Consider the following 52267-nt stretch of genomic DNA (forward strand, 5'->3'; position numbering starts at 1 on the left):
TACAGTTCAGGATAATGATGGAAATACATCTAATGTTGCTACAATCTCAGTTACAGTAATTTCAGCTATACCAGATACTGAAGATGATGTAGTAACAATTGAAGAGGATGAAGAAGTTCAAGTAGATATATTTGATAATGATACATCAATACCTAATACAGGAACATTAACAGTAAGTGACCCTACAAATGGAACAATAACTGTAGATGATAACGGTACACCAGATGATCCTAGTGATGATGTTGTAACCTATACACCATTACCAGATTTTGTTGGAGAAGACAGCTTTACTTATACAGTGTGTAATAATGCTACTCCACCAGATTGTAGTACTTCTACAGTAACTATTACTGTTGAAGGTGAGGATATAACAATATTCAACGAGTTTAGTCCAAACGGAGATGGTAGAAATGATTTCTTATTTATTGATGATATAGAAAATTATCCAGGAAATACTGTAGAGATATTTAACAGATGGGGTAATACTGTCTACAAGATTCAAGGATATAATAATAGTGATGCTTCTAGAAGATTTGAAGGAATATCTAATGGAAGAGTTACGGTTCAAGTAGATGATCAATTACCTGTAGGAACTTATTTCTATGTAATTGATTTAGGTGATGGAAGTCCTGTGAAGCAAGGTTGGATTTATATCAATAGATAAGAAACAACAAAGGATGGTAACTAAATCATTTATATTTAAAAGAATAATCTTAGTATTAAGCATCTGTTTTATAACAGATGCTTTATGCCAACAAGATCCACATTATACACAGTATATGTTAAATACGATGTCTGTTAATCCGGCTTATGTAGGATCAAAAGGACATGCGGTAGTAACAGCGTTAGGAAGAACACAATGGGTTGGATTAGATGGAGCGCCAGATACACAAACATTAAGTTATGATTCTCCAATAGGATATAATGGATTAGGTTTTGGAATTAATTTGGTAAATGATAAAATAGGACCTTCTCATGAAATGTATTTGGATGGAAATTTATCATATACAATTTTGACTGGTGCAGAAGGAAATTTAGCTTTTGGATTAAAGTTAGGCGGAAGATTATTGAATGTTGATTGGACAATAGGAAGGTCTAGAGATAATGATCCGACTTTTGATCCAGCAAATAATATTGTAAATAAATTTTTACCCACAATTGGGGCGGGTATTTATTATCATGAATATAATTGGTACATAGGTTTATCTGTACCAAATTTTTTAAGACAAGAACACTATGATGCTGAAAATGTAATAGGTGAGACAGCTGTTGAAAGATTACATTATTTTTTAATAACTGGTTACGTTTTTGACATCAATGAGGATATAAAGTTCAAGCCTGCTGCACTTATGAAATTAGTTTTTGGTGCACCGCTTTCTATAGATGTATCTGCAAATTTTTTATTTAATGAAAAATTTAGATTAGGAGCAGCATGGCGATGGGATGATTCTGTAGCTGCATTAGCTGGATTTCAAGTCAGTGAATCTTTGCATATAGGTTATGCTTTTGATTTAACAACTTCTAATTACAGTGTTGTAAATACAGGCACCCATGAAGTACTTTTACGTTACGAAATATTTAATCAAGCTCGAATGAAATCCCCTAGATTTTTTTAAAGCTTAAAAAATGAAAACAAAACTTAAGTTAAAAAGTGTATTATTTTTAACAGTATTAACAACATTACCATTAGTCTCACAAAGTAGACGTCTAGCAGATAGATATTTTGAAGACTTTGCGTATACCAAAGCAGTTAAAATTTACGAAGCAATTTATAAAAAAGGAGATTCTTCAAAGATTATTGTAAAAAGAATAGGTGACTCTTATTATAATAATTCTAAAACAGAAGAAGCAGGGTTTTGGTATAAAAAATTAATAGAAGAGTATAAAGAATCAGATAAAAGTTATCTTTTTAAGTATGCTCAAGTACTCCAAAGTAACGGTTTAGAAAGAGAGTCAGATTCAATTTTTACTATTTTAGAAGTAGGCAATAATGATTATACTGGCGATAAGTATGTAGATGAATCAGATTATTTTCAAGATTTTTTGAATGGAGGTAATAAAAAAATAAATATTAGAAACTTAGCTATAAATACACCATTTTCTGATTTTGGAGGAGTTGTATATAATAACGAAATTTATTTTGCTTCGTCTTCACCGACTGGTTTTAAAGGAGAAAAATTATACAGATGGAATAACCAGCCTTTTTTAAATATATACAAATCCAAAAGTTATATTGATAAACTCGAAAATACTGAGCATGATACTATTTTTGAACTCGAAAATAAAAAAATACTTCCTGCTCCAATAAGTACAAAGTTTCATGAATCATCTGCTATTTTTACTAAGGATGGAAAGTATATGTACTTCTCTAGAGTAAATTATAATGGAAAAAGACTTAAAAAGAGTAAAAAGCAAACAGTAAATCTAAAGCTATACAGAGCAGAAAATGTTGATGGAAATTGGGCCAACATTGAAGAGTTGCCATTTAGTAGTAATGAATACTCTGTAGGACATCCAGCATTAAGTGCAGATGAAAAAATATTATATTTTGCTTCCGATATGCCAGGTTCTATAGGTAAAACAGATATATTTAAAGTGGAAATTAGAGCAAATGGCTTTGGAGAACCAGAAAATTTGGGTGAGCAGATAAATACTGCTGAAAGAGAAATGTTTCCTTTTATGTCTAAAAGTAATGTTCTCTATTTTTCTTCAAATGGACATAGGGGCTCAGGTTTACTAGATATTTTTCAAACAAAAGTTTACGAGAATGGAACATATAGTAAAATTGAAAACCTAGGTTATCCATTCAATAGTAAAAAAGATGATTTTTCATTTTATATAGACACTTCAGGTAAAAAAGGATTTTTTTCTTCTAATAGATCTAAAGGAAAAGGAGATGATGACATTTATAGTTTTTATATTTCTCAACTACCTACACCCAAACCAGAAAAATGCAATCAATCAGTACGAGGAGTAATAGTAAATAAAATTACGAATGAAAAAATTCCTAATGTAATTGTTAAACTCATAGATAAAGAAACACGAGCTGTTATTGGAAAGAAAGTAACTAATAATGAAGGATTTTATTCTTTCGATGAACTTGAATGTGGGGAAGATAAATTGACTATAACAGCGGAACATAAAGATTATAGAGGAATTGCTAAAAAAGAATTTTCATTATCTAATGAAAATGAGAAAAAATTTATCTTTGATTTACTATTAGATCCATTAATTATAGGAAACCAAATTGTAGTAAAACCGATTTATTTTGATTACAGTAAGGCAATAATTAGGGATGATGCAAAATATGAATTAGAAAACATCGTTACTGTAATGAATAATCATCCTAATATGGTGATTAAAATAGAATCTCATACAGATAGTAGAGGGGGGAGTAATTACAATAGAAGTTTATCAGATAAAAGAGCTAAAGCAACTAGAGATTATATTGTCTCAAAAGGAATTAGTTCAAATAGAATTAGAAGTGCAATAGGTTATGGTGAAGACCAACTATTGAATCACTGTGATGATAAAAATAAGAATAAGTGTTCAGAAGAAGAACACCAATTAAATAGAAGATCTTATTTCTATATTGTAAGTGGTAAAAATGATGTAACGGTTACTAAAGTTAAAAATGATAAACCAAAATCAATTGCCAAAAAAGAATTAAATAATAGTCAAAAAGAAATTTTAAAGAAACTAAGAAAAATGCGTAACCCTAAAAAGAAATCATTACGATTAAGACAAAGATTAGGTAAACGTCGTGACAATAAATGCTACAAAGGTGAAGAATGTAGCAGTTTTTAAAATAATCCCTAAATTATTTTAAGTGTGTAAGGCGAGAAAATTTATTTTCTCGCTTTTTTTACACATAAATTTTTAAGCGATAATTTCTGGAGCTTTATAATTTTTATAATACTGCATTAAAATGAATGAACACATTACAGAAGAAGCAGTACCTTCTATGGCCAAAGCAAAAACAACCATTCCTAAACTTAATTCTTTACCCCATAATGAAGAATTTTCTAAAATTGTAATGAAGCTAGGATCTATAAAACCTACATATACCATTAAACCAACAATGGTTAAAGCAATACCGACTATAGAAGAACCAAAACCAGCATAAAAATTGGTGAAATAAGAATCCTGATGATTATAATCTATATTTTGTTTTATAGCTCTATTAACGCCCCAAAAGACGAAAAGAAAGTTTAAAAAACGTAGTTCAGACACATTATCGAGTCCAAAGATTTTCATTATAAGGAAGAATGTTACAATGCAACTATAAATTAGAATGCCATTTTTAAGTATTATATTATTTAAACTCATCTCTAAGAATTTAAGATTAGACTTTCTTAAAGATACAAAATAATCGTATGATTTTCAATAATTTATAGTATTGCTTCCCTTAAAATAGTAATAGGGTGTTTTGCCTGTTTATTTGTGCCGTCATAAATTTGATGTCTACAACTCGTTCCAGATGCAGCTATTTCCGTCGTTTTAGAAGCTTTTCTTACTTTATTGAATAAAGTATCTTCACCAACCTGCATACTGGTCTTATAATGCTCTTTTTCGTACCCAAAAGACCCAGCCATACCGCAACAGCCAGTATTCATAATTTTTACATCATAATTTTTAGGAACATTCAACATTGTAAAAATAGTTTGTGTGGTAGAGAGTGATTTCTGATGACAATGTCCGTGAATCTTTATTTCTTTTTTGTTAGAAGTAAATTGTTCAGCATTAATATTCCCTTTTTCTATTTCTCTAGATAAAAATTCCTCAATAGTAAATGTATGTTTGGCTATTTGTTCTGCAGTAGTTTTATCATCTGCTAAACGTAAGTATTCGTCTCTAAAAGTTAAAATAGCAGAAGGCTCAATTCCCACTAAAGGTTTGACTTCTGACAATTTATTTTTAAAAATAGCTACATTTTTATTTGCTATAACCTTAGCTTCTTTTAGGAAACCTTTTGAAATATAACTTCGGCCACTTTCTTCATGATCTAAAATATCTACTTTATAACCTAGTTTTTCTAAAACAAAAACAGTGTCTTTACCAATTTCTGTATCGTAAAAGTTAGTAAACTCATCATTAAATAGAAAAACACTTTTGTTATGATTACTATTCTTTTGATTTTTCTTTAACCAAGAGGAAAGTGTTTGTTTTGATAATTTTGGAACTGATCTTTCAGAAGCAACTCCCATTATATTTTTTACAAGTGAAGTATTCGTAATAAAATTAGTTAGCGTAGGAAATTTACTTCCTAATTTGTTGTATTTAGCATTGTTTGCAAAAAGTTTACTTCTAAAAGAATATCCATTGGTTTCTTGATATTGATATAAAAATTCGGCTTTTAATGAAGCAACATCTACATTACTCGGACATTCACTAGCACAAGCTTTACAACTTAAACAAAGATCAAATACTTCTTTTAATTCTTTATGATTGAATTTATTCTTTTGGTCAGAGTTTGTTAAAAATTCACGTAATGCATTTGCTCTCGAGCGAGTAGTATCCTTTTCATTTTTGGTAGCTCTATAACTAGGGCATAAGGTTCCGCCTGCTTCAGGAGATTTTCTGCAATCCCCAGATCCATTACATTTTTCAGCAAGTCTTAAAATACCTTCACTATCAGAAAAATCAAGAATAGTATCTACTAAAGGTTCATTTCTTTCAACTTCATATCGTAGACTCTCATCCATTTTAAAAGCATCAGTAATTTTCCCTTTATTAAATACATTATTTGGATCAAAAGCTTTTTTAATTCGCCTTAAAAGTTGATAATTTCTATCGCCAATCATTAATGGAATGAATTCGGCTCTGACTATTCCATCTCCATGCTCTCCACTAAATGATCCATTGTATTTTTTTACTAACTCAGCAGTTTCAGTCGTTATTTTTCTGAATAAATCAACATCTTCACCTTTTTTTAGGTTTAAGATAGGGCGTAGGTGTAATTCACCAGCACCAGCATGGGCGTAGTATACTGCTTGTTGCTGGTATTTATCCATAATAGCGGAAAACTCAGTAATATATTCTGGTAAGTCATTTAAATCAACTGCAGTATCTTCAATACAAGCTACTGCTTTTTTATCACCAATCATATTTCCCAATAATCCAAGTCCCGCCTTTCTTAAGTCAAGTACTTTTTTAATATCTGTACCGTATACTTTTGGATGATGATACCCAAAATTATGTTGTTTAAGGTCTGAAATTAAGGCTTCTGCTAGTTGTTCAGCCTCTTCAATACTATGGGCTTTAACTTCTAACATTAGAACCGCTTCAGGATCGCCTTGTAAGAAAAACCTATTTTTAGCTTGCTCTCTATTATTTTTAGTACAATCTAATACTACTTTATCCATGAGTTCACAAGTAAATAAATTGTGTTTCATGGCTATTACAGTAGCTCGTAAACTTTCATCTACACTAGTAAAATGGGGAGTCACCATAATAGAATGTGTAGGAGGGAGGTCATCCAATTGAATGGTAATGGCCGTAGAAAAAGCTAAGGTACCTTCACTACCAGACAGAAATTTAGCTACATTAATTGTTGAATTTTTACCACCAAATAAATCAGAATCTAAAAATTCATCAATAGCATATCCTGTATTTCTTCTATGGATTGTAGATTTAGGGAATTCTTTTTTTATCTCTTCTTGAGTTTCTTTAGAACTTAATTCAAAGAAAATAGACTTATAAATTTTTCCTTCTAAATCGTCTTGAGTAGTTTTTTTACGAAATTCTTGAGAAGAAATTTCAGAAAAAGTTGCTTCAGAACCATCGGATAAGAGTGCTTCTATACATACAACTTTATCTCTAGTTACTCCATATTGAATGGAAGTACTACCAGACGAATTATTACCAACCATACCACCAATCATACAGCGATTAGAAGTAGATGTATTTGGTCCAAAAAATAATCCGTAAGGCTCTAAAAAACGATTTAAATCATCTCTAATAATTCCAGGCTCAACTGTAATCGTTTTATTTTCTTCATCAAAGGCTAGTATAGAGGTAAAGTATTTAGATACATCTACAATGATTCCATCACTAACACATTGACCTGCCAAAGATGTACCTGCTGTTCTTGGAACTAGTGTGATATTATTTTGATTAGAAAAATCAATAAGAATTTTAATATCATCAATAGTTTTTGGGAAAGCTACTGCAGTAGGAGTTTTTCTATATACAGAAGCATCTGTAGCATAAATACTCTTATGTAAGTCATCGAATAACAATTCACCAGATAGTTTTCCGGAAACAATTTGTAGTTGTTTGTCTAGCATCATGATAAATAAAGTGTATAACCCTTAATTATTTAGTTGAGTTTTTAATTGTAAACTAAAAAAAATCTAATTTACTACAATCTAATGATTCAAATCACCAATTTTTATTGAAATCATAATTTACTATGAATACGTTAAAAAAATGGAGTTATTTCACTAATTAAAAAAAAAACAGCTTAAGGAATTATGGAATTTCTTTTAAAACACGTATCAAAACAAATGAAAGTATCTGTACCTGCAACACCATTAATTAAATGAACTTTATCATATAAAATCTTTTGTAAATGTTCATTATCTCTAGCAAAAATTAAAATGAAAATAGCATAATTACCAGAAACAAAATTGCATTCAACAATTTCATCTATTTTTTCGAGCTCTTTCATTACTTCTTTAGCGAATCTGGCCTCTCGTAATCGTATTCCAGTATATGATTTCGTATTATATCCTAATTTTTTTTCATCTAAAACGAATTCAGCATTTTTGATAACACCTTCAGCAATAAGTTTTTTGATACGTTGATGAATTAAAGAATTAGAAACATTCAGTTCATCTGCGATCTGAGAAAAGGCTTTTCTAGCATCTTCTCTTAGTTTAGACAGAATTTGTTGATCGATATAGTCAAATTGATTTTTCAAAAGAATAATTTAGTTAAAAATGAACCTTATAGGTAGAAAATATAAAGTTAACTAAGCATTTATTTCTGTTAAACACTTTTGTATGGTTTCATTTTGCATATCTTCATACCACTTTATCAATTCATAAACAGGTTCTCCTAAGTCTTTTTCAAATAAAATTTGATTTGAAGTTCCCTCATATTCACGTTTTGCATCGTCTGTTCCTAAATTTGAAGCAAAAATTCCTGCAGCACTTACTGGTAAAAAATCTTCATAAACCATGGGCTCTATAGTTACATAACCGTCTTTTAATAATTGATTTAGATCTGCTTTGGTATACACTTTTTCTTTAGATATATTTTTTGTTTTGTTGGTAGTAAAGTAATGGAAATAAGCTAATTCCTCTGTTTGTAATGCTTCGTAATTATCAGGAAAAACTTTAAAATTTTCTTGTAATAGTTTGTTGTATTCTGAAGCATTTTCAGCTGTGGGTGATCCTCCGGTTGCTTTTCGTGTTTTACCTAATAATTCATTATAGAAGTCTAACCCTTTTTGAGTTAATGCTACACCACGTTGCTCTATTTCTCCAAAACGAGCTTTGTGTTCTCCCATTTTTCCATTACCATTATTGTTTTTAAAAGTAACCTTTTCTGTTAATGCTTTAAAACTTGTTTGACGTAATAAAATTGGACATTTTCTCGTAGGTGGACCTTCAATATTATCTTTTGGAGGTATATTACGAGCTTCCATACTTGCTTGTACCTTATCAATATCTAAAGTTCTAGGAGTTAGGTGATTGATATGCGGACCTTTAAAAGCAACAACATCTGCAATTAATCTGTGTTGGCCTAGCAGTGTTTCGTACATTTGGTAATCTACCGTGGCAGTATCATGCCATCTAAAAGTTTCTAATGCTTCCTGAACAAAAGTTTCAGCATCTTCTTTGTATAAACCTCCTTCTTTTTCGGATTTATCAATTAGCTCTAAAGCTTTTTCTGTAAAAATCTGACGATCTTCTAAAATAGTCTCAACACGTTCACGAAGTTTATCATCATCAATCAAATCTAAACGTAATAAAGAGGTGAAAACTCTAAAAGGTGCTTGATTAAGCGCCGTATTTTCTATAGCTCTAAAGGCTGTAGAATGAACAGGAACACCAGCTGTTGCCAAGTCATAATATCCAACAGGAAACATACCCATAACTTTAAATAGGCGTCTCATGGTAAATAGTTCATAAGGCTTCCCTAAACGAATTGCTCCATGACGTTCCATATTTAAGCGAGTGATTTCTCCTGTGTTTTCTAGTTGCTCTTTAATTTCTGTAGATTCTTTGAGAATAGTATCGTTAATATCATGAACTAAATTAAGTAGTTCACCGTAAAGAGGTACTTCATGTTTGTACATATCAGACATAATTGAAGCAAAGCGATTACGAATATATTCAGGTGATACAAATTTATTTGTAGTATCATTAGAATTTTCTACTAGATTTTTTGATGACATAACTTTATAAATTTTATTACAAAATAAATAAATTTAATTCCTTTTTCTGTTTTTAAAAGTAAAATTTACTTTTAAATAAGTAATTTTGCGTTATTTTAACTTTAATAAAGCTTAGTTAAAAACATAAAAAACAATTTTAGTCAAAAAAACGAGGTTAAAAAATCAATTTGACTTTCTTCTCATAGAAAATTGATTTTTTGATTGTGAAAAATTCTGATAGAAAGTACAGATTTACAGGAAATAAGTATGAAATTAAAGAATCAGTATTTCTATCTGCTGTAACATTATAAAGAAAAAATCGTCTTTTAAATAAAAAGGCGATTTTTACATGAATATTTTTAGAGTTTTATTAGCTATAATCTTTCCTCCTTTATCTATTATTGATAAAGGATGTGGTTCTTTTATTATTATTTTTTTATTAACTCTTTGTGGTTGGATTCCTGGAGTATTAGGAGCACTAGTTATATTAAATAATACAAAGTAAAACTAATTTACAGTTTCACCAGACTTTATAAGTTTACTAGGTTGTAGTAAAACAACATTCTGATTTTCATCATAAACTCCTAGTACTAAACATTCGCTTTTAAAGTTTGCGATTTGTTTCGTTTTAAAGTTTATAACACAATTTACTTGTTTACCTATTAATTCTTCTTTGGTATATAAGTTTGTTATTTGTGCACTTGACTTTTTAATACCTAAAGTTCCAAAATCAATTTCTAATTGATAAGCAGGCTTTTTAGCTTTTGGAAAATCATTTGCAGCTATTATTGTGCCTATTCTGATGTCTACTTTTAAAAAGTCTTCAAAACTGATTTCTTCCATTATTTTTTGCTTAGTTTTTCAATAACCCATAATGGTCCTACAAGTAAAAATTGTAAATCTTTAATAAAAGAAGGTTTTTTACCTTCAACCTTATGTCCGTAGAACTGACCGATCCATGCTATAACAAAAATGGTTATAGATACAAAAAGTAGGTTTGTACTATTATTAATCCAATTATTACCTGCAATAGATAGTAATATTAGTACTAACATTTTTACAAAGTACCAAAAACCTAATCTTAAATAGAAAAATAAAGAAACTATAACACCAAAAAAGAAAGCCCAATTTTCGATCAGAGGGTTATATAATTTTAAGGTATTTTTTATTGGAGTAGGAGGTATGCTCATTAACAAACCTATTACACTAAAAAAAATAGCCGGTACACATATATAATGTATGAGTTGATTTGTTTCATTTTGATGGCTTACAGCATATTCTTCAAACCATTGTTTTGCAGTCTTCATTTACGTTTAAATTAGTTTGTTTAGAGCAAAGTAATAAAAAAAGAGGTTAGAATTTAAATTCTAACCTCTTTTTTGTAAATATCTTAATCTAGTATAATTATTGTAATCTAAAGTTAATAGGGAAAGCATATTTAACATTAACTGCTTTACCATCTTTATTAGCAGGCTTTAAGTGAGGTAATTTTTCGATTAACTTCTTAGTTGCCTCTTCTAATATTTGAGCTCCTTTAGGACCTCTAGTTCTAATATTTGCAATATCTCCATTTTCATCTATTACAAAATATGCTGTAACTTTTCCTTGGATGTTATTTCTAACAGCATCTTCTGGATAAGCGAAATACTTTTGAACGTGCTTAGATAATTCTCTGTTGAAACAATCTAAAGAATTGCTTCCTCCACATTTCTTGAATTCAGGAATAGCAGAAACTTGAGTAAAATTGTATACTGTTTTTGCATTCTCATCAAACTTCTTGATCTTTTTAACATTAGAAGGAGCTTTACCTGGAATTTTAAAAGAAATTGGAATACCGTACTTTACTTTTACAGCTTTACCATTGTGCATACCTGGCTTGAATTTAGGTAATTTCTTTACAATTCTCCTAGCTTCTTCCTCTAATAATTGACCTTTATAAGGTCCTCTAAGATTTAAATCTGTTACTTCTCCAGTCTTATCAATTACAAACTGTACTAAAACTCTACCTTGTACACTAGATTCATAAGCTTCTTGTGGATACCTAAAGTTTTTACGGATGTGGTTACTGATTTCTTCTTTGAAACACTTTTCTTGTTTATAGATAGCTACTTTTTCACATGCTTCAAATAATGGAATTTCCTCAACTAGTGAAAAAGGTACTTTTTCAACAACTTCTTCACTACTTAAATCAAGATTACCAACTAATGAAGCTTTCTTCTTTAATGCAGCTAATTTGTTAGATGTAGAACTTGAAGAATTAACACCTGTAACGGCGTCTCTTTTTCTAACTACTCTTCTTCTAGATGTTACTTCAACAGTAATTTTCTTTTCTTTAGAATCTTTACTGTCTACTGAACATTTGGTGATACTATTAAGGTCTAATGCTGGGTCACCAGCTGGCGTATCACATGTTTCGTCTGCTTTTGCTTGGGAAAATGCCTGTTGACTTAGTAATAAAACAACGGCAAATTTGAAAACTTTATTAACCATGCTTTTAGGGATTAAGAGATTTTAGATTGCTAATGTAGTCATTATTCATTATTAAAAAAAACTTTATGTAATTTTTCTCAATAATTGAAAAACATTAACATTTTAAAACAATAATCCCAAAAACTATGCCTAAAATTTTAAAGAATTATAAAGTTACAAGGTGTTTAGTTGTTATTTGATATTTAATATTTTGTAAATCAGCATTGTAATATTAGTGATTTACTCAATAAAACGTTATTAGTCACTAAAATTAATAGGTAAACTGTACTTAACATTAACAGGTAATCCATTATGTCTACCAGGAGAAAAGTGTGGTAATTTCTCAATTACTCTTTTAATTTCGCCTTCTAATTGTTTGTTTTTATTTCTAGACTTAATTAAAAGGTTATTGACGTTGCCTTTAACACCAATAGTAAATTGTACAAACACTCTACCACTTACTCCTTCTTCAGAAGCTCGTTCTGGATCAAAGTTTTTAGCAAAATGGTTAGAGAATTCTTTATTAAAACAAGTAGCAGAATTACTATTTGTGCTTTCACATTCAGGAAATAAAGGTACTTGATCAACTACTGAGAATAATATTTCCTCAGAAACTACGTTTTTAGTTACTATAGTATTTGTGATCTCAATTTTTTCTGAACTAGAGATATCCTTTTGTAGATTATCTGTACTTGCTATAGAATTTGCCGTTTCACGTTTACGGACAACCCTTTTTCTAACGTTTTTTGAAGCTACATTTAAGACAACTTTTCTTTCATTTCCATCTTCTTTTTGGATAGAACATTTAGAAATACTATTTAAATCTAGTGCGTTAGTTACATCTGGTTTGTCACAGTGTTTTTTAGCTTGAGAAATGATTGTGTTTGTTGATAGCAGAATTGCTACTACAAAAATTGAGCGGAAAGAATGTATCATTTTAAGGGGGATTTATAAATTAATTATTTATTTCATCGTTTACAAATTTCGTTTAATATTGACTTCACCAAGTTAAGGGTTTTTTAATTAAAAGTTAAATGCGAAATATTTCAAATCGAAAATTAAATATTTAAATAATGTTTATTTTACAATTTTTTAACATTTGGGTTTTTGTTAAGATATTCCTAAAATAATAAACCACTTTATTAAAAAGTATTAATAAAGTGGTTAAAAAAATTAAAATGATAAATTATCTTTTATTTTACATTCATAAGTTCAACATCAAAAATTAATGTTGCATTTGGAGGTATTACGCCACCAGCTCCTCTTTCACCATAAGCTAAATTTGAAGGAATTACTAAACGAGCTTTATCTCCAACTTGAAGTAATTGTATACCTTCATCCCATCCAGCAATTACTTGTCCAACACCAATAGCAAAATCAATAGGTTGTTTACGTTTATATGATGAGTCAAATACAGTACCGTCTAATAATTGTCCTTTATAATGTACGGATACCATTGCACCTTTAGTAGCTTTTTTACCTTCTCCCTTTTGTAAGATCTTATAACGTAGTCCGCTTGGAGTTTCATCATAACCAGCAGCTACTTGATCTAATAATTCTTTTTGCTTAGCTAGTTCAGCTGCTTCTCTTTTTTCACGTTCACCTTCAAAAGTTCTGAAAGCTTCAACAGCATTCCATCCCTCAGCAGTTTCACCTACACGTAAAATTTCTACTTGCATGTCATCACCTTGCTCAACAGCATCTACAACATCTTGTCCTTCAAGAACGCTTCCAAACACAGTATGCTTTCCGTCTAACCAAGGAGTAGCTATATGTGTTATAAAAAATTGAGAACCGTTTGTTCCAGGTCCAGCATTTGCCATAGATAGTTTACCTGGTGCATCGTGTTTTAAATCTGGGTGGATTTCATCATCAAACTTATATCCAGGATTTCCTGTACCCGTACCTTGTGGACAACCACCTTGAATCATAAAATCAGCAATTACACGGTGAAACTTTAGACCATTATAATAAGGTTCTCCTTGAGGTTTAGCTGAGTTTTCTAAGTTTCCTTCTGCAAGAGCTACAAAGTTTCCTACAGTTCCAGGAGTTTTTTCATATTCTAAATTCACAAGAATTTCTCCTTTTGGAGTTGTGAATTTTGCATAAATTCCGTTATTCATTAGTTATATTATTTATCTGCGTTATTTTTTTAATAAAGATGCAAAGTTAAAACTTAAACCAACATTGATGTTGTTAGAATTAACATTTCCAAATGGAGCATATAATTTTCCTCCTGAAACTTTTAAAGCTAAATTATCAGTAGCGAAGTAATTGAATCCTACGGTAGGACGAATTATAATTCCTTCTCCACTATCTACACCGGCACCACCAGCTGCTCCTCCAGTAAAGTTTGCGAAAAGATTCAATTTGTTGTTGAATAAAGTATTTGTTTTTACACCTAAACCAACTACTCCATGTGCATAGCCACCAGATCTTCCTCCATAAGCAAATCCAGCTTCTCCGATTACATATACATTTTTGAATATATCATAATTAAATTGAAAACCGAGAAGTTGAAGATCAGTTATGAGTACACCACTTGGATCATCAGTTTTGTTTACTTTAAAATAGGTTTGATTCTGTATTGATATGGAAATACCTTGTGTTTTAAATTCAGAATTTGATTGTTCTGATGCATTATCTGTACCACCACTTAAGTTTTTATATTTTAGTCCAAACCCAAGAGTATATGCTTCAAAATCACCATCTAAAGCTCTATAATATCCACCATGTCCGCTGAGTGCTAAATGATCAGATAAATTAATATCGATACCAGCAGAAGGATATGCAGTTAATCCTCCTTCAGGGGCAATTCTACCACCTGCAGCACCTATAGCTAACTTACCAAAAAGATTAATGTATTTAGATTGATAAGGATGATACCCTGCACCAAAAAATAAATCCATGAATCCAGCACGTAAGCCTTTGTATATTGCATCAGTATGGGCAAAAATAAATGTTTTATCATTTAAGTATTTCTGATACTCAAAGCCTAAGACATATAAGGTGTTATCTAACTGAGTATCATTATCTCTTTTAGAATTTCCAAAAGGAAAAAAGAAATCAAAACGTACTTGTTGCACATTTTTTACAGAAGGTTTTTTCCAAAAATAATCCTCTGTATTACCTAACTTAACTATTTGGTTGGCATCCTTGTAATCTGAAAATCTAAAAATACTAGGTATTTCAACAAAAAATGAAATAGCATTGTCTTTAATACTACCAGTATAAAAATTGATATGACTATATTGTATTCCAAAGCCGTAATCATTCTTTTTATATTGTAAACCAGCATTAGGGTTGATGAAAGCTCCATCATTGACTAAAATTCGATAACCACCACCACCGCCAAAGTGGAAATTAGCATCGAAATATAAATTATCAATAATCTTTTTATTAACTCCTAATTCTGCTCCCAATGTAAATAGCCCTCCTTGATCTCCTGTTACAGCAAAATGAAATGCCGCACCACCATAAAGCCAATCATTAAAAGGAATTTGATAGTGTAATCCCATTAATCCCATAGTAGGTTCAGTGAAACTAGTGTTATTAGGCATGGAAACAGGAATAAAGTTCAAACGAACTCTATTTTTTAGTTCTTTTCCTTGTAATTCAGAGATATCTTTTTGAGCATTTATTGGTAAACAAATAAAGAGTAAAAGAAAGATATATAGAACGTTATTACGAATATAACGTAGCGATCTCATCTTCGTGAGTTTATATTGATTCACTTTGTTCGTAATAACAGTATTCTTACTCATAAGTAAAGTGCTTTCTAGATTAATCAAATTCACTTGTAAAATGAAGTTTAACACTAGGGTACTTGCTTTGTGTCATTTGAATGGTAAAAGCCGAGTCTGCTAAAAAGACTAATCGACCTTGCTTATCTTTAGCTAAATAACGTTGTTTTACACGCTTGAACTCCTTGAACTCTTCATTTTTTTCATCTTCAGGCTCAACCCAACACGCTTTATGTACAGCGATATTTTCATAAGTACATTTTGCTCCATATTCATGTTCTAAACGATATTGAATTACTTCATACTGAAGTGCACCAACAGTACCAATAATCCTTCTACCGTTCATATCTAATGTAAATAATTGAGCAACACCTTCATCCATTAACTGATCTAAACCTTTATAAAGTTGTTTTGCTTTTAAAGGGTCAGCATTGTTTACATATCGGAAATGTTCTGGAGAGAAACTTGGAATTCCTTTAAAGTTTAGTTTTTCACCTTCAGTAAGTGTATCACCAATTTTAAAGTTACCAGTGTCGTGAAGTCCAACTATATCACCCGCAAAAGATTCTTCAACAATTTCCTTTTTCTCAGCAAAGAAAGCATTAGGACTAGAGAATTTTACTTTTTTATTATTACGGACATGTAAGTAAGGAGTATTTCTTTTGAATGTACCTGAAACAATTTTTACGAAAGCTAAACGATCTCGGTGTTTAGGATCCATATTCGCATGAATTTTAAATACAAATCCAGTCAATTTATCTTCTTTAGAGTCTACCAAACGTGTATCAGACATTTTAGGTTGCGGATTCGGAGCAATATCAATAAAACAATCTAATAGTTCTTTAACTCCAAAGTTGTTTAAAGCTGAACCAAAGAATACAGGTTGTAATTGTCCGTCATCATAAGCTTGTTTATCAAAATCAGGATATACTTCATACACTAATTCTAACTCTTCACGAAGTGTTTCAGCAGCAGATTCTCCAACCAATTCATCCAATTCAGGATTGTTTACATCATCAAACTCAACACCCTCAGAAATAGTTTGCTTGTTATCACCAGAGAAAATATTGATTTTCTTTCCCCATATGTTATAAATTCCTTTAAAATCATATCCCATTCCAATAGGGAAACTCAAAGGGGTAACTCTCAATCCTAATTTTTGTTCAACTTCATCTAAAAGATCGAATGCATCTTTACCTTCACGATCCAACTTGTTGATAAAAACAATCATTGGAATATTACGCATTCTACAAACTTGAACTAGTTTTTCTGTTTGTTCCTCAACCCCTTTTGCAACATCAATAACCACAATAACACTATCAACAGCAGTTAAGGTTCTAAATGTATCTTCAGCAAAATCCTTATGACCAGGAGTATCAAGAATATTGATTTTCTTTTCTTTATAATTAAAAGCAAGAACGGAAGTAGCAACAGAAATACCACGTTGGCGTTCAATTTCCATAAAATCGGAAGTAGCACCTTTTTTAATTTTGTTACTCTTTACTGCACCGGCTTCTTGTATAGCACCTCCAAAAAGTAATAGTTTTTCTGTTAATGTAGTTTTACCCGCATCTGGGTGTGATATGATTCCGAATGTTCTTCTTTTTTGTATTTCTTCTAAAAAACTCATTAGTTATAATTGAGGGCGTAAAGATATATCTAATTCAAAAAAGAGCCAAGTGTTTATAATTTTATACATTTGTAAAGTGAGTATTTATAATAAGAAAAGCACAAGTATTATAACTCATGCTTTTCTACTAATCTAAAACGAAATAATGAAGGACTTATCTCTTATATGTTTTTCATGAACGTTCTAATTTTTTCTATGATTTCTTCACCATCTTCTTCTAAAGCAAAATGACCAGTATCATATATGTTATAATCAATGTTTTTTACATCTTTTTTAAATGCTGCCGCTCCACTTTCAGGAAAAAATGCATCATTTTTACCCCAAACGATTAATAGAGGGGGCTGATTATCTCTTAAATATTGTTGCCATTTTGGATATAATTTTACGTTGTTTTGATAGTCATAAAATAAATTCAAATTCATTTGATGTGAACCAGGTCTAGATAGCCTTAAATAATCTAAATGCCATGTGTCTGGATTTACATTTTCCGGATTCCTAGTTCCATGTGTATATTGCCATTCTAGACCTTCTAATGAAAATGCTGGTAATAAAGCCGTTTCTGTTTTTTGATTTTTATTAGCCCATAAAGCTCTAATCCCTTTCCATGCATCACCTAAACCTTCTTCATATGCATTTCCATTTTGATTAATGATAGCTGTAATACATTCAGGATGAGCAGTAGCTAATCTAAAACCAATTGGAGCGCCATAATCTTGAATCATTATCGCATAAGAATCAATTCCCTTTTTTTCTAAAAAAGCATTAATTGTTGTAGCTATATTATTAAAGGTATAGTTATACTGATCGATAGGAGGGAAGTCACTATTACCGAAACCAGGATAGTCTGGAGCAATCAAATGGAATTCATCAGCAAGTTGAGCTAGTACTTTTCTGTATTGTTGCGATGAAGCGGGAAATCCATGTAATAAAACGATAGTTGGGTTATTAGGATTTCCGGCTTCTCTATATGCAATTGAAATACCATTTATATTTTCCTTTTTGTATTTAATTTGTTTCATTGTGTGTTGTTTTAGTGTTGTTGTTTGTTTTTGTTCTTCTTTTTTCTGGCAACTTAAAGTTGTAATAACTAAGGAAAGAAGTATAGGTTTTAAAATTTTCATGTTGTTTGTTTTATAGTTTTCTATCTGTTTCTTTGATTTTTAAGTCATTGATACTAGCGTATCTTTTTTTCATCAACCCATTTTCATCAAACTCCCAATTTTCATTACCATAAGCCCTATACCATTGTCCTTCGATATTTTGGTATTCATATTCAAATCGAACAGCAATACGATTTTCTGAAAAAGCCCATAATTCTTTTTTAAGTTTATAATTCAGTTCTACATTCCATTTGTTTGCTAAAAAATCTTGAACTTCTTGTCTACCATTAATAAATTGATCACGGTTTCGCCATTCAGTATCAATAGAGTAAGCTTCTGAAACTTTTACAGGATTTTTACTGTTCCAAGCATCTTCAGCCATCTGAACTTTTTGTTTTGCGGTTTCCAAATTGAATGGAGGTAAAGGATGTTTTTTCATATTATAGTATTTAGTTACCGAACATTCGGTAAAATTTTGATTTAAAATTTTTATTTGCTTAAGTATTCATTTTCTATTTGTACCAATATATTTTCAAATACATTAATATCGTTTAATCCTTTAGTAACAATTAAACTACCTTGGATTTTAATTAAAGATTGATAGGCTTTATCTTTAGCAATGGATGTGGAGAATCCAAGTGCTATACCCAATTCTTCAAAAGTATTGATCCATTTTTTCATTCCTTCGCTGATTTGATTTTCAAATAATTCTAAACTTGATTGCATAGATAAAGCTCTGAAAATACAAGTTTCTTCACCTCCTTTGTACAATACACGTATGGCTTTTAGGCCTGTTTTTAATCTTTCTTCTGGAGTTTTTTCTGTATTTAGGAATTCAAAAAAAACTTTTTCGTCAACCCAATTATCAATATGGTTTAAAACAGCATCTGCCATACCTTTTTTACCATCAGGAAATCTATGGTAAAGACTAGCCTTTTTTAGTCCAGTTGCATCAGATAAATCTTTTAGACTTGCTCCTTCATAACCCTTAGAACGGAATACTTTACTTAGTCCTGCTAAAATTTCTATATCTAATACTTTTTGTGGTCTCATAGTACAAATGTACTAAAATAATTTTAATTACCAAACGATCGGTAAAATAAAAATATCTATAAAATATATATCATTTTCAATGTAAAAACTAATTGATTACTTCAACAGTCATAGGAATATCTTCTGTAGGCCAATCGTCACTACCAACTTTTACTTTAGCTATCTTTTCAATTGTAGAAAACCCAGAAATTACTTCACCAAAAACCGTGTGTTCACCATCTAAATGTCGAGCACCTTTTTTGTTTTGGACAATGTAAAAGTTGAATGGGCTTGATAATTTTTGAGGATTATCTTCAGCATCTTTGGCAGCTGCCAATGAGCCATATCTATGTCTTCTTTTTTTTCGTATTTCGGGTTTTAGCCTATAATGCTGGTATTTTCTTCTGAATTTTGCGGTAGATTCTCTATCTGAATCACCTCCTTGTACTACAAAGTTTCTAGCTACTCTATAAAAATATGCAGTATTAAAGTATTTAATTTTTGTTAGAAAGATAAAACTAGCTCTATGAATAGGAGTATCGTTATATAATTTTAATTTAATCTTACCAAAACTTGTAGTAATTAATACTTTAGTTTCTTTATTTTGCGCTCCATAAGCTTTAAAAAACGCTTCTGCATTACTTCTATTTAAGGTGTCCCAAGCTTTTTCAACTTCTTTCTCTTTTTGTTTTTGTATAACTTTGGTTGTGTCTATTTTTGCAATGGTATCTTTTTTAACTTCGACACTCGGCTTTTTTTGTTTTTCCTTTTGAGTTTTTCCACAGCTGTTGAAGCATATATTTAAGCTTAAAATAAGTACAACTTTTATTAATTTCATTGTATAAATAGATTATATAAAGCTACAAATATAGTCTATGTATAAATAAGAAGGATTTATACGTAATTTTTTTAGACCATTTCTATTTTAGTACATTTGTGTGCGTATGGTAGAAAATGTAATTTTAGTAGACGAGCTAGATAACGAAGTTGGATTAATGCCTAAAATGGAAGCTCATGAAAAAGCAGTTTTACACAGAGCTTTTTCAGTATTTGTATTTAATAGTAACAGCGAATTAATGCTACAACAGCGAGCAAAAGAGAAATATCATTCTCCCTTGTTATGGACAAATACTTGTTGTTCCCATCAGAGAAAAGGAGAATCTAATATTGAAGCTGGTAAAAGACGTTTACAAGAAGAAATGGGATTCAGTTGTGAACTAGAAGAAGTATTTTCATTTATTTATAAAGCACCTTTTGATAATGGATTAACGGAGCATGAGCTAGATCATGTGATGATTGGAAAGTTTGATGGAGAACCATTAATTAATCCTGAGGAAGTAGAGAGTTATAAATGGATGAGTTTAGAAGATGTTAAAAATGATATAGATGCTAATCCAGAAAATTATACGGCTTGGTTTAAAATCATTTTTGAAAAATCGTACGATAAAATAGCAAACTTTAATTATACCAAGTAATGCCTAGAGTTACTGTTCATAGAAAAGCGCATTTTAATGCTGCGCACAGATTATATAGAAAAGATTGGTCTGGAGAAAAGAATTTTGAAGTTTTTAATAAATGTAGTAACCCTCATTTTCATGGGCATAATTATGAGCTTATAGTTTCTCTAACAGGAGAAATTAATCCAGAAACTGGATATGTTTATGATCTAGGTGTTCTTAAAGACTTAATCCGATCAGAGATAGAAGATGCTTTTGATCATAAAAACTTAAATGTTGAAGTAGAAGAATTTAAAAATTTGAATCCTACTGCAGAAAATATTTCAGTGGTTATTTATAATAAGCTAAGAGTTCATATACCCTCAGATTTAGATATAGAAATTACATTGTATGAAACCCCTAGAAACTTTGTAACATATTCAGGCGATTAAAAGATATTACTAAACATTCCTTAAGTTTAGTAGAATTTCAATAAAGAATTTCTTATTCTAAGAGAAACACTTCTAGTTTCTGTATTTAAAAGAATTGAATATTTTATTTTTTAGCTGGTTAAAAAAGAACTGTTAAAAAGTGTATATAAAATAAAAAGCTCAAAAAAAGATTTTTGAGCTTTTTAACAAACAAACCAAATTAACTTACAAAAGAATTTATTCAAACATACTTCGTTTACCAGCAGTGACAAAACTGACTTCACAGTATAAATGTTAAAGTTTTAATGTTTTAATATTAATCAAGCAGTATTTTCAGAATTTGTAAATATGTATCTTTGGGCTATTCTAATCACAGTATTTTATGAAGATTATTGCAATGATTCCTGCCAGATATAATGCCAGTCGCTTTCCTGGAAAGTTAATGAAAGACTTAGCAGGTGAGCCTGTAATTGTAAGAACATATCAGAGTGCTTTACAAACTCAATTGTTTGATGAAGTATATGTTGTTACCGATTCAGAGGTTATTTATGATACAATTGCTAAAGTAGGAGGTAAAGTATTAATGAGTAAAAAAGAACACGATTGTGGTTCAGATAGAATAGCTGAAGCAGTTGAAAATTTAGCTGTTGATATTGTTATAAATGTTCAAGGTGATGAACCATTCATAGATAAAATTTCTTTAGAAAAGTTAATTCAAGTGTTTAAAGAAGATAAGGATAAACAAATAGATTTAGCTTCTTTAAAAGTAAAAATGAAAACGAAGGAAGAGATTGAAAACCCTAATAATGTTAAGGTAATTACTGATCAAAATGATTTTGCTATTTATTTTTCAAGATCTGTAATTCCATATCCTAGAAATGAAAACATGGATATTATTCATTATAAGCATAAAGGTGTTTATGCATTTCGAAAGAGGGCATTATTAGATTTTTATACTACACCAATGACACCTTTAGAATCAGCTGAAAAAATAGAAGCAATTCGATATTTGGAAGTTGGAAAAAAAATAAAAATGATAGAGACTTCTATAGAATCTATTGGAATTGATACTCCTGAAGATTTAGAAGCCGCAAAAAAAGAATTCAACTAATGTACACTTCAGTTAAAGTAATTGCATTTGATGCAGACGATACCCTCTGGGTAAATGAAACCTATTTTAGAGAAGCAGAAAACGAATTCGCTTCTTTATTAAATGATTACGAAACAGAAAATAAAATTCATCAAGAATTATTTAAAAAAGAAATTGACAATCTTAAATTGTATGGATATGGTGTTAAAGGTTTTACTTTATCAATGATTGAGTGTGCGTTGGAACTTTCAAATTATCAGTTACCTACTTCTATTACTCAACAAATAATAGATATTGGTAAATCTATGTTAGAAAAACCGATAGAGTTATTGGATGGAGTAGAAGAGGTATTAAAAAGTTTACAGGGAAAATACAAGTTAATCGTAGCTACAAAAGGAGATTTACTAGATCAAGAACGTAAATTGGAAAAATCAGGGATATCGGATTATTTTCATCATATAGAGGTTATGAGTGAAAAAAAGGTACCGGACTATCAAAAACTAGTTAAACATTTAGATATACCTTCATCTGAATTATTGATGATTGGTAATTCTTTAAAATCTGATGTACTACCTTTAGTGGAAATAGGAGCTTCTGCAATACATATTCCTTTTCATACTACTTGGGCTCATGAAACAGTTACTGAGCAGCAAAAGTCAACAACAGCATATAAAACCTTATCTAATATTAAAGAAGTATTAGCATATTTATAATGAAAACATATTTATCTATAGATACTTGGAATAGAAAAGAGTTATTTCATCATTTTAGAACTTTAGTAGATCCAACTTTTGGTTTAGTTGCTAATGTTGATGTAACTAATGTCTATAAAAAGAGTAAAAGAAATGAAAATTCCTTTTTTGTAAGTTATCTTCATGCATGTATGAAGGCGATCAATGCAGTAGAGAATTTTAAATATAGAATAGAAGGAGATAAAATTGCTATTTACGATACAATTGATGTCTCAGCAACAATCTTAAGAGAAGACAAAACATTTGGTTTTTCATATATAGATTTTTCGGAAACATTTGAAGTTTTTCAGAATGATTTTAATAAAGAAAAGGAAAGAATTCTTACTTCTAAGAATTTATTCCCGCCAAAGTATTCATTAGGCTGTATTCATTGTTCAGCGATACCGTGGGTAAACTTTACAAGTCATAAGGAACCTGTTTCAGGTGATAAAGATAATAGTGTTCCACAATTGGCATTTGGTAAAGTTACAGAGTTAAATAACCGTTTAGTAATGTCAGTTGCAGTAAATGTAAACCATGCTTTAGTTGATGGATATCATGTAGGTGAGTTTTTTGAAAAATTTCAGATTGAATTGGATAAAATCGATTAATTTTGCTAAAAATTTATATTATGGCAAGTGTAAAAAACTTAAAAAAAGACATCAATTATACTTTAGGAGATATTATAGGAGAATGTTATGAGTGGGAATTGTTAAACCCTAGTGCTGATACTACTAATTCTCAAGCGATAATAGATGAAGCAATTACTACTTTTGATGAGTTAATCGCTAAGGTACATGCTAAAGATGTTGCAAATAAAAGGCAACATTTTAAAGGTATTAATGCTGAGTTAGAAACAAAAGCTAAAGCTTTGGTAGCTAAAATTAATAGTTTATAAAGAGCTAAATAAAGTAAAGTTAAATGCCAGTTTGTAATACAAATTGGCATTTTTTTTAAACAACTTTAACAAAAAGGGTTCGTTTTTTTTGTATATTGAAGATGTAAATCTAAACGTACTGCGAGATGCCAAGAGCAATGTATGAATACACTAAAATTGTGTTACAAAAAGTAAGCTTTAATTCAGATTTGTTTTGTAAAGAGTTAGAAAAGGCAATTAAAAGATTATTGCCTTATGAGCTAGAAGAGCTTATAATTTGGCTGCGACAATTTACAGCCAATAAACCAGAACTATATGTTTGTATGAGTTTACTAGATAAAAAATAAAAGAAGCTGAAAAGCTTCTTTTTTTATTATCTATTCATTCGTTTTTGTCTACGATTTTTAAGTTTTTCAACTAATCTTCTGTTAAACTTATGCTCAGCTATTTCAAGTTGGATAATTTTTTTCGCAGGTAAAATGGCTTTTAAGTCATTGAAAAACTTAGCTTTTTCTTGATGAATCAAAGTTCTAATTTCTAACAATTGATTTAAATATTCTTCAGCTTCTTTTTCACTAATACTTTCTGGACCTCCTGAAGACATTATTTTTTTTCTTATTTGGGTTCTTTCTTGCTCAAAAAGTCTGTGTTTTTCTTTTTCATGTTTATTATATAGAGGCCAAAACTTTTCAGATTCTTTTTCTGAAAGATCTAAATTTTCTGTAATAAAGGCAATTTTAAAAGCTTTTATTCGAGGATTGTTTCTACCTCTTTGAGTAAAAGCAGTTAAGGAAAAGAAAAAAATAAGTATAGTAACTAATTGTTTCATTTTATTGTATTTGTTTATTGTAATTCATCTAAAAGAGAGGAATCATCGATCATCATATCTATAAAATCATCAGTATTTACGTCTTCTATATTTAAAAATAACTCTTCATTAGAGAAATCTTCATTAGTTAAAAACATAGCTAATTCATCAGAAGAAGCATTTCCATTTTCAAACCATTCATCAACATCAGCTATAGAAATATCTTCTACACTATCAGTTAAAGGGTAAAAATAAGTAACAATAAACAAAAATACAGCAGCTGCGGCAGCTATTGAAGAATATTGTAATACCCTTCTTCTGAATGTGATAACTTTAGAAGTGTTATTAGTTTTAGGTTTACTTAATTTATTTACAATTTGATCTTCTAAAGTATCAAAATAATCTTCAGGACTTTTAAAACCATGAGTTTTTGGTAAATTTTCTTCAGAAATCTTAGCAAAAAAGTTATCTTCAAAACTAGAAAAATAATCTTCTTTAGGGGAAGAAAACCCATGCGATTTACCTAGTTTTTGGTTTAAATACTCTTCGTTATGTTCTTTTTTATCATTCATTACTACTCTATTAGACTCTATTAGTTCTAAAAGGTTTAATTATAGGTTTTAATAAATTCTTCAATTTTTTTTACAGCATGAAAATAAGAGGCTTTTAAAGCGCCTACTGAGGTATCTAATATTTCAGAAATCTCATTATATTTCATATCGTCAAAATACTTCATATTAAATACAAGTTGCTGTTTTTGAGGTAATGTAGCTATTGCTTTTTGCAAAATAAGCTGAATTTCATCTCCAGAAAACCAGTGATCACTTTTTAAACTAGAGACCATTTGTTGCTTATAATCACCAATATCTACGTTGTTTAACTTCGCTTTTTTATTTAAAAAAGTTATAGCCTCATTAGTGGCAATTCTATACATCCATGAATACAACTTGCTGTCACCTTTAAAATTATCAATACTTCTAAAAACTTTAATAAAAGTATTCTGTAATACATCATCAGTATCATCATGTGATATAACGATTTTTCTTATATGCCAGTATAAACGTTCTTTATACTGAGATATAAGATTACGAAAAGCTACCTCTTTAGTAGCGGTTTCTTTTAGTTGAGATACTAATGTAATTTCGTCAGTCAAATGAAATTGGTTTTTCATTAAGACTATAAAATACTAAAAAGGTTTAATTAAATACTATTATTTTCTTCTAGAATATCCAAATAGGCGTTTTTCTTGTATGATTTCGGCAATACCAGAAGGTAGCATTTCTTGCCAACCATCTTTACCTTCTTGTATTTGTTTAAGTACATCTCTAGAAAAAATAGATAAAATTTCTGGGTTAAAGTTTTCTATATCTATTAAACGACCATTAATTTTAAAGAATTTGTATAATTCTTTAATTCTTGGGTGTACTTTTAAGTTTTGTGCATTGACATACTTTCCTGTTTCAGCATCTTTATATGGGTACATATAAATCTTTAAATCTCTGTAGAAAAGTTTTCCAAAAGCTTCTAAAATACCACCACTAACATCACGGTAATATTTCTCATCAAAAATTTGAACTAAGTTATTTACACCCATAGCTAGTGCCATACGCTCTTTAGTAAATTCACTGAAATACTCTACCAATCTATAATATTCTTGATAGTTAGTAATCATTACATTTTGTCCTAAAGAACACAAAAGTTCAGCTCTGTCTAAGAAATCTCGTTCATTAATTTCTCCTTCAGCTCTTAGGTTACTTAAAGTAATTTCAAAAATGATTTGTGTTTTCTCTGGGTTTACTTTTTTCTCTTCTAAGAAAATTTTCTTAGACTGCTCATACATGTCCATATTTACTTTAGTTACAGGTCTAAAGCTACCTCGTAGAGCTAAAATATTTTTCTTATATAATACTTGAGCAGGCAATAAGTTATTTCCATCTGGACCAAACATTACTGCATTGGTCATTCCGTTTTTAACTAACTGTAAGCTCATTAAACGGTTATCTACATACATGAAACGAGGACCAGAGAAATTAATCATATCAATTTCTAACTTATCTTCATCTATATTATCATAGAAAGACTTTAAAAGTTCTTTTGGATTATCATTTAAATAAAATGCACCATAGATAAGATTAACACCTAAAACACCTAAGGTTTCTTGTTGTAATCTAGCTTCAGTTTCTTTAAACCGTAAATGTAGTACAATTTCATTGTAATCTTCTAAAGGATCTAGTTGAAAACGGATACCTACCCAACCATGACCTTTGAATTTTTTAGCAAAATCTATAGTAGTTACAGTATTGGCATAACTAAAAAAGAATTTTTCTGGGTGCTTTTGACGATCTAAACGATCTTCGATTAATCGCATTTCATGTCTAAGCATTTTTGTTAATCGAGATTCTGTAACATAACGTCCGTCATCTTCAATTCCGTATATAGCATCAGAGAAGTCTTTATCATAAGCACTCATAGCTTTAGCAATAGTACCAGAAGCACCACCAGCTCTAAAAAAGTTTCTAACGGTTTCTTGACCTGCTCCAATTTCAGCAAAGGTACCGTATATATTACGATTCAGATTAATTCTAAGCGCTTTCATTTTAGTAGTTGGAACACTACTAATTTTTTGGTCTCCCTTTAAGGTAATAGCCATTTTAGTTGTTTTTGTTTACACCAAACAAATGTAAAGAAAATAGAAAGTATCAGTCAATTTTTATCTTATTTTTGTGTTAGTAATGAGTAGTAAAAAACAATTAAAAGTTATCTTTTTAGGAACTGGCACTTCTACAGGGGTTCCAATGATAGGTAGTAAAAATCCAGTTCGATTTTCTGACGATGTAAGAGACAAGAGATTGCGATCTTCAGTAGTCTTTTCTTGGGATGAATATAATTATGTAATTGACTGTGGTCCTGATTTCAGGCAACAAATGATTGCTGCAGATATAGAATCTATAGAAGGAATACTATTTTCACACGAACACGCAGATCATATTGCTGGATTCGATGAAATTAGACCTTATTATTATAGAATGGGACCAGTACCAATTTATAGTGATGAAAGGGTTATGAATTCTTTACAAAGAAGATATGAATATATTTTTACTACAGAAAATAGATATCCTTCAGCTCCTGAAGTTAAATCAACAATAATAACTAAAGATGATTCATTTGAATTTCATGGTATAAAGGTTGTTCCTATACAGGTGATGCATGGAGACTTACCAATTTTAGGCTATCGATTTGGTGATATTGCATATTTAACGGATGTAAAATGGATTCCAGAAGAAGAAAAAGAGAAACTCAGAAATTTGGATGTGCTAATTACTACAGCTTTACGATTAGATTCTCATAAAACACATTCAACATTAGATGAAGCTTTGGCTTTAGTTGAAGAACTACAACCCAAAAGAGCTTATTTTAGTCATATTAGTGAACTCCTAGGATTCCATGCTGATATAGAAAAAGATTTACCTGAAAATGTATTTTTGGCTTATGATGGTTTAGAAGTCATTAGCGAAAAATAATATGTAGTTAGCTTTACTTACTGCAAATATTTGCTGTTTCTCAGCGAATATGTATTTCATGATTTTATCGGTTGATAATGACACTACTTTTGACGTGTAAATTATTAATCAATTTAAAATATGAAAAAAGTTTTTTTAACAATTGCTTTGGTATTATTAGGATTAACAGCTAATGCTCAAAGTTCAAATGACAAAGAGAATGCACAAACACAAAAAGGAAAGTTTATTATTGAAGCAAATACAGGATCTAACACTACTGGAAATACAGGCTTCTATTTAAGGTCATCAAATGGAAGTACATCATTTTCTGTTGGTTTAGACGGAGGTTATTTTGTTATGGATGATTTAGCTCTTAAAGGAGGTCTAGGGTATAATGATGGAAATGAATCTTTTGTATATAAAATAGGAGGAGAGTATTATATCGATGGAAGATTTCCTGTTGGATTAGATTTCACAGGAACGTCAGTGACTGGTGGAAGTGAAAATTGGGTAGGTATTCAAGGAGGATACGCTTATTTCATTGGAAAAAATGTAAGTATTAAACCAACAGTAAGATATAATATTGGTTTAAATGATCAAGATGGGGTTTTTCAAGGTTTAATAGGCTTCGCATTGTACCTTTAATGAAATTTAAAAGTATAAAAGTTTGTTTTAAAAAAAACGACCAACAAATTGTTGGTCGTTCTGTGATCATACGTAAATGTATGTATAAGAGAGTTTAATTATCTTCTAATGAAAAATTGATTGGGAAGCCATATTTCACTGACACTTCTTTACCAGCATTTTTAGCAGGAGTAAACCTTGGTAAATTAGAAACTACTCTAATAGCTTCGTCATTTAAAATTTTTCCACCTTTAGGTCCTAAAGCTTTTACGTTAGTTACATAACCTTCTTTATCAATAATAAAACGAACCCAAACTTTACCTTCTAATTTATTCAATAATGCTTCATTTGGATACTCAAAATGCTTTTGAATGTGATTCATCATTTCAGTATTGAAACACTCAAATTGATCATTTCCATTTTCATTACCACATTCTGGAAAAGCAGGAATAAAATCTACATCATTAAATCTCTGAGCACTTCTTAATTCTTCTCTAGTTAATCTATTAGTTAAAGCTGATAGGTTAGTTTTAATCTTTAAAGATTTAGAGATTGAAGTAGAATTATCAACCGTTGAAATTCCAGCACCATTTAAATCATTAGCATTAGACGCTGCGTTCTTTTTTCTACGTTTTAAAAACCTCTTTTTAGATGCAGATACACTCACACTAATTTGCCTAGTTTTTTTGTTATCTTTTTTATCTATTTTCTTTACAATACATTTAGTGATACTGTTTAAATCTTCAATTGTGTTTTCTTTTGTTTCACAAGTTTGATGTTGTGCGAAACTGTTCGCTGCTAAGCTTAGAAAAACGATATATAGTAGTTTCTTCATAATAGAGGGATTTTACGGTTTATATTATTATGACACTTATTTTGTTAAAAAGTCACTTTTAAATGATTTTGAATTATAAAAGTTCATTAGAAAAGGACTTGAGCCTTATATAAGTACGCATAAGAGCTTGTTACATTACAAATGAAATGAAGTTTTTTATTTTTTTTGAAGCTAAGAGGATAAATATATTAATCACTACGGTGATTGGCTTTTTTGTAAGGTTTATCTGTAAAACGATATAGGAAAGGGAATGGATTTTCCTTTAAAACGTATATTATTACTAGTAACCGAAAAAAAATCGGTTTTAAACTATTGTAAAAACAAAAAACTATCAGAATTATCTGATAGTTTTTATTATTGTATAAATTGTTCCTGTTAGTTATCTTCTAAAGAAAAATTGATAGGAAAACCATATTTTACTGATACAACTTCTCCATCTTTAACTGCTGGAGTAAATTTTGGTAAATTCGAAACTACTCTTATAGCTTCATCATTTAATATCTTACTTCCTTTAGGTCCTAAAGCTTTAATATTAGTGACAAGACCATCTTTATCTATAATAAAACGTACCCAAACATCTCCTTGTAATTTATTTACGATAGCTTCATCAGGATAATAAAAATACTGTTGAATATGTTTCATCATTTCAGTATTGAAACAATCTACTTGTTCACCTGATTTGTCAGTAGCACCACAATCAGGGAAAGCAGGAATATTATCTACATCAGTAAATCGTTTAGCACTTCTTAATTCTTCTTTAGTTAATCTGTTAGTTAAAGCAGACATATTTGTTTTCAATTTAGAAGTGTTATTTATAGAAGTTGTGTTTTCTATACTTGTAATTCCAGCCCCACTTAATTTGTTAGCACTAGATTGCTTTTTTCTCCTCTTTAAAAATCTTTTGTTTGAAGCGGATACCCTTACGCTAATTTGTCTAGACTTTTTATTACCATTGTCTTTAGATTTAACAGTACATTTAGTTATACTGTTCAAATCTTCTATTGTGTGTTCCTCTTTAGTTTCACAAGTTTCCTTTTGCGCGTAACTAGAGAAAGTCGCAGCTACAGTAAAAAATATGCAATAGATTATATTTCTCATATTTCTAGGGATTTAGGATACAATAATATGATTTTTTTTAGTTACCTCCTTTATAACGACATGCATTTAAGAATATTTTATGATATTCTTGAAAACAAAAATTTAATACATGTTCCACATACAAAGTAAGTAAACTTCTCTGATAATTAAAAATTTTATCGATAAGTGGTAGTATTTTATCTTTTAATGGTAAATTTTAATAACTTTTTAGCTGCATTAAAGGGAGTTATCTCTCCGTTAGAAAGGTTTTCCAATTCTAGTTCAAGACTTTTTTTAACACTAGGATTTTTATAAAATTGATTTTTTAACTGTTGATCTATAGTTGTAAATAACCAATGTTTATTTTGCTTGTATCTACGACGATCAAAAAAACCGTCTTTTTTAGCATTACTAATATATTCGGAAATCATTTCATGAATTTCTTTAATACCAGTGTTTTTAATTCCACTTGCTGTCATTACCTTAGGCTGCCAGCCATTTTCTTTAGGAGGATATAAATGTAAAGCTCTATTAAATTCTACTTTAGCAATTTTCGCATTTTTTATATTATCACCGTCTGCCTTATTAATTACTATAGCGTCAGCCATTTCAATGATTCCTCTTTTAATTCCTTGTAACTCATCACCAGCACCAGATAGTTTAAGCAATAAAAAGAAATCGACCATAGCATGCACAGCAGTTTCACTTTGTCCTACACCAACAGTCTCAATAATAATAGTATCAAAACCTGCTGCTTCACAAAGAAGAATACTCTCTTTAGTTTTTTGAGCAACTCCACCGAGAGAAGTACCAGAAGGAGAGGGCCTAATAAATGCATTTTTATCCGTAACTAATTGCTCCATTCTAGTTTTATCACCTAAAATACTTCCCTTGTTAACAGAACTACTTGGGTCTACAGCTAAAACAGCAACTCTTTTCCCAATACTAGTTAAGTATTTTCCAAAACTTTCAATAAAAGTACTTTTACCCACACCTGGAACACCAGTTATTCCTATTCGTACTGATTGATTCGCATAAGGTAGACATGCATTTAAAATTGAATTGGCTTTTTCTTCATGTTTGGTATTTGTACTTTCAATTAATGTTATTGCCCTACTTAAAAAAGTGATATTACCATCAAGTATTTTCGAAACAAATTCTTCAGTTGATACCTGTTTTTTTCTGCTAAGCTTAATCTTTTCAGCAGAAAGTTTGCTTGTAGTTTCAGGCTGTTTTACACCTTCTTTTTCTGATAGATTTGATTTTGAATGCATTGTCATTATATAAGGTATGCTAAATACTATTTGTAAATTTAGAAATAAAAAATTTGACAAAAATGCAACGCGCAATAAAATGCTTCGTCTTTAGGTCAAGAAATCAATAAATGAAACCAACTAAACAGTTACATCAAAAGCTAATAAACTCCTGTAAAAAACAGGATAGAAAAGCACAGTTAGCTTTATATAAGATGTATAGTAAAGGAATGTTGTCGGTAGCAAATAGGTATGTAAACGATCTCTTTTTAGCAGAAGACATTATGCAAGATGCATTTATAAAAGCATTCAAAAATATAAATTCATATAAGCAAGAAGTAGCATTCGGAGCATGGTTAAAGAGAATAGTTATTAATCAAAGTATAGATGAGCTTAAACGAAAGAAGTTAATCACAGTTTCTTTAAAAGAAGAGGTTTATAATGATATTCAAGATGAAGAAACATGGGAAGTTGATGATACTGTAACTGCTAAAATGGTAGTTGAAGCCATACAAAATCAAAAAGAAAAATACAGATTAGTACTTAGTATGTATTTAATTGAAGGATACGATCATCAGGAAATTTCTCAGATTATAGGAATAACCGAAGTAACTTCAAGAACACATTTAATGAGAGGAAAAAAATTAGTTAAAGAATATTTAAAAGTGACAAATTATGCCGAAGGATATTAGAAATTTAATGCGAGATTTTCAAGAAGAAAATGTTGAGCTTTCATATGATCATGAAAGTAAATTTACCGATAAGTTGGATAAAGTATTTATTACTAAGAAAAAGAAATCATTAAAATGGCTTTATGTAGCTGCTTCTTTTGCGTTATTGATTGGTTTTGGAATACGATTTTATCCTGATACTAATAATGAAGATCCATCAGAATCAAAAATTGAACAAATAAATTTAGGAGATATTTCTCCAGAAATGAAAAAAATAGAAAATTACTATTTAACTGCTATTAATTATGAAATAGCCAGTTTAGAAGTTACCTCAGAAAATAAGGCCTTATTAGATGAGTATTTTGAGAAGATTAGCAAATTAGATGCAGATTACAAGAGGTTAAACCAAAAACTTTCAGAAGAGGGTATCAACAGTAAAGTAATTAATGCATTAATAACCAATCTTCAATTACGATTACAACTGTTAATTCAGTTAAAAGATCAAGTTAATGATTTACAACATAAACAGCATAACAATGAACAAGATATCATATAAATATATTTTAGCTTTTGTTTTTGGAGTATTGGTGAGTAATGCTCAAGAAAAAAACTATAAAGAGGAATTTAACGTAAAATCGGATGTAGTAATAGATATTAATACGAGACATTCAGATATTGAAATAGAAACATGGAATAAAGACAAAGTTGTTGTTGAAGCTTACATGATGGTTGAAGGAGTAGAAGTTACAGAAGAGCTCAAAGATCGCTTTTATAATAAATGGGATTTTGATGTTCAAGGAAATAGTAAAAAAATAACAGTAAAATCTAGAACAAATCCTAGTTTTGATTTCCATACATTTAATTTTGATAATCCAGATTATAGTTTCATTATTAATGATTTGTCAGACTATTCCATAGGTAGTTTGGACGTTTTAGATTCTATAGATTTTATAATTCCAGATGTGCCACCTCTTCCTCCGTTACCAGAGTTACCACCATTGCCTCCTTTACCACCACTACCTTCTGAATTTGATTTTAAAGCCTATAAAAAGGATAAGAATTATTTAGAAAAATGGAAGAAGAAAAATAAAGATGTATTAGGAGATAACCCAAGAGTAAGAATAGGTAAGAACTCTATTTCTATAAAAAGTGATGATACGGATATTACAATGTTAAAACAGGAGGGAAAATATCATGAAGAAATCAAAAGAGCAAGAGAAAGTTATAATAAAAAAAGAGAAGAGGCGAGAGAAGAATATAAAATAGCAAGAAAAGAAATGTTGGCCGAACGCAAAGAGAAGTTGAAACTTAGAAAAGAAGAAATAAAGAGAAGATCAGAGAGAAGAAAAAAGGAGAGAAAAGAGATTCAAGATTTATTAAAAAAACGAAGTAAGTCTAAAATAAAAAGATTCATAAAAATAAGAGCACCTAAAAATGCTAAATTTAATATGAATGTTAAATATGGATCTTTAAGTTTTCCTAAGTAAGAAATAAAAGTTAATTAAAATAAAAAACCACTAATACTAGTGGTTTTTTTTTATTTAAACTTATTACCTTTACCTCCTTATAAAGAAATTTCTCATGGAATTATATAAAGAAAATCAACTAAAAATATACAATTCATTATCTAAATCTAAAGAAGTATTTAAAACCGTAACAGAAGGAAGAGTTGGAATGTATGTTTGTGGACCTACAGTGTATAGTAATGTACATTTAGGAAATCTAAGAACATTCATGTCGTTTGATATGGTATTTAGATATCTTTTACACTTAGGATATAAAGTGAGATATGTTCGTAATATCACGGATGCTGGTCATTTAGAAAGTGATGCTGAAGAAGGAGAAGATAAGATTGCAAAAAAAGCACGTTTAGAAGAAATAGAACCGATGGAGGTAGTACAACGTTACACTGTTGATTTTCATGAGGTAACAGCAAAGTATAATTTCTTACCGCCAAGTATTGAGCCAACAGCTACTGGTCATATTGTAGAACAAATTGAAATGATTAAAGAGATCATGGATAAAGGTTTAGCTTATGAAGTAAATGGTTCTGTATATTTCGATGTAATGCAATACAATGAAGAAGGAAATAACTACGGAATTTTATCTGGAAGAAATGTAGAAGATGCAATTCACAATACAAGAGCTCTAGATGGACAATCAGAGAAAAAAAATCCACAAGATTTTGCATTATGGAAAAGAGCTGATGAACGTCATATCATGCGTTGGCCTTCACCTTGGAGTGATGGTTTCCCTGGTTGGCATTTAGAATGTTCTGTAATGAGTTCTAAATATCTTGGAGAACAAATAGATATACACGGAGGGGGAATGGATTTAAAATTCCCTCATCATGAATGTGAAATAGCACAATCTCATGCATGTTCTGGGGTACAACCAGTAAATTATTGGATGCATGCTAATATGTTATTATTGAATGGACAAAAAATGTCTAAATCTACAGGAAATAGTATCTTACCAGATGAGATTTTATCTGGAGATAATACTATTTTGAGTAAGGCTTTTGGAGCAGGAGTAGTTCGTTTTTTTGCAATGCAAGCCCATTATCGTAGTATTTTAGATTTCTCTAATGATGCTTTGTTAGCTTCAGAGAAAGGGTATCATAAATTAATGGAAGCCTTAAGTATTTTACAACAGTTAAAAACATCTAAAGAATCAAGTTTTGATGTTTTAGCTTGGAAGCAGAAGTGTTATGATGCAATGAACGATGATTTTAATACGCCTATTTTAATCGCTCATTTGTTTGAAGCAGTAAAGTTTATCAATCAAGTTAAAGACGATAAAGGAACAATAACTCAAAAAGATTTAGAGTTATTAAGCACAACATTAAATGCTTTTGTTTATGATATCCTTGGTTTAATAAATGATGCTAAAGATCAAGGTTCAGATAAATTAGATGGAGTTGTTGAGCTGTTAATTAAGTTGAGAAAAGAAGCAAGAGATAATAAAGATTGGGCTTTATCAGATCAAATTAGAGATGAATTGGCTGAATTAGGAATCCAACTAAAAGACGGTAGGGAAGGAACAACATTTTCTGTAAACTAATGCTTTTAAAAAAAATATTAATATATCCATTTGTCTTATTGATTCGTTTTTATCAAACGGCAATATCTCCGTTTACACCGGCGACTTGTCGATATTCTCCAACGTGTTCGTCTTATGCTTTGGAGGCTTTAAAAAAACACGGGTTGTTTTATGGCGGTTGGTTAGCAATAAAACGGATTTTTAGTTGTCATCCTTGGGGCGGAAGTGGATATGACCCTGTACCTGAGAAAAAAACAAAAAATTAAAACAAAACTATTTTATTATACATGAATTTTTTAGCAATTACTTGGGATTGGAATCCTGAAATCTTTAACATTGGAGGTTTCAGCGTACGTTGGTACAGTTTAATGTTTGTGATCTCATTTCTGTTAGGGGTACATTTAATGAAGAAAATTTATACTCAAGATGGTATTTCTCATGAAAAAATGGATCCTCTTTTTATGTATACCTTTATATCTATGTTAGTAGGAATGCGTTTAGGAGAAGTATTCTTTTACAGTTGGCCTGATTATCAAGATAACTTATGGAAAATAATTTTACCTTTTGAAAAAAGAGAAGGATCTGAAATGTTATTTGGGTTAGTCAAAGGATGGAAATTTACAGGAATTTCAGGTTTTGCTAGTCATGGAGCCGCTGTGGCAATACCGATAGCTTTATACTTTTATGCAAAAAAGCATTTACAAAAATCGTGGTTATTCATTTTAGACCGAATGGGAATTATGGTAGCCTTAGCAGGTTTCTTTATTAGAATGGGGAACTTTTTCAACTCTGAAATTTATGGGAAGGAAACAGGAACTAGCTTTGGAGTTATTTTCAAAAGAGCAGGAGAGAAGTATCCTTGTCATCCTACACAATTATATGAAGCATTTAGTTACTTAGCTTTGTTCTTTATCTTATGGAGATTGTATTGGAAAACGGATAAAAAACAAAAAGAAGGATATTTATTTGGTGTATTTATGATTGCATTATGGTCTTTACGTTTCTTAATTGAGTTTGTAAAGCAACCACAAGTAGAAGAAAGAGGGCAGTGGGCACTAAATACTGGACAATGGTTAAGCATTCCTTTAATACTAATTGGAGTATGGCTAATGTTACGAAAATCTAAATCAGAAAACTAAGAGTATAACTTAGTATTCATATAACGAATAAAAAGTTTGAAGTCAGAAATATGTAAATAATAATGACTTCAAACTTTTGTAGTTTAAAACGAAGAAGTAATCTATTAATTTAACGTGAATTCGATGTAACTAAAAGGTGTCAGTTCGAGTGTCCCGATGACTATAGGGATGTATCGAGAACAACCTTTTAGTGATCAAAATGGCCTTTCTCGATAGCTCTGCTTAACTTGATTCAGTACGATTTTCTATCGAAAATCACTCGAATTGACAATTTTGGTAATTTTAAATTTTTATATTGAACTCAGGTTAACTAACATGTTAAACTTCCGATTGTCCGATCACTTCAAAATCAGCAGTAGCAATTACGTTTTCATTTAGAACAGCCTCACAGTAAATTTGTGCTGTAGTTTCATTCATACTTTTGAGCTTACCTCTAAATGTTAGATATTCTCCATGAAAAATTAACTTTTTAGCTTTTATGTCAGCGCTTAAAACAATTACTTTTGAAAACCTTGAATTTTTAGATAGAAATAACTCCATCCCAATTTCACCTAATAAATTCCCTACAATAGCAACAGGTAAAGCAGGATAGTTTTCAAAATGACCTTCACATTCACTAGGTGAAATTGTTCCATATACTCCAGTAATTTGATCTCGCTGAATTCTAATGTCTTTTAACTTTCTTCTTTGTTTATATGGACTAATATTATTCACAATCTTTGTAGGATAGTAATGTGAATTAAAGAGTTTAGAGAATATAGTTTCCTGAAGAATCTGGTATTCGATAGTAGCTTGGTAGATAATTTGGTTATTACTGAAAATTGTACCTTCAATTGCTCCTTTTCGTTTATCGATAGTAATAATATTAGCTTTTACATCTAAAATATTAGTGTTTCCTGTAGTTAAATTTTGACGAGTAATCTTAGCACTTGTCGCTAAATAATAGTTTTTAGTGCGTTTTTTTTGTGATAAAAGTATAGAGCCTAAAATAGCTAAATGTCTTCCTGCTTCAGAGCAAATAACAGGACCTTTTTCATTACCTTGAACATATTCATTTTGAACTTTTGCAGAAATTTTATCACCTTCAACGTAAAAATCAAATAATAAGTTATAAGGGAATTCTACCATAATATAATCGGTAAACCCTTTTGTTTGTGTGAATTCTTGAGTGTGGAGATACATTTTTAAATATTTTAATAGTGGTATATTTTCAAAACTAATAGCTAATCTATATTTTTCTTTAAATGATGAGGTTGCATAAAGGTGTCAAAGACGTTTCATTTAGGTTGCAAGTAATTTCTAATATTGTATTTTTGTTTGTTTTTAATCACTAATCAAAGCTTTTAAAACCTCTGTGAAAACCAAACTAACTTGTATTTTTCTATTACTACAGTTTGCTACAGTTTTGGCTCAAAAACAAGATAGTTTATTAACTGTATTAAAAGATAATATAGACAAGTCAACATCAGATTCATCGCGTATTTACAGTAAAATAGAGTTTGTAAAGCAAGCCTATAAATTTGATGTTGATACTTCTCGGGTTATTTTGAATGAAGTTTTTGATTTTTTACATAAAGAATCTGAAGGTAATACATACTATACAGCAAGTAAAGTTACGGCACTTAATTATAAAGGAATTTTAGATGTTAAACAAGATAAATTAGAAGAAGGACTAGGGTGCTATTTACAAGCTTTGGATTTAAGTGAAAAAATCAAAGATTCAGTAGGTATGTGGCTATCGCTACATAATCTCGCTATGTTTTTTAGAAAACAGCGAGAGTTTGAAAAATCAAAAGACTATTTCCACAAGGCAATTGGGTTAAAAAAAAGTATTGATGATGTGGAAAAATTGGCTTTAACTTACCATATGTTAGGAGTCACTTATTATGAAAATAAGAAGTTAGATTCTGCAATATATTATATCAATAAAACAAAAGCATTGCCTTGTCTTGCCATCAGAAAAACAAAAGCAAATGCAACTTTAGCAGGTGTGTATTATTCACAAAAAAAATATGATCAATCTATAGCAATTTACAAAGAGAATATTAAAATACTTAAAGGAACTGTAGAACAAAATGAATTATCCGTAGGGTATTTAAATGTTGCTGTTTTATTGAATGTTCTTAAAGAATATGATAAAGCATTACCGTATTTAGATAGTGCAATTACAGTTGCAAAAAAAATGCAACGAAAAGATTTATTGTTAAAACAATATTCTAGTAGAAGTAATTTAAATGAAACTAGAAAAGATTATAAACAAGCCCTATCTGATTATCGAATAGCCATGGCATATCATGATAGTATTAATGATATTGAAAAAGCTAAGAGAGTTACAGCATTAGCATTAAACTATAAATTTGATAAAGAGAAAATAATAGATGCATTACGATTAGAGAATGAAAGATCAAAAAAGAAGCTATACCTCTTAGCTTTAATTTGTATCGTTATATTGAGTGGTATTATTTTATGGTTATTTAGAAAAAATGCAAAACAACAGATTCATTTAACTCAAACTCGTTTACAACAGAGAGAATTAGAAAAAGTAAAAGCAGAATTGTCGTTAGTCACTAAAGAAAAAGAACTGAAAAATGCTGTAGTTGAAAATTCTATCAAGCAAGAAATATTTAAGAAAACGCTGAATGATATTAAAACAATTTTAAAACTTGAAAGCGAGCAAGATCGAAAAAAAGGATTACATTCACTTACCGCTTCCTTACTATCAGAAAAGGTAGTCACGAATTCCGACCTAAAGTCATATTTGGACAAAGTTAGTTTTGATTTTAAAGTAAAATTAGATACTAAATTTCCTCAATTGAATGAAAGAGAAAAAGAGATTCTTTGTTTAATGACTTTAGAGTTGAACACCAACGAGATTAGTAAATTACAAAACTCGTCAATTTCAGCAGTAAAATCTTCTCGATCTCGTATTCGAAAAAAAATTGGAGTTACTTCAAAAGAAGATATCATCACCTTTGTAAAAAACACTCATTTATAGGTTTTTATAGTAGGTGAAACCCAAATGCTACCCTAGTTAAAACCCTTCTCTTAAAAGTCTTTTTTAGTTTTGTAAACTGATTAAGAGTTGTAATAATGTCCCATTTTTGTCTGGAATATTATTACTGAAAAATAGAAATCTATGTGTTTCTTTGAACTCGAATTCGAACCATGTAATATAGAATTTTAAAACAACAAAACAGAGTAATACACTAACCCCTCACATGATATGAAAAAATGTTACTATCTATTATTATGTATCTTTCTTTTTTCGGGAATAGCACAAGCGCAATTCGTTTTTAAAGTTGAAACGACTACGCCTAATGAAACTTTTACTATTCCAACAAAACCTGGAGAGACTTATGCTTACCAAGTAAATTACACCAGAGCATCTGGAGAATTACCGAGATTTGAGAATGCAAGTGGAAATAAAACGCTAACTTTTGTTGATCCTGGTGTACACACTGTAAGTATTGATAGAATAGCTGGCGATTTTTTTACAGTAACTCCTTTTCCTGCAATTTATTTTAATAATACAGGAGACAAAGACAAGATTGTTTCTATCGAACAGTGGGGAAACAATAAATGGGTAACTATGGATAGCGCTTTTGAAGGTTGTAGCAATTTAAAAATTAAAGCAACAGACGCTCCAGATTTATCCTCGGTAACTAGCATGGTCAGAATGTTTAGTAGATGTTTCTCTTTGGAAGCTCCAGATCTTTCAGGATGGAATGTGAGTTCAGTAGTTAGTATGCAATTCGCATTTAATCAAGCTACAGCTTTTAACGGGAATATTTCTAATTGGAATGTAGGTAAGGTAACAAACTTTACTGCAATGTTTCTTGATGCTGATGCCCTTAATCAAGATTTAAATGGATGGAATATTGGCGAAAATGTTACTGGAACAATTAATATGCATGACATGTTTTGGGGAACTCAGGAATTTAATGGAAACATTTCCAATTGGGATGTTTCTAAAGTACGCGATATGGGATCTATGTTTTTTGCTGCTAGAAACTTCAATCAAAATTTAGGGAATTGGAACCTGACAAGTGTAACTACTATGGACAATATGTTAACTAGTTCAGATTTATCTATCCAAAATTACGATAATACATTAATAGGTTGGAGTAATAATAGTAATACTCCTGATGGAATTTCTATTGGGGTGAGTTCTTTATCTTTCTGTAAGTCTATAGATGAAAGAAAAAAGTTAGATGTTGATAAAAATTGGACATTTACTGGCGATACTTTAGATTGTCTTGAAGAAGATAAATTTATTACTACATGGAAAACAAATGCAGCTGGTGTTTCAGGTGCTGATGCAAAACGAATAGTTATACCAACAGTTGGTGGATATGATTATTATTATGCTGTAGACTGGGGAGATGGAACAATTACAAGTAATCATACAGGGAATGCAACACATAATTATGCGATTGCTGGAACCTACCAAGTAAAAATTTATGGTGATTTTCCAGCTATTTCTTCCAATACAAGTACTTCTAGGATGGAACGAAAAATACAATCAATTGATCAATGGGGGAGTTCAAAATGGTTGACTATGAAAGATGCATTTAGAGAATGTTCTAATTTAGATGTATTAGCTACAGATATCCCAGATGTATCAGAAGTTACTGATATGTCAGCTATGTTTTTTGATTGTGTGAACTTAGGAGTTTCTGGAACATTAGATTTTTCTGGTTGGGATACGAGTTCTGTTACTACTATGAAAAGGATGTTTTTCCAGGTAGGTAGTTTTACTGGTGCTAGTATTGGAAATTGGGATGTAGGTATGGTTACTGATTTTAATAGCATGTTCAGTAATACTCCAGTTTTTAATGAAAATTTAAATAATTGGAATGTTGGACAGTTTGTTACAGGAGCTATAGATATGGGATCAATGTTTCAAGGAGCTTTTAAATTCAATTCTCCTCTAGATAATTGGGATGTAAGTAAAGTAGTAAATTTTATACAAACTTTTCTCGGAGCAACAGACTTTAATCAGGATTTGGGGAGTTGGGATATTTCAAGTGGTTCTGATTTTGCAGCAATGTTGAATTTTAGTGGTTTGTCTTCGGAAAATTATGATAAAACTTTAGAAGGTTGGGGAACTTTATCTGCTGGAGAGACTGTTATTCCAACCAATAAAGAGTTGGGAGCAGTGAATTTAAGATATGCTGATCCAGTACATAGAGAAAGATTGGTAAATAATTACTCGTGGACATTTGACGGAGATGCTTATGGTGGAATCGAAGAAGAAAAATTTATTACTACTTGGACGGTTTCTGGTGGAGATTTAAGTATTCCTATTTATATGCTAGGAACCTCAAACGACTATACTGTAGATTGGGGAGATGGAACTATTGAAAGTGATTTTACAGGCGATACTACACATACCTATGCAACAGCAGGAACATATACTGTAAAAATATATGGTGATTTTTCTCAATTATACTTCTTTAATAGAGCTGGAAAAGAAAAATTAATAACTATTGAGCAATGGGGAACAAACAAATGGACAGGTTTAGATTTTTCATTCTACGGATGTTCTAATTTAGAGTTAAATACAGATGATGTACCTGATTTATCAGAAGCTACATCGCTTGGGTTTGCTTTTCAAAATGCTTCCTCATTTACAGATGCTAAAGACAAGTTAAAAGATTGGAACGTAAGTACGATCACTGATTTCGCAGGTATGTTTCAAGGAACTGCTTTTAACCGAAATATTAGTGGATGGAATATGCAAGCCGCTGATAATATTAGTCTAATGTTTTATCAGAATACTGTGTTTAATCAGCCTATCGGAAGTTGGACATTTAATAACTTAACAAAATGTGAAGGAGTATTTTGGGAAGCAACTAGTTTTAACCAAGATCTTTCTAATTGGGATGTAAGTAAGGTTACTATATTTAATTTAATGTTTAGTGGAGCTACATCTTTTGACCAGAGTTTAGCTAGTTGGGACATTGGTGCTGCACAGGGAGCAGGGTTACTTGGAATGGGACAAATGTTTGAAAACTCAAGCTTAGGTCCAGACAATTATTATGCAACTTTATCAGGTTGGGCAACTTTAGATCCTGGCGAAACTCAAGTTCCTAGAGATATTACTTTCGATGGAGGAAATAGTACTTATTGTATTGGAGCTAGTCTTAAACAAAGTTTAATAAATAATTTTAAATGGATCATTACCGATGGTGGTTTAGTTTGTGAAGAAAAAGATAAATTTATTACTACTTGGCAAACTACTGGAAATAATGAAGAAATTCAAATACGTACAACAGGAAGTGGTTCTCGATTTAGTATAGATTGGGGAGATGGTATTATTACTCCAGAAGGAGGATTAGATAGGCATACCTATGCCACTCCAGGTATTTACACAGTAAAAATATCGGGAGCAATTGGAAATCTGTATGCTAATAATCAAAGTATAAGTAGAAAAATGTTATCTGTTGAACAATGGGGAGCATCTAAATTTACTTCTTTTAGGAGAGCTTTTTATGGAGTAAATAAATTAGTTATTAATGCTACGGATATTCCAGATTTATCGAATGTTACTACTATGATTGAAGCCTTTAAAAATTGTAGTGTATTAGTCGACCATGGAGGACAAATGCAAAATTGGAATGTCAGTAATGTTCAAGATTTCACCGAAGCTTTTAGAGGAGCAAGCCTTTTTGATATTAGCTTAGAAAACTGGGATTTAAGCAGTGCCACAACGCTTACAAGAATGTTAAATGGTACAAACTTAAGTACTGGTAATTATGATGCAACATTGCAAGGTTGGGCTGATAATTCAAATACTCCAAATGATATACAGTTGGGAGCTTCTGGAGTACAATACTGTTTTGCAGAAGCAGCAAGAACAAAGCTTGATGTTGACAAAAATTGGGGAGTTAGTGATGGCGGATTAGGATGCTCAAGTACAGATTTTTTTATCACCACTTGGCAAACAACTTCAGCTAATGAAAGTATTACAATTCCTACTACAGGTTCTGGCTATAACTATACAGTAGATTGGGGTGATGGATCTTTTGATACCAATATGACAGGAAATGCATCACATGTATATGCAACAGCAGGAATACACAGAGTAAAAATTTCTGGAAATTTTCCTAGAATATATTTCAATAATTTAGGAGATAAGAATAAAATTACCTCGATAGATCAGTGGGGATCGCAACAATGGACAAGTATGGAAAGTGCATTTTATGGATGTTCTAATTTAGAACTAAACGTAAGTGACTCACCAGATTTAAGTTCAGTTACTTCTATGGAAAGAATGTTCATGGGAACAACAAATATTGTAGATAATGAAGCATCTATGAACTCATGGAATACAAGTACTATTACGAATATGGCTAATATGTTTGCCAATTCAATTTTTGATTTTAATATCAGTAGTTGGAATGTTGGCAATGTAACAAACTTCTTTAGAATGTTTGATGGAAATACTGCTTTTAATCAAAATATTACAGGTTGGAATATAGGTGAAAATGTAACTGGTACAATCAATATGTCAGTAATGTTTAAGGACACTAATAATTTCAATCAACCTATTGGTAATTGGGACGTGAGTAAAGTAACAAGCATGAATGGAATGTTCCAAGGAGCTAAAAAATTCAATCAATCATTAGCAAATTGGAATGTAAGTAATGTTACTGAATTCATAAGCATGTTTGAAGATGCAGAAATGTTCAATCAAAGTTTAGGGGATTGGGATATTAGTAGTGCCACTAAGATGAATGATATGCTTAAAAACTCAGTAGTATCGACAAACAATTATGATACTACTTTAATAGGCTGGGCTAATTTAGAAGTAGGAGAGACAAAAATTCCTACAGGTGTTACTTTTAATGCGAATACAATTCAATATTGTTTAGGAGAAACTGATAGAAATAAATTAACGAATTCTCCATATAACTGGAACATTACTGATGGGGGCACAAATTGTTCGGATGATTTTTTCATAACGACATGGCAAACTACTTCAGCTAATGAAAACATAACAATTCCAACTACAGGAACAGGATACAATTATGCTGTAGATTGGGGAGATGGAATTGTTGAATTAGGATTTACAGGTGATACTGTACATACTTATGCAACAGCAGGAACTTATACTGTTAGAATCAAAGGAGATTTTCCAAGAATTTACTTTGGAGGTTCTACTTTAGCAAATGCACAACTAATTCAGTCTATTGAACAGTGGGGAACACAGAAATGGAACTCAATGGAAGAAGCGTTTAAAAATTGTGGCTCCCTAAAAATTGAAGCAACAGATATTCCTGATCTTAGTGATGTGTCATCTATGGTAAGCATGTTTGAAAATGGATCTTGTATAGATAATGGAGGTAATTTAGGAACTTGGAATACAAGTACGATTACATTAATGGATAGTATGTTCCGTAATGCTACTATGGAAGAAGACATCAATTCATGGGATGTAAGCTCGCTAAAAAGTATGAATTATATGTTTACTGGCTGTGAAGATTTCAATAGTCCTTTGAATCAATGGAATACAATTAACCTAGAATCTGCCATAGAAGCTTTTTCAGACACAAAAACTTTTAACCAAAACTTAGGAGATTGGAACATTAGTAATGTGACCGACTTTACAGATATATTTAGAGGAACTTCAGGGTTCTCTGATGAAAACTATGATAAGACATTAATAGGATGGGCAAACCTTGAAAGCGGAGAAACTTTAAGTTTAAATGTTTCTTTAGGAGCAGGTAATACTAAATATTGTTTAGCTACATCGGCTAGGAATATATTGATATCACCACCTTATAATTGGACAATAATAGATGGCGGTAATGCTTGTAACTCAACAGACTTTTTTATTACCACATGGCAAACTACTACAGATAATGAAATGATTATTATACCTACAACTGGAACAGGATATAATTACTCAGTTGATTGGGGAGATGGAAAAGTAACTTCTGAAGAAACTGGAAATGCAAGTCATGAATATGCAACCGCAGGAACATACACTGTAAGAATAAATGGTGATTTTCCACAAATTCATTTTTTTGGAGGTGGCAGCAACAATAGTATTCAATCTATAGATCAATGGGGTGCACAGGTATGGAGAAATATGAATGGAGCTTTTTTCCGTTGTAGTAACCTTGTAATTAATGCTACCGATATACCCAACCTTAGCAATGTTACTGATTTTAATCAAACTTTTGTAGAAACTACATCTCTTACAGATAATGGGGGTAAAATGAAAGATTGGGATGTTAGTAATATTACTTCAATGTCAAATACTTTTTCCAGATCTGGATTTAATGAAAATATTAATGATTGGAATGTTAGTAACGTCACTAATTTTTCAAGGATGTTCCAAGATAATCGAAGTTTTAATCAGCCTCTAGATCAATGGATATTTAATCAAGAATCAAGCGCTCAAATTAATGCACTGAATATGTTTTTCGGAGCTAGTGCCTTTGACCAAGATATCAGCGGGTGGAATACGAGTAAGTTTACAGTAATGACCAATATGTTCCGTAATGCACTAGCTTTTGATAGAGATGTAAGCAACTGGGACATTAGTAATGCGACTGACGTATCAAACATGTTTACAGGTTCAGGATTTTCTCAAGCTAACTATGATAATTTATTAATTGCATGGTCAACCTTAGAAGGAGGTGAAACACGAATCCCAACAGGTTTGACTTTAGATACAGATACTACATATTGTTTTGGTGCAGACGCTAGAGATGTATTAACCTCAGCTCCATATAACTGGATAATTAATGATGGAGGAGCATCTTGTACAGATACTGACTTTTTTATCACAACTTGGCAAACTACCACAGATAATGAAAGTATAACCATTCCAACCATTGGAGCTAATTATAATTATACAGTAGATTGGGGAGATGGAACTATTGAAGGGGGCTACACAGGAAACGCCACTCACGAGTATACTACTTCAGGAACATATACAGTTAAAATTACAGGAGATTTCCCAAGAATACATTTTGATAGTGGAAGTAATGCTTCGCAAATACAATCTGTTGAGCAATGGGGAACACAAGTGTGGACTTCAATGGAAGATGCTTTTAGAGGTTGTTCTAATTTGGTCATTAATGCTACTGATAGTCCAGATTTATCAAATGTAACCAATATGAGCTATATGTTTAGTGGCTGTGATAGTATAGGTTCTGCTGATTTTTCAGGATGGAATACTTCTAATGTAACCAATATGCGTTCTCTATTCGCTTTTTCTAGGTTTAATGGAAATATAAGCACATGGAATGTAGGTAAAGTTTCTAGTTTTAATGGTTTATTTGAAAATAGTACTCGATTTAATCAGGATATTTCTCAATGGAATATCGGAGAATTTGTTACTGGTTTTATTGACATGGCAGAAATGTTTAGATCTGCTAATAGGTTTAATCAGTCATTAAACAATTGGGATGTTAGTAAAGTAGATAGAATGCATTTTATGTTTCAAAGAGCGTCGAGATATAATCAACCAATGAATAATTGGGATGTTTCTAATGTACTCTTTATGAATGAAATGTTTGATAGAGCTTTAAATTTCAATCAAGATTTATCTTCTTGGGATATTAGTAGTAATTCTACAATGGTAAATATGCTTACTGATACATCAATATCTCAAGAAAATTATGATGCTACATTAATTGGCTGGGCAACACTAGAAACAGGAGAAACTCAAATTCCTACAAATATAACTTTGAATGCTAATGCTACGTTTTGCTTAAGTGAAAGTGCAAGAAATACATTATCATCAGCTCCATTTAATTGGAATATTACTGATGGAGGAAAAGATTGTAGTAATGTCGCATTTTGGTCAGGAAATACAAATGCTTCTTGGACAGAAACAACAAACTGGTCTGATAATACATTACCATTAACTACAAATGATGTTGTTGTTCCTGATGTAACAAACCAACCTGTTATTGGTTCAGGTATTACAGCAGAAATGAATAATTTAACCATTGAGACATTAGCAGATTTTGATATTTCAGATAATGGAGCTGTTGTTGTTAATGGAAATTTAACTGCCAATGAAACTATTGGTATTACTTCTTCAGTGAATACCAGCGGAACCTTAATTGTAAAAGGAACTGCTAATGGAATGGTAACTTTTGAACGTTCAGGTTTAGAAGCGAACAAATGGAGTATTGTCACAGCCCCAGTTTCAGGTCAGAGTATTAAAGAGTTTATTGAAAATGCAGCAAATGATATTCGAGTGAATACAACAGTTACACCAAATCGTTATGCAGTGGCGTATTATGATGATAGTAATGTAGATGGTTCAAAATGGGTGTATTATACAGCTGATGATATTGCAACGAATACCTTAACTTTTGAAAAAGGTAAAAGTTATATCGTATCTAGAGCTACTAGTGGTTCAATAACATTTACAGGAAGTTTAACAACAGCAGATGAATCTATATCAGTAAATGCAAACCAATGGAATGCAGTTGGTAATCCGTATACTGCGTATTTACCTATAAATAATAATGCTAACAATAACTTTATTCAGGAAAATTTAAGCAAGTTTGATCCTATATATGTTGGAGTTTATGTTTGGGATAGTTCTCAAAATAAATATGTAGCGAAGACTTTAGTTGATGCAAGTACATCATTAACTGTAGGACAAGGTTTCTTTGTAAAAACAGGAACTGGAGTTTCGTCAATAAACTTTAAAGAAAATCAACGTTTATCAGATGCTACTGGAGTTCAGACTTTTTCAAGAGAAATAAACTCAGAAGTTTCAAGCATACAAGTTATAGCGAAACAAGATGAAGTTGAAGTGGAGACTAATATCAAATATGATTCAAATGCAACCAAAGGTTTAGATCCTGGTTATGATATAGGTAATTTTAACGGAGCCACTTTTGATGTATTTACATATTTGGTAGAGAATTCAGAAGAGAAAAACTTTACCATACAATCTTTACCGAATTCAGCATTGAATGAAACGGTTATACCATTAGGAATTCATTCTGAAGCAAATAAAACTATTGAACTTTCAGTAAAAACTAATGATTTGCCTTCTGGAACAAAAATTTATTTAGAAGATAAATCAACAGGTGATTTTATGGAATTAGATGAGAATAATACATATAGTTTTAAAACGGATGTTGAATTATCAGGAGTTGGAAGATTTTATATACACACGAAATCATTGGTTTTAGATGTGAAAGCTGAGGTAGTAGATACTAGTGTTATTACCATGTTTAAATCAGGTAAAGAAGAAGTAACCATTACAGGATTACCAATAGGAGAAGAGGTAAGTGTAGCATTATTTTCGATAGTGGGAAGTCAAGTTTATAATGAAAGTTTCACAGCTACAGAACGATTGCAAATAACACCTCAAACTTTAGAAACGGGCGTATATATTGTCAGATTAACTACAGAAAACAGAACAGTTACCAAGAAAATACTATTTGATAAATAACAAAGATTGCGTCATTACGAAGTGTTGCCTGAGGTACTCGAAGGCAATACTGAAGTAATCTGTACTTTGAATAGTGAGATTACTTCGTCGTTACCACTCCTCGTAATGACGGATTCAATTTACTATAAAATGAAGAAATTAAATCCAATCGAACATAAAGAAGAGATAACCAGAAAAGAAGCTTTACAAAAAATAGGAAATTACGGAAAATTTACAGCGTTAACAGCTTTAGGAACTTATCTAATTCTTAATCCCCAAAAAGCACAAGCAGCAAGCCCTGAACAACCGGGTAATGGATTTTAAATAAAAAATTATAATAACCTAAAATACCCCTCATGAAAAAACAATTACAACTTGGCACATTGTTCTTTATATTAATGATATCTAGTATAAGAGCACAAACCAACAATCAAATTAATGGAGCCGCGGTAACACCCGAACAAAATATTGGTAGAGGTACTCCCGCTCCTTACGACAAATCAATATATTATGAACCAGGTTCTCAAATTACTGGCGCAGATTGGAATGTAATCTTTGGACCAGGTGCAGGATCATTTTTAACCTCTAGTAGATATAATATTTTAATTGGAGGAATGGCGGGAGCCAGTTTTGATTCTAGCGATAACTATAATATTGTATTAGGAGCTTTCGCTGCAGATCAAACAACCAATAGTTTTGATAATGTATACATAGGGAGTTTTGTGGCCAGATATAATAGCGGAGGTGATAATGTGATTATAGGAAAAGAAGCAGGTTTGAACTTAGAATCAGGAGCTGATAATACAATTATTGGAGAAGAAGCAGGTGAAGAATTAACTACCGGAGATCGTAATGTATTTATAGGAGAAGATACGGGTAAGAATACAACTACAGGTTCTAATAACGTTTTTATAGGGCAATTAGCAGGACTTAATAACACAACATCTTGGGGGAATACATTTGTAGGAGGACAGTCAAGTTCAGGCACGCCTTTAGCATTGGATAATATAGATAATGCATACAATATAACTTCAGTAGGAGCTGCGAGTGGGTATGATAATACCACTGGAATAGGAAATGCATTTTTTGGAGCAGGTTCAGGTCAAGACAATGTCACTGGTAATGCAAATACGTTTATAGGTTATGATGCAGGTGCAAATAGTACAAATTCTACAGGAAATACATTTGTAGGGTATGGAGCTGGTCATGATAATAACCGAGCAAGAGGGACAAATGATTCCAATAGAAATACCTATGTAGGAGCGGTAACTGGAGGAACAAATAGGATAGGTTCTGATAATGTTGGAGTAGGATGGAATGCAGATTTTGTAGAAGTAGGGCGATCAGGAAGTAATAGAAATGAACGTAATGTCTTTATGGGGAGTTCAATAAAAGTTCAAGGGAGTGAAAAAGTAGTACTGGGATACGACGCAGAATCCATAGGGAATAATACAGGAGGAATTGTTATTGGAGCGTTTAGTTCTGTCAATAAAAATTATGCTATTGCTTTAGGACATAATGTAGATGTAACGACAGCAAATACTATGGCTTTAGGTGGTAATACAACAACTAATAGAGTAAGTGTAGGTATTGGTACAGTTGCAGCAAATCAAAATGCATCATTAGAGTTAGCAGATACTGATAAAGGTTTTTTAGTAAACAGATTAACTACAGCTCAACGAATTGCTATGGAAACTGCAGCGGCTAGTGGAAATGCTTTAACCACTACAGATGCAGGTTTACAAGTATACGATACAGATTTAAGTGCTCTTTTTGTTTGGAATGGAACAGCATGGATAAGTACAACTTCATCAGGTTCGGATGATCAAAAAGTAGATATCTTTCAAATTACAGATAATAAGATTGAATTATCCTTAGAAAGTGACGGAGAAGCTGTAAAAACAGTTGATTTATCAAGCTATTTAGATAATACCGATAGTCAAGAGTTAGCTTTTTCTTCTAACGAATTGAGTATTTCAGGAAGCACAAAAACTATTGATTTATCAGGCTATTTGGATAATACGGATAATCAAGATTTAGGCTTATTGGGAAATACCTTGAGTTTATCGAATGACGCTACTTCAGTTGATTTAGGAAAATATCTAGATAATACGGATAGTCAGGAATTGGATTTTTCTTCTAACGAATTGAGTATTTCAGGAAGCACAAAAACTATTGATTTATCAGGCTATTTGGATAATACGGATAATCAAGATTTAGGCTTGTCAGGTAACACCTTGAGTTTATCAAACGATGCTACTTCAGTTGATTTGGTTAAATACTTAGACAATACGGATAGTCAGGAATTGGATTTTTCTTCTAACGAATTGAGTATTTCAGGAAGCACAAAAACTATTGATTTATCAGGCTATTTGGATAATACGGATAATCAAGATTTAGGCTTATCAGGTAATACCTTGAGTTTATCGAATGATGCTACTTCAGTTGATTTAGGAAAATATCTAGATAATACTGATAGTCAAGAATTAGATTTTTCTTCTAATGAATTAAGTATTTCAGGCAGTACTAAAAAAATCGATTTATCAGGCTATTTGGATAATACAGATAATCAGGATTTAGGCTTATCAGGCAATACCTTAAGTTTATCGAATGATGCTACTTCAGTTGATTTAGGAAAATATCTAGATAATACCGATAGTCAAGAATTAGATTTTTCTTCTAACGAATTGAGTATTTCAGGAGGCACAAAAACTATTGATTTGTCAGGCTATTTGGATAATACCGATAATCAGGATTTAGGCTTGTCAGGCAACACTTTGAGTTTATCCAATGACGCTACTTCAGTTGATTTAGGAAAATATCTAGATAATACCGATAGTCAAGAATTAGATTTTTCTTCTAACGAATTGAGTATTTCAGGAGGCACAAAAACTATTGATTTGTCAGGCTATTTGGATAATACAGATAATCAGGATTTAGGCTTGTCAGGCAACACCTTGAGTTTAAGTAACGATG

General features: G+C 30.9%; 46 protein-coding genes. 23 read left to right on the plus strand and 23 right to left on the minus strand.

What is annotated here, in order from left to right; all coding sequences use genetic code 11:
• The 3 genes from BVC87_RS18885 to BVC87_RS18895 form a co-directional block, all read left to right on the plus strand.
• The coding region (locus tag BVC87_RS18885) for a T9SS type B sorting domain-containing protein (protein WP_143569842.1) at nt 1–664 on the plus strand (664 nt) is incomplete at its 5' end.
• Nucleotides 665–677: 13 nt separating this feature from the next.
• Nucleotides 678–1616, plus strand: coding sequence for a PorP/SprF family type IX secretion system membrane protein (locus BVC87_RS18890; RefSeq protein WP_075343967.1), 939 nt, complete (start codon nt 678–680; stop codon nt 1614–1616).
• Nucleotides 1617–1626: 10 nt separating this feature from the next.
• Nucleotides 1627–3807 carry an OmpA family protein gene (locus BVC87_RS18895; RefSeq protein WP_075343968.1) on the plus strand — a complete coding sequence of 727 codons (2181 nt, stop codon included), beginning with the start codon at nt 1627–1629 and terminating at the stop codon, nt 3805–3807.
• A 72-nt stretch (nt 3808–3879) separates the two neighbouring features.
• Here the strand turns inward: BVC87_RS18895 and BVC87_RS18900 are convergent, their stop codons facing one another.
• From BVC87_RS18900 to hglS, 4 genes are all read right to left on the minus strand, one after another.
• Nucleotides 3880–4257: a hypothetical protein gene (locus BVC87_RS18900; protein ID WP_083629625.1), complete on the minus strand. Its 378-nt coding sequence runs from the start codon at nt 4255–4257 to the stop codon at nt 3880–3882.
• Nucleotides 4258–4391: 134 nt separating this feature from the next.
• Complete coding sequence (locus tag BVC87_RS18905) at nt 4392–7292, minus strand: FAD-binding and (Fe-S)-binding domain-containing protein (RefSeq protein WP_075343970.1); 2901 nt, start codon at nt 7290–7292, stop codon at nt 4392–4394.
• Between the two features lie 173 nt (nt 7293–7465).
• Entirely contained in the window at nt 7466–7924 is a 459-nt protein-coding gene (locus BVC87_RS18910; RefSeq protein WP_075343971.1) for an Lrp/AsnC family transcriptional regulator, read from the minus strand.
• Nucleotides 7925–7975: 51 nt separating this feature from the next.
• Complete coding sequence (gene hglS / locus BVC87_RS18915; RefSeq protein WP_075343972.1) at nt 7976–9406, minus strand: 2-oxoadipate dioxygenase/decarboxylase HglS; 1431 nt, start codon at nt 9404–9406, stop codon at nt 7976–7978.
• 328 nt (nt 9407–9734) lie between these two features.
• Between hglS and BVC87_RS18920 the strand changes: the two genes are divergently transcribed.
• Nucleotides 9735–9890, plus strand: coding sequence for a YqaE/Pmp3 family membrane protein (locus tag BVC87_RS18920; protein WP_075343973.1), 156 nt, complete (start codon nt 9735–9737; stop codon nt 9888–9890).
• Between the two features lie 2 nt (nt 9891–9892).
• Here BVC87_RS18920 and BVC87_RS18925 read toward each other — a convergent pair whose 3' ends face one another.
• From BVC87_RS18925 to BVC87_RS18975, 11 genes are all read right to left on the minus strand, one after another.
• Nucleotides 9893–10228, minus strand: a complete 336-nt coding sequence (locus BVC87_RS18925; protein WP_075343974.1) for a tRNA-binding protein — start codon at nt 10226–10228, stop codon at nt 9893–9895.
• Nucleotides 10228–10692: an Mpo1 family 2-hydroxy fatty acid dioxygenase gene (locus BVC87_RS18930; RefSeq protein ID WP_075343975.1), complete on the minus strand. Its 465-nt coding sequence runs from the start codon at nt 10690–10692 to the stop codon at nt 10228–10230. Before BVC87_RS18930 ends, BVC87_RS18925 begins: the two co-directional genes overlap by 1 nt.
• 97 nt (nt 10693–10789) lie before the next feature.
• Nucleotides 10790–11875, minus strand: coding sequence for an energy transducer TonB (locus BVC87_RS18935; RefSeq protein WP_075343976.1), 1086 nt, complete (start codon nt 11873–11875; stop codon nt 10790–10792).
• 237 nt (nt 11876–12112) lie between these two features.
• Nucleotides 12113–12790, minus strand: coding sequence for an energy transducer TonB (locus tag BVC87_RS18940; protein ID WP_075343977.1), 678 nt, complete (start codon nt 12788–12790; stop codon nt 12113–12115).
• 257 nt (nt 12791–13047) lie between these two features.
• A complete protein-coding gene (locus tag BVC87_RS18945) occupies nt 13048–13977 on the minus strand; it encodes a peptidylprolyl isomerase (protein WP_075343978.1) in 930 nt (309 codons plus the stop codon).
• A 21-nt stretch (nt 13978–13998) separates the two neighbouring features.
• Nucleotides 13999–15564: a hypothetical protein gene (locus tag BVC87_RS18950; RefSeq protein WP_075344009.1), complete on the minus strand. Its 1566-nt coding sequence runs from the start codon at nt 15562–15564 to the stop codon at nt 13999–14001.
• Nucleotides 15565–15637: 73 nt separating this feature from the next.
• Nucleotides 15638–17227, minus strand: coding sequence for a peptide chain release factor 3 (locus BVC87_RS18955; protein WP_075343979.1), 1590 nt, complete (start codon nt 17225–17227; stop codon nt 15638–15640).
• 161 nt (nt 17228–17388) lie between these two features.
• Nucleotides 17389–18246, minus strand: a complete 858-nt coding sequence (locus BVC87_RS18960; RefSeq protein ID WP_075344010.1) for an alpha/beta fold hydrolase — start codon at nt 18244–18246, stop codon at nt 17389–17391.
• A gap of 112 nt (nt 18247–18358) precedes the next feature.
• On the minus strand, nt 18359–18766 hold the full coding sequence (locus tag BVC87_RS18965) for a nuclear transport factor 2 family protein (RefSeq protein ID WP_075343980.1): 408 nt from the start codon (nt 18764–18766) through the stop codon (nt 18359–18361).
• A gap of 50 nt (nt 18767–18816) precedes the next feature.
• Nucleotides 18817–19380, minus strand: coding sequence for a TetR/AcrR family transcriptional regulator (locus tag BVC87_RS18970; protein WP_075343981.1), 564 nt, complete (start codon nt 19378–19380; stop codon nt 18817–18819).
• Between the two features lie 88 nt (nt 19381–19468).
• Nucleotides 19469–20197: a peptidylprolyl isomerase gene (locus BVC87_RS18975; RefSeq protein ID WP_075343982.1), complete on the minus strand. Its 729-nt coding sequence runs from the start codon at nt 20195–20197 to the stop codon at nt 19469–19471.
• Between the two features lie 106 nt (nt 20198–20303).
• Between BVC87_RS18975 and idi the strand changes: the two genes are divergently transcribed.
• From idi to BVC87_RS19010, 7 genes are all read left to right on the plus strand, one after another.
• The gene (gene idi / locus BVC87_RS18980; RefSeq protein WP_075343983.1) at nt 20304–20834 is read left to right on the plus strand and encodes an isopentenyl-diphosphate Delta-isomerase; all 531 of its coding nucleotides are present in this window, start codon (nt 20304–20306) and stop codon (nt 20832–20834) included.
• Nucleotides 20834–21247: a 6-pyruvoyl trahydropterin synthase family protein gene (locus tag BVC87_RS18985; RefSeq protein ID WP_075343984.1), complete on the plus strand. Its 414-nt coding sequence runs from the start codon at nt 20834–20836 to the stop codon at nt 21245–21247. The genes idi and BVC87_RS18985 overlap by 1 nt, the downstream gene beginning before the upstream one ends.
• A gap of 361 nt (nt 21248–21608) precedes the next feature.
• Nucleotides 21609–22337: a 3-deoxy-manno-octulosonate cytidylyltransferase gene (kdsB, locus tag BVC87_RS18990; protein WP_075343985.1), complete on the plus strand. Its 729-nt coding sequence runs from the start codon at nt 21609–21611 to the stop codon at nt 22335–22337.
• Nucleotides 22337–23029, plus strand: a complete 693-nt coding sequence (locus tag BVC87_RS18995) for an HAD family hydrolase (RefSeq protein ID WP_075343986.1) — start codon at nt 22337–22339, stop codon at nt 23027–23029. Before kdsB ends, BVC87_RS18995 begins: the two co-directional genes overlap by 1 nt.
• Nucleotides 23029–23658, plus strand: a complete 630-nt coding sequence (locus BVC87_RS19000; protein ID WP_075343987.1) for a chloramphenicol acetyltransferase — start codon at nt 23029–23031, stop codon at nt 23656–23658. The genes BVC87_RS18995 and BVC87_RS19000 overlap by 1 nt, the downstream gene beginning before the upstream one ends.
• A gap of 20 nt (nt 23659–23678) precedes the next feature.
• Complete coding sequence (locus tag BVC87_RS19005) at nt 23679–23945, plus strand: hypothetical protein (RefSeq protein ID WP_075343988.1); 267 nt, start codon at nt 23679–23681, stop codon at nt 23943–23945.
• Between the two features lie 125 nt (nt 23946–24070).
• Complete coding sequence (locus tag BVC87_RS19010) at nt 24071–24271, plus strand: hypothetical protein (protein ID WP_075343989.1); 201 nt, start codon at nt 24071–24073, stop codon at nt 24269–24271.
• Between the two features lie 26 nt (nt 24272–24297).
• Here the strand turns inward: BVC87_RS19010 and BVC87_RS19015 are convergent, their stop codons facing one another.
• From BVC87_RS19015 to BVC87_RS19030, 4 genes are read right to left on the minus strand one after another with little or no spacing between them, the layout of a single operon-like run.
• The gene (locus BVC87_RS19015; protein WP_075343990.1) at nt 24298–24753 is read right to left on the minus strand and encodes a hypothetical protein; all 456 of its coding nucleotides are present in this window, start codon (nt 24751–24753) and stop codon (nt 24298–24300) included.
• Nucleotides 24754–24767: 14 nt separating this feature from the next.
• Nucleotides 24768–25304, minus strand: a complete 537-nt coding sequence (locus BVC87_RS19020) for a hypothetical protein (RefSeq protein ID WP_075343991.1) — start codon at nt 25302–25304, stop codon at nt 24768–24770.
• Between the two features lie 35 nt (nt 25305–25339).
• Nucleotides 25340–25903 (minus strand): RNA polymerase sigma factor, encoded by a 564-nt coding sequence (locus BVC87_RS19025; RefSeq protein ID WP_075343992.1) that lies wholly within the window; start codon nt 25901–25903, stop codon nt 25340–25342.
• A gap of 39 nt (nt 25904–25942) precedes the next feature.
• Nucleotides 25943–27382, minus strand: a complete 1440-nt coding sequence (locus BVC87_RS19030; protein ID WP_075343993.1) for a nicotinate-nucleotide adenylyltransferase — start codon at nt 27380–27382, stop codon at nt 25943–25945.
• A gap of 82 nt (nt 27383–27464) precedes the next feature.
• On the opposite strand from BVC87_RS19030, the gene BVC87_RS19035 reads away from it, so the two are divergent.
• Nucleotides 27465–28253, plus strand: a complete 789-nt coding sequence (locus BVC87_RS19035) for an MBL fold metallo-hydrolase (RefSeq protein WP_075343994.1) — start codon at nt 27465–27467, stop codon at nt 28251–28253.
• Between the two features lie 120 nt (nt 28254–28373).
• Entirely contained in the window at nt 28374–28877 is a 504-nt protein-coding gene (locus BVC87_RS19040; RefSeq protein ID WP_075343995.1) for a hypothetical protein, read from the plus strand.
• 94 nt (nt 28878–28971) lie between these two features.
• Here the strand turns inward: BVC87_RS19040 and BVC87_RS19045 are convergent, their stop codons facing one another.
• The 3 genes from BVC87_RS19045 to meaB form a co-directional block, all read right to left on the minus strand.
• Nucleotides 28972–29691, minus strand: a complete 720-nt coding sequence (locus BVC87_RS19045) for an energy transducer TonB (protein ID WP_075343996.1) — start codon at nt 29689–29691, stop codon at nt 28972–28974.
• Nucleotides 29692–30066: 375 nt separating this feature from the next.
• Nucleotides 30067–30789 (minus strand): energy transducer TonB, encoded by a 723-nt coding sequence (locus BVC87_RS19050; protein ID WP_075343997.1) that lies wholly within the window; start codon nt 30787–30789, stop codon nt 30067–30069.
• A gap of 176 nt (nt 30790–30965) precedes the next feature.
• A complete protein-coding gene (meaB, locus tag BVC87_RS19055; protein ID WP_394331644.1) occupies nt 30966–32048 on the minus strand; it encodes a methylmalonyl Co-A mutase-associated GTPase MeaB in 1083 nt (360 codons plus the stop codon).
• Between the two features lie 104 nt (nt 32049–32152).
• Between meaB and BVC87_RS19060 the strand changes: the two genes are divergently transcribed.
• The 6 genes from BVC87_RS19060 (at nt 32153) to lgt (ending at nt 36873) form a co-directional block, all read left to right on the plus strand.
• On the plus strand, nt 32153–32713 hold the full coding sequence (locus BVC87_RS19060; RefSeq protein ID WP_075343998.1) for an RNA polymerase sigma factor: 561 nt from the start codon (nt 32153–32155) through the stop codon (nt 32711–32713).
• Complete coding sequence (locus BVC87_RS19065) at nt 32697–33248, plus strand: hypothetical protein (protein WP_075343999.1); 552 nt, start codon at nt 32697–32699, stop codon at nt 33246–33248. Before BVC87_RS19060 ends, BVC87_RS19065 begins: the two co-directional genes overlap by 17 nt.
• Nucleotides 33229–34179 carry a hypothetical protein gene (locus BVC87_RS19070; protein WP_075344000.1) on the plus strand — a complete coding sequence of 317 codons (951 nt, stop codon included), beginning with the start codon at nt 33229–33231 and terminating at the stop codon, nt 34177–34179. The genes BVC87_RS19065 and BVC87_RS19070 overlap by 20 nt, the downstream gene beginning before the upstream one ends.
• 94 nt (nt 34180–34273) lie before the next feature.
• The gene (gene cysS, locus BVC87_RS19075; RefSeq protein ID WP_075344001.1) at nt 34274–35755 is read left to right on the plus strand and encodes a cysteine--tRNA ligase; all 1482 of its coding nucleotides are present in this window, start codon (nt 34274–34276) and stop codon (nt 35753–35755) included.
• Complete coding sequence (gene yidD / locus BVC87_RS19080) at nt 35755–36000, plus strand: membrane protein insertion efficiency factor YidD (protein WP_075344002.1); 246 nt, start codon at nt 35755–35757, stop codon at nt 35998–36000. The genes cysS and yidD overlap by 1 nt, the downstream gene beginning before the upstream one ends.
• Before the next feature lie 21 nt (nt 36001–36021).
• Nucleotides 36022–36873, plus strand: a complete 852-nt coding sequence (lgt, locus tag BVC87_RS19085; protein WP_075344003.1) for a prolipoprotein diacylglyceryl transferase — start codon at nt 36022–36024, stop codon at nt 36871–36873.
• A 318-nt stretch (nt 36874–37191) separates the two neighbouring features.
• Here the strand turns inward: lgt and BVC87_RS19090 are convergent, their stop codons facing one another.
• Nucleotides 37192–38055, minus strand: a complete 864-nt coding sequence (locus BVC87_RS19090) for a hypothetical protein (RefSeq protein ID WP_075344004.1) — start codon at nt 38053–38055, stop codon at nt 37192–37194.
• 172 nt (nt 38056–38227) lie between these two features.
• Here BVC87_RS19090 and BVC87_RS19095 point away from each other — a divergent pair, with 172 nt between their 5' ends.
• The 4 genes from BVC87_RS19095 to BVC87_RS19110 form a co-directional block, all read left to right on the plus strand.
• The gene (locus BVC87_RS19095; protein WP_075344005.1) at nt 38228–39868 is read left to right on the plus strand and encodes a tetratricopeptide repeat protein; all 1641 of its coding nucleotides are present in this window, start codon (nt 38228–38230) and stop codon (nt 39866–39868) included.
• Between the two features lie 228 nt (nt 39869–40096).
• Nucleotides 40097–49312, plus strand: a complete 9216-nt coding sequence (locus tag BVC87_RS19100) for a BspA family leucine-rich repeat surface protein (RefSeq protein WP_075344006.1) — start codon at nt 40097–40099, stop codon at nt 49310–49312.
• Between the two features lie 129 nt (nt 49313–49441).
• Complete coding sequence (locus BVC87_RS23530) at nt 49442–49615, plus strand: hypothetical protein (RefSeq protein ID WP_159439390.1); 174 nt, start codon at nt 49442–49444, stop codon at nt 49613–49615.
• A 32-nt stretch (nt 49616–49647) separates the two neighbouring features.
• The coding region (locus BVC87_RS19110) for a beta strand repeat-containing protein (RefSeq protein WP_143569843.1) at nt 49648–52267 on the plus strand (2620 nt) is incomplete at its 3' end.

It is taken from the genome of Tenacibaculum agarivorans, assembly GCF_001936575.1.
Classification (GTDB): domain Bacteria; phylum Bacteroidota; class Bacteroidia; order Flavobacteriales; family Flavobacteriaceae; genus Polaribacter; species Polaribacter agarivorans.

Coding starts and splice junctions, on each gene's coding strand:
- BVC87_RS18890 (WP_075343967.1), top strand. CDS start 678: ATGGTAACTAAATCATTTATATTTAAAAGAATAATCTTAGTATTAAGC.
- BVC87_RS18895 (WP_075343968.1), top strand. CDS start 1,627: ATGAAAACAAAACTTAAGTTAAAAAGTGTATTATTTTTAACAGTATTA.
- BVC87_RS18900 (WP_083629625.1), bottom strand. CDS start 4,257: ATGAAAATCTTTGGACTCGATAATGTGTCTGAACTACGTTTTTTAAAC.
- BVC87_RS18905 (WP_075343970.1), bottom strand. CDS start 7,292: ATGATGCTAGACAAACAACTACAAATTGTTTCCGGAAAACTATCTGGT.
- hglS (WP_075343972.1), bottom strand. CDS start 9,406: ATGTCATCAAAAAATCTAGTAGAAAATTCTAATGATACTACAAATAAA.
- BVC87_RS18920 (WP_075343973.1), top strand. CDS start 9,735: ATGAATATTTTTAGAGTTTTATTAGCTATAATCTTTCCTCCTTTATCT.
- BVC87_RS18925 (WP_075343974.1), bottom strand. CDS start 10,228: ATGGAAGAAATCAGTTTTGAAGACTTTTTAAAAGTAGACATCAGAATA.
- BVC87_RS18930 (WP_075343975.1), bottom strand. CDS start 10,692: ATGAAGACTGCAAAACAATGGTTTGAAGAATATGCTGTAAGCCATCAA.
- BVC87_RS18935 (WP_075343976.1), bottom strand. CDS start 11,875: ATGGTTAATAAAGTTTTCAAATTTGCCGTTGTTTTATTACTAAGTCAA.
- BVC87_RS18940 (WP_075343977.1), bottom strand. CDS start 12,790: ATGATACATTCTTTCCGCTCAATTTTTGTAGTAGCAATTCTGCTATCA.
- BVC87_RS18945 (WP_075343978.1), bottom strand. CDS start 13,977: ATGAATAACGGAATTTATGCAAAATTCACAACTCCAAAAGGAGAAATT.
- BVC87_RS18950 (WP_075344009.1), bottom strand. CDS start 15,564: ATGAGATCGCTACGTTATATTCGTAATAACGTTCTATATATCTTTCTT.
- BVC87_RS18955 (WP_075343979.1), bottom strand. CDS start 17,227: ATGAGTTTTTTAGAAGAAATACAAAAAAGAAGAACATTCGGAATCATA.
- BVC87_RS18960 (WP_075344010.1), bottom strand. CDS start 18,246: ATGAAACAAATTAAATACAAAAAGGAAAATATAAATGGTATTTCAATT.
- BVC87_RS18965 (WP_075343980.1), bottom strand. CDS start 18,766: ATGAAAAAACATCCTTTACCTCCATTCAATTTGGAAACCGCAAAACAA.
- BVC87_RS18970 (WP_075343981.1), bottom strand. CDS start 19,380: ATGAGACCACAAAAAGTATTAGATATAGAAATTTTAGCAGGACTAAGT.
- BVC87_RS18975 (WP_075343982.1), bottom strand. CDS start 20,197: ATGAAATTAATAAAAGTTGTACTTATTTTAAGCTTAAATATATGCTTC.
- idi (WP_075343983.1), top strand. CDS start 20,304: ATGGTAGAAAATGTAATTTTAGTAGACGAGCTAGATAACGAAGTTGGA.
- BVC87_RS18985 (WP_075343984.1), top strand. CDS start 20,834: ATGCCTAGAGTTACTGTTCATAGAAAAGCGCATTTTAATGCTGCGCAC.
- kdsB (WP_075343985.1), top strand. CDS start 21,609: ATGAAGATTATTGCAATGATTCCTGCCAGATATAATGCCAGTCGCTTT.
- BVC87_RS18995 (WP_075343986.1), top strand. CDS start 22,337: ATGTACACTTCAGTTAAAGTAATTGCATTTGATGCAGACGATACCCTC.
- BVC87_RS19000 (WP_075343987.1), top strand. CDS start 23,029: ATGAAAACATATTTATCTATAGATACTTGGAATAGAAAAGAGTTATTT.
- BVC87_RS19005 (WP_075343988.1), top strand. CDS start 23,679: ATGGCAAGTGTAAAAAACTTAAAAAAAGACATCAATTATACTTTAGGA.
- BVC87_RS19010 (WP_075343989.1), top strand. CDS start 24,071: ATGCCAAGAGCAATGTATGAATACACTAAAATTGTGTTACAAAAAGTA.
- BVC87_RS19015 (WP_075343990.1), bottom strand. CDS start 24,753: ATGAAACAATTAGTTACTATACTTATTTTTTTCTTTTCCTTAACTGCT.
- BVC87_RS19020 (WP_075343991.1), bottom strand. CDS start 25,304: ATGAATGATAAAAAAGAACATAACGAAGAGTATTTAAACCAAAAACTA.
- BVC87_RS19025 (WP_075343992.1), bottom strand. CDS start 25,903: ATGAAAAACCAATTTCATTTGACTGACGAAATTACATTAGTATCTCAA.
- BVC87_RS19030 (WP_075343993.1), bottom strand. CDS start 27,382: ATGGCTATTACCTTAAAGGGAGACCAAAAAATTAGTAGTGTTCCAACT.
- BVC87_RS19035 (WP_075343994.1), top strand. CDS start 27,465: ATGAGTAGTAAAAAACAATTAAAAGTTATCTTTTTAGGAACTGGCACT.
- BVC87_RS19040 (WP_075343995.1), top strand. CDS start 28,374: ATGAAAAAAGTTTTTTTAACAATTGCTTTGGTATTATTAGGATTAACA.
- BVC87_RS19045 (WP_075343996.1), bottom strand. CDS start 29,691: ATGAAGAAACTACTATATATCGTTTTTCTAAGCTTAGCAGCGAACAGT.
- BVC87_RS19050 (WP_075343997.1), bottom strand. CDS start 30,789: ATGAGAAATATAATCTATTGCATATTTTTTACTGTAGCTGCGACTTTC.
- meaB (WP_394331644.1), bottom strand. CDS start 32,048: ATGACAATGCATTCAAAATCAAATCTATCAGAAAAAGAAGGTGTAAAA.
- BVC87_RS19060 (WP_075343998.1), top strand. CDS start 32,153: ATGAAACCAACTAAACAGTTACATCAAAAGCTAATAAACTCCTGTAAA.
- BVC87_RS19065 (WP_075343999.1), top strand. CDS start 32,697: ATGCCGAAGGATATTAGAAATTTAATGCGAGATTTTCAAGAAGAAAAT.
- BVC87_RS19070 (WP_075344000.1), top strand. CDS start 33,229: ATGAACAAGATATCATATAAATATATTTTAGCTTTTGTTTTTGGAGTA.
- cysS (WP_075344001.1), top strand. CDS start 34,274: ATGGAATTATATAAAGAAAATCAACTAAAAATATACAATTCATTATCT.
- yidD (WP_075344002.1), top strand. CDS start 35,755: ATGCTTTTAAAAAAAATATTAATATATCCATTTGTCTTATTGATTCGT.
- lgt (WP_075344003.1), top strand. CDS start 36,022: ATGAATTTTTTAGCAATTACTTGGGATTGGAATCCTGAAATCTTTAAC.
- BVC87_RS19090 (WP_075344004.1), bottom strand. CDS start 38,055: ATGTATCTCCACACTCAAGAATTCACACAAACAAAAGGGTTTACCGAT.
- BVC87_RS19100 (WP_075344006.1), top strand. CDS start 40,097: ATGAAAAAATGTTACTATCTATTATTATGTATCTTTCTTTTTTCGGGA.
- BVC87_RS23530 (WP_159439390.1), top strand. CDS start 49,442: ATGAAGAAATTAAATCCAATCGAACATAAAGAAGAGATAACCAGAAAA.